Origin of the sequence: Zwartia vadi (assembly GCF_030410375.1) — a bacterium.
GTDB classification, from domain to species: domain Bacteria; phylum Pseudomonadota; class Gammaproteobacteria; order Burkholderiales; family Burkholderiaceae_B; genus Zwartia; species Zwartia vadi.
Window position 1 is genome coordinate 228,648 of sequence record NZ_JAUHHE010000001.1, and the last position, 57,671, is coordinate 286,318.

At 55.2% G+C, this 57,671-nt stretch carries 56 protein-coding genes and 1 pseudogene (2 of these 57 cut by a window edge); 22 read left to right on the forward strand and 35 right to left on the reverse strand.

Translation table 11 applies throughout. From position 1 onward, the window contains the following. Positions 1–1,096 carry the 5' portion of a metalloprotease PmbA gene (gene pmbA, locus QWY27_RS01120; protein ID WP_290193918.1) on the reverse strand. Its footprint begins 272 nt before the window's first position, so only the first 1,096 of its 1,368 coding nucleotides appear in the window; it begins with the start codon at positions 1,094–1,096; its stop codon lies beyond the left edge, outside the window. Between the two features lie 35 nt (positions 1,097–1,131). Between pmbA and yjgA the strand changes: the two genes are divergently transcribed. Genes yjgA through gltX form a run of 3 tightly spaced genes read left to right on the forward strand, consistent with a single transcriptional unit; the run spans position 1,132 to position 3,784 of the window. Beyond that, a complete protein-coding gene (yjgA, locus tag QWY27_RS01125) occupies positions 1,132–1,692 on the forward strand; it encodes a ribosome biogenesis factor YjgA (RefSeq protein ID WP_290193919.1) in 561 nt (186 codons plus the stop codon). Then, a complete protein-coding gene (locus QWY27_RS01130; protein WP_290193920.1) occupies positions 1,689–2,363 on the forward strand; it encodes an alpha/beta hydrolase in 675 nt (224 codons plus the stop codon). Before yjgA ends, QWY27_RS01130 begins: the two co-directional genes overlap by 4 nt. 17 nt (positions 2,364–2,380) lie before the next feature. Further along, the gene (gene gltX / locus QWY27_RS01135; RefSeq protein ID WP_290193921.1) at positions 2,381–3,784 is read left to right on the forward strand and encodes a glutamate--tRNA ligase; all 1,404 of its coding nucleotides are present in this window, start codon (positions 2,381–2,383) and stop codon (positions 3,782–3,784) included. A 9-nt stretch (positions 3,785–3,793) separates the two neighbouring features. On the opposite strand, the gene QWY27_RS01140 is transcribed toward gltX, so the two are convergent. Then, positions 3,794–4,297: a hypothetical protein gene (locus QWY27_RS01140; RefSeq protein WP_290193922.1), complete on the reverse strand. Its 504-nt coding sequence runs from the start codon at positions 4,295–4,297 to the stop codon at positions 3,794–3,796. A 362-nt stretch (positions 4,298–4,659) separates the two neighbouring features. Here QWY27_RS01140 and QWY27_RS01145 point away from each other — a divergent pair, with 362 nt between their 5' ends. From QWY27_RS01145 to QWY27_RS01160, 4 genes and pseudogenes are all read left to right on the forward strand, one after another. Then, a complete protein-coding gene (locus QWY27_RS01145) occupies positions 4,660–7,581 on the forward strand; it encodes a ribonucleoside-diphosphate reductase subunit alpha (RefSeq protein WP_290193923.1) in 2,922 nt (973 codons plus the stop codon). Between the two features lie 20 nt (positions 7,582–7,601). Beyond that, positions 7,602–8,807, forward strand: a complete 1,206-nt coding sequence (locus QWY27_RS01150; protein ID WP_290193924.1) for a ribonucleotide-diphosphate reductase subunit beta — start codon at positions 7,602–7,604, stop codon at positions 8,805–8,807. Between the two features lie 276 nt (positions 8,808–9,083). Then, positions 9,084–9,547, forward strand: a pseudogene (locus QWY27_RS01155) (histone H1-like repetitive region-containing protein). A 144-nt stretch (positions 9,548–9,691) separates the two neighbouring features. Beyond that, positions 9,692–10,264, forward strand: coding sequence for a YggT family protein (locus QWY27_RS01160; RefSeq protein WP_290193925.1), 573 nt, complete (start codon positions 9,692–9,694; stop codon positions 10,262–10,264). Between the two features lie 15 nt (positions 10,265–10,279). Here QWY27_RS01160 and QWY27_RS01165 read toward each other — a convergent pair whose 3' ends face one another. From QWY27_RS01165 to QWY27_RS01200, 8 genes are all read right to left on the reverse strand, one after another. Further along, on the reverse strand, positions 10,280–10,786 hold the full coding sequence (locus QWY27_RS01165) for an outer membrane lipoprotein (protein ID WP_290193926.1): 507 nt from the start codon (positions 10,784–10,786) through the stop codon (positions 10,280–10,282). Between the two features lie 23 nt (positions 10,787–10,809). Beyond that, positions 10,810–11,751 carry a carbohydrate kinase family protein gene (locus tag QWY27_RS01170; protein ID WP_290193927.1) on the reverse strand — a complete coding sequence of 314 codons (942 nt, stop codon included), beginning with the start codon at positions 11,749–11,751 and terminating at the stop codon, positions 10,810–10,812. Positions 11,752–11,761: 10 nt separating this feature from the next. Continuing rightward, positions 11,762–12,733: a zinc-ribbon and DUF3426 domain-containing protein gene (locus tag QWY27_RS01175; protein WP_290193928.1), complete on the reverse strand. Its 972-nt coding sequence runs from the start codon at positions 12,731–12,733 to the stop codon at positions 11,762–11,764. A gap of 9 nt (positions 12,734–12,742) precedes the next feature. Then, positions 12,743–13,645 carry a 50S ribosomal protein L11 methyltransferase gene (gene prmA, locus QWY27_RS01180; RefSeq protein ID WP_290193929.1) on the reverse strand — a complete coding sequence of 301 codons (903 nt, stop codon included), beginning with the start codon at positions 13,643–13,645 and terminating at the stop codon, positions 12,743–12,745. Positions 13,646–13,656: 11 nt separating this feature from the next. Then, positions 13,657–15,006 (reverse strand): acetyl-CoA carboxylase biotin carboxylase subunit, encoded by a 1,350-nt coding sequence (accC, locus tag QWY27_RS01185; RefSeq protein ID WP_290193930.1) that lies wholly within the window; start codon positions 15,004–15,006, stop codon positions 13,657–13,659. A gap of 1 nt (position 15,007) precedes the next feature. Further along, positions 15,008–15,463: an acetyl-CoA carboxylase biotin carboxyl carrier protein gene (gene accB / locus QWY27_RS01190; protein ID WP_290193931.1), complete on the reverse strand. Its 456-nt coding sequence runs from the start codon at positions 15,461–15,463 to the stop codon at positions 15,008–15,010. A gap of 17 nt (positions 15,464–15,480) precedes the next feature. Beyond that, on the reverse strand, positions 15,481–15,924 hold the full coding sequence (gene aroQ / locus QWY27_RS01195) for a type II 3-dehydroquinate dehydratase (protein ID WP_290193932.1): 444 nt from the start codon (positions 15,922–15,924) through the stop codon (positions 15,481–15,483). A 63-nt stretch (positions 15,925–15,987) separates the two neighbouring features. Then, positions 15,988–16,644, reverse strand: a complete 657-nt coding sequence (locus QWY27_RS01200) for a TlpA family protein disulfide reductase (protein ID WP_290193933.1) — start codon at positions 16,642–16,644, stop codon at positions 15,988–15,990. Between the two features lie 31 nt (positions 16,645–16,675). On the opposite strand from QWY27_RS01200, the gene mpl reads away from it, so the two are divergent. Genes mpl through QWY27_RS01230 form a run of 6 tightly spaced genes read left to right on the forward strand, consistent with a single transcriptional unit; the run spans position 16,676 to position 23,818 of the window. Then, entirely contained in the window at positions 16,676–18,046 is a 1,371-nt protein-coding gene (gene mpl, locus QWY27_RS01205; protein ID WP_290193934.1) for a UDP-N-acetylmuramate:L-alanyl-gamma-D-glutamyl-meso-diaminopimelate ligase, read from the forward strand. 34 nt (positions 18,047–18,080) lie between these two features. After that, positions 18,081–19,997 carry a ribonuclease catalytic domain-containing protein gene (locus QWY27_RS01210; RefSeq protein WP_290193935.1) on the forward strand — a complete coding sequence of 639 codons (1,917 nt, stop codon included), beginning with the start codon at positions 18,081–18,083 and terminating at the stop codon, positions 19,995–19,997. Further along, positions 19,994–20,890: a TonB family protein gene (locus QWY27_RS01215; protein ID WP_290193936.1), complete on the forward strand. Its 897-nt coding sequence runs from the start codon at positions 19,994–19,996 to the stop codon at positions 20,888–20,890. Before QWY27_RS01210 ends, QWY27_RS01215 begins: the two co-directional genes overlap by 4 nt. A gap of 1 nt (position 20,891) precedes the next feature. Further along, on the forward strand, positions 20,892–21,785 hold the full coding sequence (gene aroE, locus QWY27_RS01220) for a shikimate dehydrogenase (RefSeq protein ID WP_290193937.1): 894 nt from the start codon (positions 20,892–20,894) through the stop codon (positions 21,783–21,785). A gap of 21 nt (positions 21,786–21,806) precedes the next feature. After that, positions 21,807–22,985 (forward strand): LPS export ABC transporter permease LptG, encoded by a 1,179-nt coding sequence (gene lptG, locus QWY27_RS01225; protein ID WP_290193938.1) that lies wholly within the window; start codon positions 21,807–21,809, stop codon positions 22,983–22,985. Beyond that, positions 22,982–23,818, forward strand: coding sequence for a symmetrical bis(5'-nucleosyl)-tetraphosphatase (locus QWY27_RS01230; protein ID WP_290193939.1), 837 nt, complete (start codon positions 22,982–22,984; stop codon positions 23,816–23,818). Before lptG ends, QWY27_RS01230 begins: the two co-directional genes overlap by 4 nt. An 18-nt stretch (positions 23,819–23,836) precedes the next feature. Here the strand turns inward: QWY27_RS01230 and QWY27_RS01235 are convergent, their stop codons facing one another. Continuing rightward, positions 23,837–24,691, reverse strand: a complete 855-nt coding sequence (locus QWY27_RS01235; protein ID WP_290193940.1) for an alpha/beta fold hydrolase — start codon at positions 24,689–24,691, stop codon at positions 23,837–23,839. Between the two features lie 125 nt (positions 24,692–24,816). Here QWY27_RS01235 and QWY27_RS01240 point away from each other — a divergent pair, with 125 nt between their 5' ends. Further along, positions 24,817–25,851: an amidohydrolase family protein gene (locus QWY27_RS01240; protein WP_290193941.1), complete on the forward strand. Its 1,035-nt coding sequence runs from the start codon at positions 24,817–24,819 to the stop codon at positions 25,849–25,851. 8 nt (positions 25,852–25,859) lie between these two features. Here QWY27_RS01240 and QWY27_RS01245 read toward each other — a convergent pair whose 3' ends face one another. Genes QWY27_RS01245 through QWY27_RS01270 form a run of 6 tightly spaced genes read right to left on the reverse strand, consistent with a single transcriptional unit; the run spans position 25,860 to position 29,906 of the window. Next, positions 25,860–26,645, reverse strand: a complete 786-nt coding sequence (locus tag QWY27_RS01245) for a lysophospholipid acyltransferase family protein (RefSeq protein WP_290193942.1) — start codon at positions 26,643–26,645, stop codon at positions 25,860–25,862. Next, complete coding sequence (locus QWY27_RS01250) at positions 26,642–27,955, reverse strand: dihydroorotase (protein WP_290193943.1); 1,314 nt, start codon at positions 27,953–27,955, stop codon at positions 26,642–26,644. The genes QWY27_RS01245 and QWY27_RS01250 overlap by 4 nt, the downstream gene beginning before the upstream one ends. Continuing rightward, a complete protein-coding gene (locus QWY27_RS01255; RefSeq protein ID WP_290193944.1) occupies positions 27,952–28,695 on the reverse strand; it encodes an aspartate carbamoyltransferase in 744 nt (247 codons plus the stop codon). The genes QWY27_RS01250 and QWY27_RS01255 overlap by 4 nt, the downstream gene beginning before the upstream one ends. Positions 28,696–28,738: 43 nt before the next feature. Further along, the gene (ruvX, locus tag QWY27_RS01260) at positions 28,739–29,131 is read right to left on the reverse strand and encodes a Holliday junction resolvase RuvX (protein WP_290193945.1); all 393 of its coding nucleotides are present in this window, start codon (positions 29,129–29,131) and stop codon (positions 28,739–28,741) included. Continuing rightward, a complete protein-coding gene (locus QWY27_RS01265; RefSeq protein WP_290193946.1) occupies positions 29,124–29,732 on the reverse strand; it encodes a YqgE/AlgH family protein in 609 nt (202 codons plus the stop codon). Before QWY27_RS01265 ends, ruvX begins: the two co-directional genes overlap by 8 nt. Positions 29,733–29,741: 9 nt before the next feature. Then, on the reverse strand, positions 29,742–29,906 hold the full coding sequence (locus QWY27_RS01270) for a rubredoxin (RefSeq protein ID WP_290194096.1): 165 nt from the start codon (positions 29,904–29,906) through the stop codon (positions 29,742–29,744). A 130-nt stretch (positions 29,907–30,036) separates the two neighbouring features. Here QWY27_RS01270 and thiD point away from each other — a divergent pair, with 130 nt between their 5' ends. From thiD to hemL, 3 genes are read left to right on the forward strand one after another with little or no spacing between them, the layout of a single operon-like run. After that, positions 30,037–30,855, forward strand: a complete 819-nt coding sequence (gene thiD / locus QWY27_RS01275; RefSeq protein WP_290193947.1) for a bifunctional hydroxymethylpyrimidine kinase/phosphomethylpyrimidine kinase — start codon at positions 30,037–30,039, stop codon at positions 30,853–30,855. Positions 30,856–30,876: 21 nt separating this feature from the next. Further along, positions 30,877–31,569 carry a thiamine phosphate synthase gene (gene thiE, locus QWY27_RS01280; RefSeq protein WP_290193948.1) on the forward strand — a complete coding sequence of 231 codons (693 nt, stop codon included), beginning with the start codon at positions 30,877–30,879 and terminating at the stop codon, positions 31,567–31,569. A 14-nt stretch (positions 31,570–31,583) separates the two neighbouring features. After that, entirely contained in the window at positions 31,584–32,870 is a 1,287-nt protein-coding gene (gene hemL / locus QWY27_RS01285) for a glutamate-1-semialdehyde 2,1-aminomutase (protein ID WP_290193949.1), read from the forward strand. Here hemL and QWY27_RS01290 read toward each other — a convergent pair. The 5 genes from QWY27_RS01290 to QWY27_RS01310 are packed head-to-tail and all read right to left on the reverse strand — an operon-like array spanning position 32,867 to position 37,393. Further along, positions 32,867–33,571 (reverse strand): ABC transporter ATP-binding protein, encoded by a 705-nt coding sequence (locus QWY27_RS01290; protein WP_290193950.1) that lies wholly within the window; start codon positions 33,569–33,571, stop codon positions 32,867–32,869. The genes hemL and QWY27_RS01290 overlap by 4 nt on opposite strands. Beyond that, positions 33,571–34,338, reverse strand: coding sequence for an ABC transporter ATP-binding protein (locus QWY27_RS01295; RefSeq protein WP_290193951.1), 768 nt, complete (start codon positions 34,336–34,338; stop codon positions 33,571–33,573). The genes QWY27_RS01290 and QWY27_RS01295 overlap by 1 nt, the downstream gene beginning before the upstream one ends. Next, positions 34,335–35,276, reverse strand: coding sequence for a branched-chain amino acid ABC transporter permease (locus QWY27_RS01300; RefSeq protein WP_290193952.1), 942 nt, complete (start codon positions 35,274–35,276; stop codon positions 34,335–34,337). Before QWY27_RS01300 ends, QWY27_RS01295 begins: the two co-directional genes overlap by 4 nt. Before the next feature lie 2 nt (positions 35,277–35,278). Continuing rightward, positions 35,279–36,199, reverse strand: coding sequence for a branched-chain amino acid ABC transporter permease (locus QWY27_RS01305; RefSeq protein ID WP_290193953.1), 921 nt, complete (start codon positions 36,197–36,199; stop codon positions 35,279–35,281). Positions 36,200–36,226: 27 nt separating this feature from the next. Beyond that, positions 36,227–37,393, reverse strand: a complete 1,167-nt coding sequence (locus tag QWY27_RS01310) for an ABC transporter substrate-binding protein (protein WP_290193954.1) — start codon at positions 37,391–37,393, stop codon at positions 36,227–36,229. A gap of 188 nt (positions 37,394–37,581) precedes the next feature. Between QWY27_RS01310 and argJ the strand changes: the two genes are divergently transcribed. From argJ to QWY27_RS01325, 3 genes are read left to right on the forward strand one after another with little or no spacing between them, the layout of a single operon-like run. Further along, a complete protein-coding gene (gene argJ / locus QWY27_RS01315; protein WP_290193955.1) occupies positions 37,582–38,808 on the forward strand; it encodes a bifunctional glutamate N-acetyltransferase/amino-acid acetyltransferase ArgJ in 1,227 nt (408 codons plus the stop codon). A gap of 2 nt (positions 38,809–38,810) precedes the next feature. Continuing rightward, the gene (locus QWY27_RS01320) at positions 38,811–39,698 is read left to right on the forward strand and encodes an ATP-binding protein (RefSeq protein ID WP_290193956.1); all 888 of its coding nucleotides are present in this window, start codon (positions 38,811–38,813) and stop codon (positions 39,696–39,698) included. Further along, complete coding sequence (locus QWY27_RS01325) at positions 39,691–40,656, forward strand: Nudix family hydrolase (protein WP_290193957.1); 966 nt, start codon at positions 39,691–39,693, stop codon at positions 40,654–40,656. Before QWY27_RS01320 ends, QWY27_RS01325 begins: the two co-directional genes overlap by 8 nt. Here the strand turns inward: QWY27_RS01325 and QWY27_RS01330 are convergent. Genes QWY27_RS01330 through QWY27_RS01360 form a run of 7 tightly spaced genes read right to left on the reverse strand, consistent with a single transcriptional unit; the run spans position 40,609 to position 51,724 of the window. Next, the gene (locus tag QWY27_RS01330; protein ID WP_353958756.1) at positions 40,609–42,093 is read right to left on the reverse strand and encodes an efflux transporter outer membrane subunit; all 1,485 of its coding nucleotides are present in this window, start codon (positions 42,091–42,093) and stop codon (positions 40,609–40,611) included. The genes QWY27_RS01325 and QWY27_RS01330 overlap by 48 nt on opposite strands. Positions 42,094–42,104: 11 nt before the next feature. Then, complete coding sequence (locus QWY27_RS01335; protein ID WP_290193958.1) at positions 42,105–45,269, reverse strand: efflux RND transporter permease subunit; 3,165 nt, start codon at positions 45,267–45,269, stop codon at positions 42,105–42,107. Further along, positions 45,266–48,358: a multidrug efflux RND transporter permease subunit gene (locus tag QWY27_RS01340; RefSeq protein ID WP_290193959.1), complete on the reverse strand. Its 3,093-nt coding sequence runs from the start codon at positions 48,356–48,358 to the stop codon at positions 45,266–45,268. Before QWY27_RS01340 ends, QWY27_RS01335 begins: the two co-directional genes overlap by 4 nt. Before the next feature lie 14 nt (positions 48,359–48,372). Then, a complete protein-coding gene (locus QWY27_RS01345; protein ID WP_290193960.1) occupies positions 48,373–49,584 on the reverse strand; it encodes an MdtA/MuxA family multidrug efflux RND transporter periplasmic adaptor subunit in 1,212 nt (403 codons plus the stop codon). A 17-nt stretch (positions 49,585–49,601) separates the two neighbouring features. Continuing rightward, a complete protein-coding gene (gene zapD / locus QWY27_RS01350) occupies positions 49,602–50,354 on the reverse strand; it encodes a cell division protein ZapD (protein WP_290193961.1) in 753 nt (250 codons plus the stop codon). 58 nt (positions 50,355–50,412) lie between these two features. Further along, the gene (coaE, locus tag QWY27_RS01355; protein ID WP_290193962.1) at positions 50,413–51,015 is read right to left on the reverse strand and encodes a dephospho-CoA kinase; all 603 of its coding nucleotides are present in this window, start codon (positions 51,013–51,015) and stop codon (positions 50,413–50,415) included. Between the two features lie 10 nt (positions 51,016–51,025). Then, positions 51,026–51,724, reverse strand: coding sequence for a prepilin peptidase (locus QWY27_RS01360; RefSeq protein ID WP_290193963.1), 699 nt, complete (start codon positions 51,722–51,724; stop codon positions 51,026–51,028). 101 nt (positions 51,725–51,825) lie between these two features. Here QWY27_RS01360 and QWY27_RS01365 point away from each other — a divergent pair, with 101 nt between their 5' ends. Further along, the gene (locus QWY27_RS01365) at positions 51,826–52,602 is read left to right on the forward strand and encodes a copper resistance protein NlpE N-terminal domain-containing protein (protein ID WP_290193964.1); all 777 of its coding nucleotides are present in this window, start codon (positions 51,826–51,828) and stop codon (positions 52,600–52,602) included. Between the two features lie 19 nt (positions 52,603–52,621). Here QWY27_RS01365 and QWY27_RS01370 read toward each other — a convergent pair whose 3' ends face one another. The 4 genes from QWY27_RS01370 to QWY27_RS01385 form a co-directional block, all read right to left on the reverse strand. Next, positions 52,622–52,870 (reverse strand): response regulator transcription factor, encoded by a 249-nt coding sequence (locus QWY27_RS01370; RefSeq protein WP_290193965.1) that lies wholly within the window; start codon positions 52,868–52,870, stop codon positions 52,622–52,624. Positions 52,871–53,043: 173 nt separating this feature from the next. Next, positions 53,044–53,886 carry a pantoate--beta-alanine ligase gene (gene panC / locus QWY27_RS01375; RefSeq protein ID WP_290193966.1) on the reverse strand — a complete coding sequence of 281 codons (843 nt, stop codon included), beginning with the start codon at positions 53,884–53,886 and terminating at the stop codon, positions 53,044–53,046. Positions 53,887–53,916: 30 nt separating this feature from the next. Next, positions 53,917–54,795 (reverse strand): segregation and condensation protein A, encoded by an 879-nt coding sequence (locus tag QWY27_RS01380; RefSeq protein WP_290193967.1) that lies wholly within the window; start codon positions 54,793–54,795, stop codon positions 53,917–53,919. 6 nt (positions 54,796–54,801) lie between these two features. Continuing rightward, positions 54,802–54,990, reverse strand: coding sequence for a DUF3460 family protein (locus tag QWY27_RS01385; protein WP_290193968.1), 189 nt, complete (start codon positions 54,988–54,990; stop codon positions 54,802–54,804). Between the two features lie 51 nt (positions 54,991–55,041). Here QWY27_RS01385 and QWY27_RS01390 point away from each other — a divergent pair, with 51 nt between their 5' ends. After that, the gene (locus QWY27_RS01390) at positions 55,042–56,457 is read left to right on the forward strand and encodes a DHA2 family efflux MFS transporter permease subunit (RefSeq protein WP_290193969.1); all 1,416 of its coding nucleotides are present in this window, start codon (positions 55,042–55,044) and stop codon (positions 56,455–56,457) included. Positions 56,458–56,502: 45 nt separating this feature from the next. On the opposite strand, the gene QWY27_RS01395 is transcribed toward QWY27_RS01390, so the two are convergent. Continuing rightward, the gene (locus QWY27_RS01395) at positions 56,503–57,513 is read right to left on the reverse strand and encodes a Bug family tripartite tricarboxylate transporter substrate binding protein (protein ID WP_290193970.1); all 1,011 of its coding nucleotides are present in this window, start codon (positions 57,511–57,513) and stop codon (positions 56,503–56,505) included. Between the two features lie 11 nt (positions 57,514–57,524). Beyond that, positions 57,525–57,671 carry the end of an amino acid ABC transporter ATP-binding protein gene (locus tag QWY27_RS01400; RefSeq protein WP_290193971.1) on the reverse strand. It continues 594 nt past the right edge of the window, so 147 of the gene's 741 nt are visible here — the last part of the coding sequence; its start codon lies beyond the right edge, outside the window — the gene reads right to left on this strand; it ends in the stop codon at positions 57,525–57,527.

Below are 57,671 nucleotides of genomic sequence, written 5' to 3' on the forward strand. Positions count from 1 at the left end.
CAAAAGTATCCTTGCGCTTGGTCAGCGAAGATTTCAAGACAAGATTGTGCGAGCCGCCCGCGTTGCCTGTGGTCTGCATGCCCAGTTTGCGCGCCGTATAGGAGGACAAAAAATAACCCTGCAATACACCCGCGCTCACCACATCACGCGCCTGGGTTTTGACGCCCTCTTCGTCAAAAGGCGAACTACCCATCGCCCCTTTGATGTGAGGATTTTCATGAATGCTGACATGACCAGGGAAAATCTGGCGCCCGAGCGAGTCGAGCAAAAAGCTTGTCTGGCGATACAGGGCACCGCCACTTGTTGCATGCGTCAAAGCACCCAGAAGACCGAGGGCCAGAGGCGCTTCGAACAAGACGGGGAAATGTCCCGTTGGAATGCGACGAGCTGACAAGCGGGCGAGTGCGCGTTCGGCAGCGTAGCGCCCCACCGCCGCAGGATCGGCCAGACGATCCGCGCGACGGTCACTGGTATACCAGTAGTCGCGCTGCATGGCACGTCCGCGCCCGGCAATCGGCGAGACAGACAAGCCGTGCCTGGAATATGCGTAACCGTCTAGAAATCCTCTTGTGTTACCCAGGACAAAATGGCCTTCGTGCGTATCGACGCCCGCGCCTTCAGTATTAGTGATGCGCTTGTCTGTGGCCAGCGCGGCGCGCTCAGCCTGTACCGCAAGCTCAGTGGCTTCATCGACACTGATCGCCCACGGGTGATGCAACTGGAGATTGTTTTTCACACCAATCGCCAGCTGCTCAGCCTCAGGCAGACCGGCAGCCGGGTCCTCGGCGGTATAGCGGGCGATGTGCCAGGCGGCCTCCACCGTCTCGCGCAGTGCTTGGGTGGAAAAGTCAGAAGTCGAGGCTGAACCGCGGCGTTGACCCGCGAAAACGGTCACATCCAGTGAGCGATCCCGCGTCTGTTCAACCGTTTCCACTTTGCCCTTGCGAACCGAAACGGCCAACCCTCGGCCCTCGGAAACCTCGGCAGCCGCGTCACTCGCCCCCAAACTTTGGGCATGTTTGAGTGCCTGCGTCACTAAATCCTCGAAAATCGGGCGATTTTCAGCAACTGGAAGAAAAGAAATTGATGTAGCCATATTAGTCCGTTAGCGTGAGGCTTTATGATAGCTCTATGACACAAGAATTACCTCAAACACCCGACGGGACCGATGAGTCCCCATATGACGGCCCAAGCAAGTCGCAGTTAAAACGCGAAATGCATGCTTTGGTCGACCTTGGACGCGAGCTGGTGGACCTGTCCCCTGAGCGTCTCAAACAACTGCCGTTGGCCGAACGCCTCTATGACGCGATCCGCCTGGCGCAGCGCACGACGAGCCGGGAGGGTCTGCGCCGACAGATCCACTTTGTCGGCAAACTGATGCGCGACGCCCCCGCTGACGAGATTCGCACGATGCTTGAAACATGGAAACATGGCTCGCGCGAGCAGACACGGGCGATGCATCGGCTCGAAGCGCTGAGAGACCGGCTCCTCAAAGACGATGCGGCCTTCACGGCATTTCTGGAAAAATATCCGCATGCGGATATTCAGCATATTCGCACGCTCATTCGCGAAGGCCGCAAGGAAGCCACAGCCAACGAGTCACTCCGTCCTGGACAAGAGCCGCAACGCAAACACTACCGCGCGCTCTTCCAAGCCCTCAAAAACCTTCAAGATCCGGATACAGAAGCATGACCGCAGACGCTTTGCTTGAATGCGTAGAACACAGCACGACCCCCAACCCCACCCATAGCGTCCTGTGGCTGCACGGCTTGGGTGCGGACGGCCATGACTTCGCGCCAATCGTGCCGGAGCTTCGTCTGCCCGCTTCGTTGTCGGTACGCTTTGTTTTCCCGCATGCCACCGTTCAACCCGTCACGATCAATGGCGGCATGGCAATGCGCTCTTGGTACGACATCCTGACACCGAGCTTGGTTAAACGCGAGGACGAGCAAGGTATCCGTGCCTCAGAGCGTGCGATCCGCGCCTTGATCGCACGCGAAAATGCGCGTGGCGTCCCGACTGAACGCATCGTGCTAGCCGGTTTTTCTCAAGGCTGTGCAATGACGTTGCATACGGGTTTGCGCCTGCCTGCCAAGCTCGCTGGTCTCATGGGCTTGTCAGGCTATTTGCCTCTCATCGATTTGGCGAACGATGAACGTCACCCTGCCAATGCCGAGACACCGATCTTTTTGGCGCATGGCACCCATGATCCGGTTGTCGCGCTCGATCGTGCCGAAGCTTCACGCGCAAAACTCGTCGCACTCGGCTACCCCGTCGAGTGGCATACCTATCCCATGCCGCATTCCGTATGCGCGCAGGAAATTCACGACATTTCACGTTTTCTACAAAGCGTGCTGATTTAAAAGAAAGGTTTGTATTCATGTCCCCCGCTTCAACTACAGTTCGCACACGCTTTGCACCCTCGCCGACAGGCTTTCTTCACCTGGGTGGCGCGCGCACCGCTTTATTTTCCTGGGCCTACGCCAGACATTTTGGCGGCACCTTCATTTTGCGTGTCGAGGACACCGATCTGGAACGCTCCACACCCGAGGCCGTGCAGGCCATTCTGGACGGTATGTCCTGGCTTGGGTTGACGCCCGACGAGGGGCCTTTCTACCAAATGCAGCATATGGATCGCTATCGCGAGGTCGTAGGCAAAATGTTGGCAGAGGGCACAGCCTACCACTGCTATAGCTCACCCGCCGAGGTGGATGCCATGCGTGAACGGGCCCGCGCGCTAGGTCAAAAGCCTCGCTATGACGGCACCTGGCGTCCCGAGCCGGGCAAGACGCTGCCGGCCATTCCCGCGGATCGCAAACCTGTCGTACGCTTTAAAAGTCCTCAGGAAGGCGCGACGGGCTGGGTCGACATGGTCAAAGGACCCATCTCGTTCGACAACAGCGAGCTCGATGACTTGGTGATCGCCCGCCCCGACGGCACGCCGACCTACAATTTTTGTGTCGTGGTTGATGACTGGGACATGCGCATTACACATGTGCTGCGCGGTGACGATCATGTCAACAATACCCCTCGCCAAATCACCATTTTGCGCGCGCTCGGCGCACCCGTACCGGAATATGGTCACGTTCCCATGATTCTGGGCCCGGACGGTGAAAAACTCTCCAAACGCCACGGTGCGGTCAGCGTCATGGAATACGACCGTGACGGCTATCTGCCCGAGGCCATGATCAACTATCTGGCGCGCCTGGGCTGGAGCCATGGAGATGACGAGCTTTTTTCACGCGACCAGCTTGTCGCCTGGTTCGATCCTCAGCACCTCTCCAAATCCGCCGCCCAGTGGGATCCAAAAAAATTAAATTGGGTCAATGCTCATTACATTAAGCACAGTGATGATTCGGCACTGGCACAAGCCGTGGCACCACGCATTGCAGCGCGCGGGGGCAATCCGACAAAGGTCCCGCTGACGCAGGTCATGGCGCTTCTCAAAGATCGTGCTGAAACGCTTGAACAACTCGCCGACGCGGCGATGTTGTTTTGTGGCGCGCATACACCCGCCAGTCCCGAACTCGCGTCACAACATCTGACTGAGACAGCGCGTGTCGTGCTCAAGGACTTTGCCGAACAAGCCGCTGGACTGGAGTGGACGCGTGCAGCCCTAAGCGGACTCATCAAGTCCACCCTAGCCGCGCACGGACTCAAAATGCCTCAACTCGCCATTCCTTTGAGGGTTGCAATCGCCGGCACCACGCAAACACCGGCCATCGACGCCGTTCTGGAGATTCTCGGTAAGCAAACCGTCCTTGATCGGCTGGCCTTGATCTGACTGAGCGTGCTACATGAGCCTGAAGCTGTCTTGTACGCGCTGACCCGTGACAGGGCGGCTGTCAGGCTTATCCTCGCGGAAGACGACTCGCCTCGCATCTGCGCGCTCAATTAGGTAGGTCAAGGTGTACATCGGGTCGCGATAATCGATTTTTTCGCCATTCGAGCGACTAATGCGCAAAACCAGCTTTCCTTGTGGGGCTTCCCAGCAGCCTGTCTCACGCAGCTCAGAACGGATATTCCGGCCCTGCTTGACACGAATCTGCTGACGCATTTTGCCGTCGGCAGAGAGTGCCAACAGGGTCTGTACCTCGCCCGCGACACCCGTCTGCTTACGCACGACATACCAAACGCCTGTCAAAGTCTGACCAGCGGCGGGAGGCACGCAAACGAGCTCGGGCAGGTCCTCGGGCGCGATCACAAGCGGCGAATCAGAGGGGCGCGGGATGCCGCAACCTGTCAGGACGAAAACAAGAGCCGCGACGCACCAGCGAGAATAACCACCTTTGAACATCAAACCTCCAACCCGAAAAAAACACAAATTGAAAGTGGAATAGTGCTACATATTTGAACGTTAACGGGTACCTAATTGTTTTATTTAATAAAAACACCCCTGCCGTGACTCTATAGATTGGCTTTTACACCACACTTTCAACCCGCATAGGGTTAACGATAGTAAAAAAAGATGAAATTTATCTATTGCTTCAACCTGTCACAAACACTAGAATTAGTATCCATTCGATAATAAAACACTACATGTAGTGGTCGCTTGCCAAGATGCCTAACAGCTCCCGCGCAAGCAACCTGAAGCCTACATGCTTGGCCATGACCGAATTCGAGTGGGACGTGTGTCCCATTCACCTTGCAGGAGCCCAAATGCAAACTTCCACCAGTTCAGTGTCTCATCGCGAAGCGACACAACAGTTTTCCTACACAGACGCGCCCATTACAGAGGCCACCTGGACGCAGTACCACATCATCCGCCGAAACGGCGCAGTAGTGAGTTTCGAGCCGAGCAAGATCGGCATTGCCATGACCAAAGCTTTCTTGGCTGTGAATGGCGGTCAAGGCGCAGCCTCGGCTCGCGTACGCGAGCTGGTCGACTCCCTGACGCGTCAAGTGGTTCAAGCCTTGGTGCGCAGCCGCCCCAACGGTGGCACGTTCCATATTGAAGACGTGCAGGATGCAGTCGAACTCGCACTAATGCGCTCAGGCGAACACGATGTCGCCCGTTCCTATGTGCTGTATCGCGAGCGACGCGCCCAAGAACGCGCGAAATCCAATATTGAACAAGCCCCGGCTGAAGCCACCACGCTGCATGTCGTTGACGGAGGCGTTCGTAAGCCTCTGGATTTGGCAAAACTCCAGGCAACCATCGAATCCGCAGGCTTCGGACTGGGTGATTTCGTTGACACTGCCGCGATCCAAAGAGAAACCCTCAAGAATATCTACGACGGTGTTCCGGTCGACGAGGTCTACAAATCCGCGATCCTGGCAGCCCGTTCGATGGTCGAAAACGACCCCGCCTACAGTAAGGTCACCGCTCGCCTTCTGCTGCACACCATCCGCAAGGAAGTGCTGTCTGACGAAACTTCCCAGGAAGACATGGCCACGCGCTATGCGACCTATTTTCCGACCTTCATCAAGCGCGGCGTCGAGGCCGGCCTGCTGAATTCAGAACTCTCGCGCTACGACTTGCCACGTCTGGCCGCAGCGCTGGATGCCAGCCGGGACATGCAATTTGACTATCTGGGTTTGCAAACCCTCTATGACCGTTACTTCCTGCACATCCGCGGTCGGCGTATCGAACTTCCACAAGTGTTCTTCATGCGTGTGGCCATGGGACTGGCAATCGGTGAAGTCGACCGCGAAACACGCGCGATCGAGTTCTACCAAATCCTGTCGTCGTTTGACTTCATGAGTTCAACGCCGACACTGTTCAATGCCGGCACATTGCACTCGCAACTGTCTTCTTGCTACCTGACAACCGTCTCCGACAACCTTGATGGCATCTACGAGGCCATCAAAGAAAATGCCCTGTTGGCGAAATACGCCGGTGGTCTGGGCAACGACTGGACACCTGTTCGCGCGATGCGCAGTCATATCAAGGGTACAAACGGCGAAAGCCAGGGCGTGGTCCCCTTCCTGAAAGTCGTGAACGATACCGCCGTTGCCGTCAACCAGGGTGGCAAGCGCAAAGGCGCGGTTTGCTGCTACCTCGAATCTTGGCATCTGGACATCGAGGAGTTTCTCGAGCTGCGCAAGAACACCGGTGACGAACGTCGTCGCACACACGACATGAATACGGCCAACTGGATTCCAGACTTGTTCATGAAGCGCGTCATCGAAGGTGGCGACTGGACCCTGTTCTCACCTTCCGACTGCCCTGACTTGCACGAAAAGGTCGGCGCCGAATTCGAAAAAGCCTATATCGGCTACGAAGAAAAGGCCGCACGCGGTGACTTGACTCTCTTTAAGAAAATGCCCGCGATCAATCTGTGGCGCAAGATGTTGTCCATGCTGTTCGAAACCGGCCACCCATGGATCACGTTTAAAGATCCTTGCAACATCCGTTCGCCTCAACAGCACGTTGGCGTCGTGCACAGTTCGAACTTGTGCACTGAAATCACGCTCAACACCAACGACTCTGAGATCGCGGTCTGCAACCTCGGTTCGGTCAACTTGCCTGCGCATCTCAAACAAAACGCCGATGGCTCGATGTCACTGGACCACGACAAACTGCAGCGCACGATCAAGATCGCAATGCGCATGCTCGACAACGTGATCGACATCAACTACTACGCTGTCGCGAAAGCGCGCAACTCCAACGTGCGTCACCGTCCAGTTGGTCTGGGCATGATGGGCTTTCAGGACTGCCTGCACTTGATGCGCGTGCCATATGCTTCACAAGAAGCCATCGAATTCGCAGATCGTTCAATGGAAGCCGTTTGCTATTACGCCTACAGCGCATCAAGCGATCTCGCGGCCGAACGTGGTCGTTACGCAAGCTTCGAAGGTTCGTTGTGGTCGCGTGGCATCTTGCCGCATGACTCGATTGCACTGCTGCGCGAACATCGTGGTGGCTATGTTGAAGTTGATGAATCGATGACGATGGATTGGGATTCGTTGCGTGAACGCATCAAACGACAGGGCATGCGTAATTCAAATTGCGTTGCAATTGCCCCAACTGCAACAATTTCGAATATTATTGGCGTGTCTGCGTGCATTGAACCAACATATCAAAACTTGTACGTTAAATCGAACCTCTCCGGCGAGTTTACAGTTGTCAACGAACACCTTGTCCGTGACCTCAAGAAACTTGGCCTTTGGGATGAAGTGATGGTCGCCGATCTTAAATATTTCGATGGCAGCTTGTCCCGCATAGATCGCGTTCCGGCCGATTTGCGAACCCTATACGCTACAGCTTTTGAAGTTGAGCCTAGCTGGATCGTCGAATGCGCGGCACGTCGCCAGAAGTGGATCGATCAGGCACAGTCACTGAACATATATATGGCCGGTGCCTCCGGCAAGAAACTCGACGACACCTACAAGCTTGCATGGTTGCGTGGTCTCAAGACCACCTATTATCTGCGTACGCTTGGTGCGACGAGCGCTGAAAAATCAACTGGGCGTGGCGGTGAGCTCAACGCAGTGAATGTATCGGGTGCTGGCTCGACCAGCGGTACCTTTGCTTCTGCAGCGGCAACCTCCGCTTTACCCGAACCTGAAATTCTCGGGGCGGCCTGCACCATGAGACCTGGCGATCCAGGTTTCGAAGAGTGCGAAGCCTGCCAATAAACCGCCACCGGAAAAATATCATGCTTAGCTGGAACGACGAACCTACAACGACTACCGCCCCGCCAGTTGGCGCAGGTGGGGCACTTTCTTCAGTGCGACCCGCATCACTCGCTGCCACCATGTCTGCGCGCGCAGCAACCGGTGTATTTGGTGACACTGCTTTACCGACACCCGGGCTGACGCAGTCACCTGTGGCCCCCAACCCGGCCGCACGTGTCAATGTTGCCGACAAACGCATCATCAACGGACAGACCGACGTCAATCAACTTGTGCCCTTTAAATACAAGTGGGCCTGGGAAAAGTACATCGCGACTTGCGCCAACCACTGGATGCCGCAAGAGATCAACATGTCGCGCGACATCGCGCTTTGGAAAAATCCAAACGGATTGACCGAAGACGAGCGTCGCATCATCAAGCGCAACCTCGGTTTCTTTGTGACAGCCGACTCGTTGGCGGCCAACAACATCGTACTGGGCACCTATCGCCACATCACGGCGCCCGAGTGCCGTCAGTTCCTGTTGCGCCAGGCTTTCGAAGAAGCGATCCACACACACGCTTATCAGTACATCGTCGAGAGCCTGGATCTCGATGAATCAGAAATTTTCAACGCATACAACGAAGTTCCCTCGATTCGCGCCAAGGATCAGTTCTTGATTCCTTTCATCGATGCAATCGCGGATCCAAACTTCAAAACTGGCACACTCGAAGCGGATCAAAAGCTGTTGAAGTCCCTGATTGTGTTTGCCTGCCTGATGGAAGGCTTGTTCTTTTATGTTGGCTTTACCCAGATCCTTGCGCTGGGTCGCCAAAATAAAATGACTGGCGCTGCTGAACAGTACATGTACATCCTGCGTGATGAATCCATGCACTGCAATTTCGGTATCGATCTGATCAACACCATCAAGCTCGAAAACCCCCAACTCTGGACACCAGCCTTCCGCGAAGAAATTCGCGCGCTGTTCGCCAAAGCGGTGGATCTTGAATACGCCTACGCCGAAGACACCATGCCACGTGGCGTGCTGGGTCTGAATGCGCCGATGTTCAAGTCATACCTGCGCTTTATCGCTAATCGTCGATGCCAGCAGATCGGTATCGAACCTCTGTTTGCCCAGGAAGAAAACCCCTTCCCCTGGATGGCAGAAATGATTGACCTGAAGAAGGAACGCAATTTCTTTGAAACACGTGTGATTGAATATCAGACCGGGGGCGCGCTCAATTGGGAATAAGCCAATTGGGAATAAGTCTCTAGTCAGCGTTTCAGTCTCACTTTGTACTTGCCAGTCGGCGGCTAAACCCGCCAGCTGGTGCCATTTGAATTGGTTCGCGTCTCGAACGAGAGGCAGTTCAAATGGCTGTGCCGGATTCATCAGCACAAATCAACGTACTACCTCAGTATGGTAGTGGCTTGTGACGATGAATAACTCGGGCGACACATCCTCCCATGGTGGGCGGAGTCGAGCACGGGTTTTAATGTTTGGGACCCTGAACTAAGGAGTATTACCATGGCAACAGCCAAAAAAGCAGCAAAGAAAGCAGTAAAGAAAGCAGCCGCAAAGAAGCCCGCAGCTGCAGCAAAGAAAGTCGTTGCAAAGAAGCCAGCAGCAAAGAAAGTCGCTGCTAAGAAGCCCGCAGCAAAGAAAGCAGTCAAGAAAGTAGCGAAAAAAGCCGCGGCCAAAAAGCCAGCTGCTAAAAAAGTCGCTGCTAAAAAGCCTGCTGCTAAAAAAGTAGCAAAGAAAGCTGTCAAGAAAGTCGCAGCAAAGAAAGCGGCAGCTAAAAAGCCTGCGGCCAAAAAAGCCGTTGCTAAAAAGCCAGCAGCTACAAAAGTTGCTGCAAAAAAAAAATAGTTAAAAAACCCGCAGCTCAAAAGCCGGCAGCCGCCGCCCCCTCGACCGCCGCAGCGCCAGGTGCAAAAACTGCCCTGAACCCTGCAGCGTCGTGGCCCTTTCCAACGGGTGGCCGTCCCTGAGCGTTTAGCTAAGGTCAGTTAGTTCTAGCCGTCTGGTTCGCCAGACGGCTTTTTTTATCCTTTCCACAAAAGTCTGTCCGACACGCACACTGCAGTGCATGCGACAATATCGAATCTATTTCTCCATTCGGGACACACCTTCTTATGATTGGCGAAATCCTACGCTTTCTGCTCGATATCGGCTTTACCTTGATCGGTGCGGTGCTCCTTGCGCGCGCTTGGCTCCAAGCTGTCAAGCTCCACCCTTTCAATCCAATTTCTCAGGCCATCTATCAGGCGACCAACTGGCTGGTAGGGCCGCTGAGACGGATCGTGCCTACAGGTGGTGGTATTGACTGGGCAACCCTGCTTGGTGCAGTACTTGCCGCGATCGTTTATCTCGTTTTGTTGTGGTTTGTCTCAACCGCAAGCATGCTGCCGGTCAAACTGATCCCAGGCATCATTGGTGCAGGGTTTGCCACAGTGGGGCGCTGGGCACTCAATCTGATCATCTGGCTGACCTTGATTCAGGCTATCTTATCTTGGATCAACCCCATGGCGACTATCATGCCAGTTCTGCGTACCATGACAGAGCCATTGCTTGAGCCGATTCGGCGCATCATGCCGCGCCTGGGTGGCATTGACTTGTCACCCTTGGTGTTGTTGATTCTGGCTCAAATCGCCATCATGGTTGTTACCCGTATCATTTACCAGCTCTTTCCGCTGATCGTTCTCTAGTCCGCTTGCGACTTTTTAACTGCCACTAAGCGGGACCACACGCGTGGGTCCCGCACCACTAATCACCTGAACACGCTGGTTCATCATGATCGGTAAATCGGCCTCCTGCGCGATCACCCGGGTCTCACCGTTATCCAAACGAACGGTGATCTCCAGACCATCTTTCTTACCCATCTGATCTTCTACTGCGTTTCCAGCGAGCGCGCCCAACAGTGCGCCACCAATAATCGCCAGCGTGCGACCTGTGCCGCCACCCACTGCACTGCCCGCCACACCACCGACCGCGCCACCGGCGATCGCACCGCCACCTGAAGTCTGATCGCTCTGGATCGTGATCGGTCGTACGTTGATCACCGTACCGTTACGCACAATTTGATCACGTTGTGTCTGGTTGTAGTTATACACGTTGGCAGAAGCGGAAGGCTTGGCGCAACCGGAGACCAGCATGACAGCGGTGAGCGCAACAGCGCCTGTCGCTAAACGCATGCGAGTGGAGGTGTGCAAAAAAGACCGGCTGTTCATGACAAAACTCCTTTCAAACACACTCAAACAGGCAATTGCAAATTGAAATGGCCTTTGAGCATCGCATCGATGTCGGCTCGACTCGGCGCATGATTTTGCGGGCCGCGGGAAGCGATCTTAATCGAGCCCATCAGATTTCCAAGTTTACAGGCATCAATCCAACTCCAGCCTTGTGTCAAGCCGTACAACACGCCCGCTCGATGCGCATCGCCGCAACCGGTAGGATCGACAAGTCCCTGGGGTTTGACTGGATCGATGTGATGTTCCTGCCCCTCTGTGTAAAGTGTCGCACCATTTCCACCACGTGTCACGACAACAGCGCGCAGACTCTTGGCCAACTCTGTGATTGTTTTGCCGGTTCGTTGCTCCACAACGCTTGCCTCGTAGTCATTGACTGTCAGCGCCTGAGCCAGGTTGAGCATACTGAGGATATCTGCGCCATCGAACAGCGGCATCGCCTGACCAAGATCGAAAATAAAAGGCGTGCCTTGGGCGTGCAAACGCTTGGCGTGCGCCATCATGCCTGCCTTTGAGTCAGGAGCGACGATCGCCCAGGCAGCATGATGACCGGTCAAATCGTTTTCCGATGAACGATCCATCGCACCGGGATGGAAAGCCGTGATCTGATTATCGTCCAAATCTGTCGTGATAAAACATTGAGCGGTCAATGTCTCTGGCAGGCTGCGGATCATTTTGACCTCGATGCCGAGCTGTTTAAAACGCTGCAAATAATCCGAGGCGTCTTCGCCCACTGTGGCCACAGGAATAGGATGACCGCCCAGCAGTTTGAGGTTGTAGGCGATGTTGCCCGCACACCCTCCAAACTCACGACGCATTCTGGGCACTAAAAAAGACACACTTAGCGCATGGATACGGTCGGGCAAAATATGCTCTTTAAATTGACCTTCGAAAACCGCGATCGTATCGAATGCGACCGAACCACAAATCAAAACTGGCGATGTCATGCTGAATGCCTCAGGGGAAAAAGGGTTTAAGTGTGTAGCCGTTGATCTGCAAGCCTGTGACAGATACGGGCAAAACAAGATTGACTTCCTGTCCCTTGGCGAAAGGCTGGTCGACTAGGCTTTTGGGCAGATATTCATTTGGACTCAAGCGTTTTCTCAATACAACCGTACCAGAGGCATCCGTGAGCTCTAACGAGAGATGTGGCCAGGGTTGGGGCTGATTTAAACGATTACGCAAAGAAAACCGCAGAGTCATCTCGACGGGCCGTCCTTCTTGGTCAGCGCCTGCCTGACGTTCGAAGGCCGTGACTGAAACCGAGATTCGCTCAAGATAACGGCGCAAGCTCACATCGCACTTCAGTGTCGTGCAAAGTGACTGCAGCGCAGGACGCAAGGAAGGAAACTGCGTGGCAAGATCGTTGCGGTAAACATAGGCGAGCTGAATCAGCAGCAAGGCAAGTGCGAGCGCGCTCGCCAAACCCCACAGCAAATACATCAGTCTCGGCGTGTCCACCTCGTCTACCAGAAATTCAGGCTGGGTCCGCCCCACTGATGCGCCCTCAACACGCAACCGCGACTCTCCGAGTATCGTCACTGATGATTGCGATTCCCTGTGCGGCTCCGTTTGCGACTTCCTTTGCGGCTCCCTGAGCGGCTCCCTTGTCGACTCCGGGCGCGATCTCAGGACTGAGGGTACCTCGGGCGCAGCGCGTGCGCTCAAAACAGGTTGTTCCACCCTCTCAGTCCGCTGACGCAGAACGGCTGGTTCGGCGGGCTCTGCACGCGGCGTCAGCACTGCGGACGCATCTGTTGAAGATGCAGGCCGTTGTGTCAGAGTCGGAAGCTCGCTTTGTAACGAGGCGAAGCCATCAAAGATGTGCGCGCAGGCACCGCAACGAACCAAGCCGTCGAGGGCTTGAAGCTGCTCAAGCTTGACGACAAAGTCACTGTGGCACTTTGGGCAGCGTGTCACCAGGCTCATCGCAACACCTCAGGGCTTGCAACCCGCCAGACAGACCCAACCATCACGGGCCTGCCAGACAGACATCGGCAACCAAGGCGCATAAGCCTGCGCGACTTCCAAAGCCTGACGCTCCAGCACACCCGACAGCACAAGATGGCCGCCTGAACGCACGCGCGTAGACAGCATGGGCGCCAACACCTTGAGAGGATTGGAAAGAATATTGGCCACCACGACGTCAAACTGCCCGTCAAGCAAACCTTCGGGCATTTGAGCATTGACCACAGTCTGATTGGCCAAGGCATTTGCGACAGTTGCCTGAACGGCCTGCTCATCGATATCGACACCCGTGACGCTCGCGGCACCCAGCATTTTGGCGGCAATCGCCAAAATGCCCGAGCCACAACCATAATCAAGTACGGTTGAGCCTGTTGGCAGCTCATTGGCCAACCACTCTAGGCAAAGATGTGTCGTTGGATGACTGCCAGTACCAAAAGCCAAACCCGGATCGAGCTGAATGGCAATCCGACCTTTAACAGGCGTCTCAGGCATCTGATCAGCATGCCAGCTTGGAACAATCAGAATGTGTTCGCCAACTGAAATTGGACCAAACTGTGATTGTGTGAGGCGTACCCAATCCGCATCGGGCACTTCACGCAAATGCCACGGTAAATCAGTCTCTGTATCCAGATCCTCGCGGGCGCTGGCCAGCAACTGCTCCGGATCAGTTCCATCCGCCAACAAGACGACTAGGCGATTGCGTGTCCAGACTTGCGTGTTGGGTTCGCTTCCGGGCTCTCCGAAAAGAGGCTGCTCTTCGTCGGTGTCCAGATCCGCGTCTTCGACGGATACAGACAAGGCACCCGACTCAAGCAAGCCGTCAGAAAGTGGCTCCGCGAGAGAGCCGGGACACAGCAGAACCAGTTCACGCATCGTGATTTCCGTTACTCGGTACGAGAGGCGAGCTTGTGTTCGAGATAATGAATACTGGTGCCTCCCTCAACAAACTTGGCATCCGCCATCAGGTCACGGTGAAGAGGAATATTAGTTTTAATCCCTTCAACCACCATTTCCGACAACGCAATCGACATTTTGGCGACGGCCTGCGCACGTGTGTCACCATAGGTAATCACCTTGGCGATCATGGAATCGTAATTCGGTGGTACGAAGTAACCATTGAACACGTGGGAGTCGATCCGCACACCGGGGCCTCCGGGCGTGTGCCAATTGGTGATGCGTCCGGGGCTTGGCATAAAGGTAAAGGGATCCTCGGCATTGATCCGGCACTCGACCGCATGGCCACGGAACGTGATGTCCTTTTGGCGAAGCTGGAATTTTTCGCCCGCAGCCACACGTATCTGTTGCTGCACAAGATCAATCCCCGTGATGAGTTCTGTGACGGGATGCTCAACCTGAATACGCGTGTTCATTTCAATGAAATAAAACTCGCCATTTTCATAGAGAAACTCAAAAGTTCCTGCACCGCGATATTCGATTTTCCGGCACGCTTCGGCGCAACGTTCGCCTATTTTTTCAATCAGCTTTCGCTCAATTCCGGGCGCAGGCGCTTCCTCAATCACTTTTTGGTGACGACGCTGCATGGAGCAGTCTCGTTCACCGAGCCAAACCGCATGTTTGCCGCCATCGGCTAGCACCTGAATCTCGATGTGGCGTGGGTTTTCAAGAAACTTTTCGAGATACACCTCGGGATTGTTGAACGCCGCACCCGCTTCTGATTTGGTCATGGTGACAGCATTGAGCAAGGCCGCCTCGGTATGCACCACACGCATGCCACGACCGCCGCCGCCGCCCGCAGCTTTAATAATGACCGGATAGCCCACCTCGCGCGCAATCCGCAGCACCTCATTGGAGTCATCCGGCAAGGCGCCTGCCGAGCCTGGTACCACGGGTACCCCAGCTTCGATCATGGCCTGTTTGGCACTCACCTTATCGCCCATCAAGCGAATGGACTCTGGACGGGGGCCGATAAAAACAAAGCCGCTTTTTTCAACACGGTCGGCAAAATCAGCGTTTTCAGACAAGAAGCCATAGCCCGGATGGATTGCCTCGGCGTCCGTCACCTCTGCGGCGGCAATGATGGCCGGCATATTGAGATAGCTATCACGCGAAGCCGGTGGACCGATGCAGACGGACTCGTCAGCTAAGCGCACATACTTGGCGTCACGATCGGCTTCGGAGTGGACGACGACGGTCTTGATGCCCATTTCACGACATGCGCGCTGAATGCGCAACGCAATTTCGCCTCGATTGGCGATCAGTATCTTTTCAAACATATCAAGCGATCACAAAGAGTGGCTGGCCGTACTCGACCGGTTCACCGTTTTGAACCAGAATTTCCTTGATCACGCCAGACTTGTCCGCCTCGATCTCGTTGAGCAGCTTCATCGCTTCGATGATGCACAAGGGCTCGCCTTCTTTGACTGTTTGGCCGACTTCGACGAACGCGGGGGAGCTTGGATTCGGGGCGCGGTAGAACGTACCGACCATCGGAGCCTTGACCGTGTGCCCAGCAGCTGCTGCGGCGGGCACAGGGGCGACCGCTGCGGCGGCAGGCGCGACTTCGGCCGAAGGGGCAGGCGCATATTGTGGCGCAGGCGCATAAGCAACAGGCTGAACTGCCTGCGAAAACTTGACAATTCGGACCTTGCCTTCGCCCTCAGTAATTTCGAGCTCGGCGATGCCCGACTCGGCCACCAGGTCAATCAAGGTTTTCAGTTTTCTCAGATCCATAGTATTTCCGTAAGGTTCTAGATGGGCTCGTATTGAGCGGCAAAGCGTACTGCAGCCTCGTACCCTGAGGGGCCGAGACCCGCCACCACACCGACCGCTAAATCTGACAGGTATGAGTGATGGCGAAACTGCTCGCGTTTGTAGACGTTTGAAAGATGTACCTCTACAAAAGCGATCTTGACACCCGCCAAGGCATCGCGAATCGCAACGCTCGTGTGGGTGTAGGCACCGGCATTCACAATAATGAAATCCGTGCCGTCGGTCCGTGCCTCTTGAATGCGATCAACGAGCGCGCCTTCATGGTTACTCTGATAGGTGGATAATTTGACACCAAGCGACTGCGCAAGACGCACCAGACCCGACTCGAGCTCGGGCAAGGTCGTGTGCCCATAGAGATGCGGCTCCCTCAGCCCGAGCATATTCAGGTTGGGGCCATTCAAAACGAGTAGGTGTTGTGCCATGCCGTATCGCCAAAAGCAATGATCAGGTGCGCATTTTTACGCCAATTCACGCCATTTGTCTATCTACGTCTTTGATTTTGCAACCAAGCGTTCAATCCGAAGAAGCAGATCCTCGGGGGAGACTTGACCAAGAATTGTGTCGAAAACATGGCCTTCTGCGTCCAACAACACCGTAAAAGGCAAGCCGCCTGCTGCATTGCCCAACTCTCGAACAAGCGCAATACCGGAGTGACCCGCAACATACAAAGGATACGATACAGGTATTTTAGCAACAAATTGCTTTATATTAGAAGCAGTATCAATGCCAATACCGACAAATTGAATATTTGGCAGAGATTTTGACAAAGCCTCAAGATGCGGCATCTCTTCGACGCACGGGGCGCACCATGTTGCCCAAAAATTAGCCACCACAGGTCGGCCTTTGAGCTGGCTGAGGGCAACGGCCTTGCCCTCCAGGTCAGGAAGCGTCGCCTCGTATAGCGCACGGGGATTGGGTTCAGCTTTGCGCGCCCCGGCACCTGGCAGGCTGACCGCGCGATTCGCGGCAGGCGCACGCCGCGAAGTGGATTGAAAGGCGAACCAAGCCGTCGTGGCGATCGCCACCAGACCCGCCCCGCCAAAAATGATGGTTCTTCTCTTCATAATCCACATCATAGCGCCACCAAGACTGAATCTTGGTAGAAACCACCGCCGCTTGCCGGTCACCAAACTTGTCGACATCTGCCTCTACAATGCGGGCAGGAGATTGGTCATGCATCTGCATATATTGGGAATTTGCGGCACGTTTATGGGTGGACTGGCGCTCATCGCGCGCGCCGCCGGACATCGCGTCACAGGGTGCGATGCGGGCGTCTACCCGCCGATGAGCACGCAACTCGAAGAGCAAGGGATCGACTTGATCGAGGGATTTCAACCCGAACAGCTCTCCCTGAAGCCCGACTTATTTGTGATTGGCAACGTGGTTTCGCGCGGCAATCCATTGATGGAAGCCATTCTGGATGCCGGGCTGCCCTACACCTCAGGCCCGCAGTGGTTGGGTGAGTTTGTCTTGCAGAACCAGCATGTTCTGGCTGTCGCCGGTACGCACGGCAAAACCACTACCAGCTCCATGCTGGCCTGGATCTTGCAATGCGCGGATAAAAAGCCAAACTTCCTGATTGGCGGCGTCGCCCCCGGACTGGAAGTTTCGGCACGGCTTGATGCGGCCCAATCATTATTTGTCATTGAAGCCGATGAATATGACACGGCTTTTTTCGACAAGCGTTCGAAGTTTGTGCACTATCGACCTCGTACTGCGATCCTGAATAATCTCGAGTACGATCATGCGGATATTTTCCCTGATCTGGCGGCCATTGAGACGCAGTTTCATCATTTATTGCGCACCGTTCCACGTAGCGGGTTAGTCATCACGCCCGCGGGCGATGAAGCGCTCGCTCGAGTGATCGCACGAGGCTGCTGGGCGGAACACCAGGCAATCAATACGCCTGAAGCTTGGCACACGCGGACGCTCGATGCCGTCTCGTTCGAGGTGTTAAAGGGTCGCCACAAGATTGGGACGATCACCTGGACGCAGACGGGCCTGCATAATCAGCACAATGCGCTGGCGGCGATTGTTGCGGCCCAGCACGTGGGCGTAGCGCCCGAAACAAGTATCGCCGCACTGTGCACGTTTAGTGGCGTCAAGCGTCGTATGGAGATTCGCGGCACGGTTCGCGGGATCACGATTTACGATGATTTTGCGCACCACCCGACGGCCATCGCAACAACATTGGCCGGTTTGCGCGCGCAAGTCGGCGCAACACGCATCCTTGCAGTGCTGGAGCCACGCTCCAACACGATGAAACTTGGCACGATGGCTGCCCGCCTGCCCGCTGCGCTTTCAGACGCCGACCTGGTCTTTTGTTTTGGTCAACGCGAGGGTAAGCAAGCACTCGGCTGGGATCCGGCCGAAGTCCTCGCCTCGCTTGGTGCGCGCATGCAGGCACATCACGATATTGAGGCGCTTATCGAGGCTGTCACGCGCAGCGCACAACCCGGCGATCATATTGTCGTCATGAGCAACGGTGGTTTTGCCGGCGTGCATGGTCGACTGCTCGAGGCGCTCGCCGCCTTGCCTGTCTGAAGCCCCTTCACTGATTCACCGGAACACCTTATTCATGTACGTTTTATACGAAGAAGATGGCGCCTTTAAAACAGGCCACATCATGTCTGAAGCCGAAGCGACCCTGCAGGTCGAGTCGGAATCGGGCAAACGCAGCAAAGTGAAACGTGCAAATTGCCTCTTTACTTTCGCCAGTCCAAAACCGGACGAGCTGATGGCAGCGGCAGAGCAACTTGCCATCGACATTGATCTGCCTTTTTTGTGGGAGTGCGCCCCCACAGAAGAGTTTGATATTGACACGATGGGCGCCGAGTATTTTGGGCATGCGCCCAGTACGCTGGAGAAAACAACGCTGCTGCTCAGACTACATGGGGCTCCGATCTATTTTCACCGACGTGGGCGTGGGCGCTATCGCGCGGCCCCGCCAGAGATTTTGCAAGCCGCACTTGCCGCGCAGGAAAAGAAGCAACGCGCTGCGGCCCAAACAGACGAGTGGGCGCAAGCAATCGCTGCAGGACAACTCCCCGATGAAGTCGCACAGGCTGCGATGTCGCTGGTCACCAAACCCGACAAAAACTCTCAGGTCTGGAAGGCGCTTGAAGCGGCGTGCGCCCTTCGACAAACGTCACCCGAGCGGCTGCTGCTTGAGTCAGGTGCCTGGCCCCATGCTTTGGCACTGCACAAGGGGCGTTTTCTGACAACCCATTTCCCGCGCGGCACTGGTTTTGCTCCTTGCGAGGTACCTGATATCGGGCGCGAACTGCCGCTTGCGGAGGTCGATGCCTACTCAGTAGATGACATCAGCACCACAGAGATCGACGATGCACTGTCTGTCACCCGCTTAGCCGATGGCCTATTGCGGGTCGGTATTCATATCGCAGCGCCGGGACTGTCCGTCACGAAAGACAGCGCACTGGACAAACTTGCGCGTGCGCGAATGTCCACGGTTTACATGCCGGGGGACAAAATCCCCATGCAACCCGATGAGGTGATCGCGGCTTTTTCACTGGATGAAGGACGGCCCGTGCCGGCACTATCGCTTTATGTGATCGCCAATCCTGAGACGGGGGAAATTCTTTCGCACGAGACACGCCTCGAGCGCGTGAGCGTTCGAGCCAATCTTCGCCACAATGCGCTCGACGCATTCATCACCGAAGAATCGCTGGCGGATCCGACCCTTGAACTCCCCCATAACGACTGGATCCGTCCGCTCTGGCAACTCGCGCTCGCGCTGTGCAAGCAACGCGAAATTGTCCGGGGCAAACCTGAAAACAATAATCGCGTGGAATACAGTTTTTATGTTGACGGTGATCCCGATGATCCCGGCTCAACTGTGCGGATCGTGCCACGCTTGAGAAATGCGCCCCTGGATCGACTCGTCGCCGAATACATGATTCTGGCAAACAGCACCTGGGGAGGCTTACTCTCGACGCATGGCTTGCCGGGAATTTACCGCTCTCAACAAACAGGTCGCGTACGCATGAGCACGCATGCGCTTCCCCATGAAGCCATCGGCGTGCCGCAATATGCCTGGTGCACCTCGCCCTTGCGTCGATACGTGGATCTCGTCAATCAATGGCAATTGATTGCCGCGATTGATCATGGCGTCTCAGCACCACTGGTCGCGCCCTTCAAACCGCGGGACGCGGATTTATTCGCCATCATTGGCGGGTTTGAGTCACAATATGTCGCATGGCATGACTTTCAAAACAATATGGAACGCTATTGGTGTTTGCGTTGGCTACAACAGCAACAAATCACCAAATGTGAAGCCACCGTCCTCAAAGAGGATCTGGTCCGACTCAGCCGTGCACCCTTGGTCATTCGCCTGGCCGGCCTCCCTGCTTTGGACAGAGGGCAGCGCATCACCCTTCAAATCAATGGCTTCGATGAATTGGCGCTCGAAATGGATTGTCAGTATGTTGCCTGTATTGAAAACGAACCGCCCGAGGATCTGACACAAATAACGTGAACATCAGCAACTCCGCTCCCCTGGCAGCGACGACACCAGATCTGACGAACTGGTTAATCGCTCAACAGCGTTTCTTGCGCTGGGGTTTGTTGCTGTCTATTGCGGCGCATATGGCGCTGCTTGCCTGGCATAGGGCGACACCGCCTGCCCCGCTACCGAAACCATCCGAACTGGAAATCGTACTCGTCAATGCCGCGACGCAGAGCGAACCCACTGCGGCCCAATTGCTTGCACAAGTCAATGTCGACGGAGGGGGGACGTCTGAGCGGGGATATATGACCACGCAGGTGCCTTACTCCGGAGATATCGCCGAACCTATCATGCTGGAGGCATTGAGCAAACAAAAGCAGCAACTCGAACTTCAGCAACAGCAACTGCTCACGCAACTCACTTCTCAACAACGCACTGTTCGCAGACCGCCAAACAGCAGTTCGGCCGAGTCAAACGAAACAGCAGGAGAAGACGAAACGGATCAAGATAGTCTGGTTTTAAACGGACAAATCGCGATACTCAAACAACGTATCGAACGCGAGAATGCGCAGCCACGCAAACACTTCAACGCGGTCTCGGCCCGCCAGACGCCCTATGCAACCTATATTGACCAATGGCGCCAGCGCATTGAAAAAATCGGCACCGAGCATTACCCAAGCGGCGTAGACGGAAAGTCCTATGGCAGCGTTCAGGCCACGCTCACCATTCGATCGGATGGCACCATCGCGGATCTCACAATCAATCGACCTTCCAATCAGCCTTTACTGAATCAGGCGGTGCGTCGCATCGCCCAGCTTTCAGCCCCTTTCGCACCCTTTCCCCCGGACATGGCCAGAAAAATCGATCAACTCGTACTGACCCGAACCTGGCATTTTGTAAACGGTACTCTGGAGACCAAATAGCATGGCGCTCATCGTCAAAATCAGACCCACCTCTGGCCCAACAGACGCGAACACTGCACGCTTTGCTGTCGTCGGCCATCCAGTCAAGCACAGCCGCTCACCCTCCATTCATGCGCAATTTGCCGCGCAGACCGAGATCAAACTGATTTACGAGCGCCTGGAAGCACCGCTTGATGGTTTTAAACAGACCGTGGAACAGTTTTTCGCGTCGGGTGGGCGCGGCCTCAATGTCACCGTTCCTTTCAAGCTCGAGGCATGGGAATTGGCGCGCAGGCATCTCAGTGCACGCGCGCGCCAAGCGCAGGCTGTCAACACACTCTGGATGCGCGACGGCTCCCTGCATGGCTGCAACACGGATGGTGTGGGTTTGGTTTCCGACCTCAAACAGCTAGGCGTGCCGTGTAAAGACGCGCGCATCCTGTTAGTGGGTGCTGGCGGCGCATCGCAAGGCGTCATGGGGCCGCTACTCGATACAGGCTGCGCGAGACTACATATCGTCAATCGGACAGCCGAACGCGCGCATGCCCTCGCTGCCGAATGGCACGCCAACGAATCCATCCCCGCACAGCGCTTGACAGCGGGGAGTCTGGCTGACGCAGCCAACTCCTCCGGCTGGGATGTCGTCATCAATGCGAGTGCCAGTAGTTTGGAGGGCTTGGCACCCGCTCTGCCCTCGGGACTTTACGCCCCGAATGCATGGGCCTATGACATGATGTATGCCGCACAACCAACTGCCTTCATGCTCCAGGCAAAGGCAGATGGTGCGACCCACTTGAGCGATGGCTTGGGCATGCTGGTTGGACAGGCTGCCGAGAGTTTTTTCATCTGGCATGGAAAACGACCCGATATCCAACCCGTGCTGGCGTCTTTGCGGGCTGAAATCAGCCAATCCTGATTGGGTATTACACTTGTACCTATGAGAACCGCCCGACGCTACCTCGCCAAAGAAATCTACCGCTCCACTTCAGTGGTGCTGATCGCCTTATTGGGACTGTTCACCTTCTTTACCCTGGTGGATGAGCTCGACACGGTAGGCGACACGTTTCCTCTGACAGCATTGTTTTACCTCCAGGTACTCTCCATTCCGACGCGGCTCTACGACCTACTCCCGATCGGAGTGTTGATTGGCGCCATTTTGGCCCTCTCGAGCCTGGCTCAACGCAATGAGCTGGTGATCTTGCGGGTGTCCGGGGTCAGTGGATTCGGACTGTTAAAAATGCTGTGGACTGTCTCGTTACCCATCATTTTCGGCGCGCTGATTTTGTCCGAATTCCTGACTCCCATTGCCGAAATCAAAAGTAGTGAAACCAACCTGTTGATGCGTGGCAAAGTCGAAGGCGGCCGTTTATCCAGCGGGTACTGGTTCAAGGAACCTACACCAAACGGGGGTATGCGTATCATCAATGTCGGCAACTTGCTCTCTTCAGGTAATGTTGCCAACCTGCGCGTCTACGAGTTTCCTGATGGTCAAAAACTTTCACTCGTGGCACAGTCTGCGTCCGGTCGCTTTACCGATGGCAAGCTCGTGATGCAAAAAGTCACAGAAAATCACATCTCTCCTTCGATTGAAAAAACGCTATCCGATGCGAAGGTCTCCTCGACGCCCGCGGTGACCATCACGCAGACTGCCGAGCGTAGTTTCGATACCTCTCTGACAGCTGAACGCCTCGTCGCCAGGATTCTGACCCCCGAACGCATGTCCATGCTTGCCTTGAGTGACTACATTGACTACCTCGATCGCAACCAGTTGCAGGCAGACCGCCAGATCGTGGCAATCTGGCGCAAGCTCGCCTACCCGTTCACGCTTCTGGTGATGCTCACGATCGCCGCACCGATCAGTTTTATGCAAACACGCCGCGGTGGTGTGGGTGCAAAGGTCTTTTTGGGGATTTTGCTAGGCACCGGTTTCTTCATGATCAATCAGCTCGCGCTCAACGTCAGCCTGCTCTATAACTGGTCACCCATCGTCACCGCACTGCTGCCAAATATCGGCGCCATGATTCTTGCACTCACAGCAGTCTTTACCATGGAAAATCGTAACGCGATCGCCAATCGCAATCGCACGCGCTCTGTCTGGAAGAAGTCCCCCGTATGAGCATGTCCAGCATTTGGATGATCGGAGATATTCAAGGGTGTTGCGGCTCCCTTGAGACACTCTTATCTCAACCCGAGATTCAGGAGGATGCCGACGCGCAATTCTGGTTTGCGGGTGATCTGGTCAACCGTGGTCCTCAATCGCTCGCCACACTCAGACGCATCATGTCGCTTGGAAAGCGAGCTACCGTGGTGTTAGGCAACCACGATCTGCACTTGCTGGCGATGGCGGCCGGTGTTCGCAAAAACGGTAAAAAAGACACGCTTGATGAAGTGCTCGCAGCCGACGATGCGCAAGACATCATCGACTGGCTCCGCAAGCAACCGCTGGCGCATTACGGCTTTGGACATCTGCTCGTGCATGCTGGCGTCCTGCCACAGTGGGATACCGAGCAAACACTCGCACTCGCAGCCGAAGTACAAAGCGCGTTGCAAAGTCCGGACTGGAAAAAACATTTGCAATCCATGTACGGCAATACCCCTGATCATTGGGATGAGCGCCTCAAAGGTCCGGATCGCTTACGTGTGATCATCAATGCACTGACACGCTTGCGCTACTGCGACAAACAAGGTCGAATGAACCTGACTCTCAAGACCGAGCCGTCCAAAGACGACAAGTCACTCGTGCCTTGGTTTAGTTTGCCTAAACGTGCCACTCGCGATGTGACGGTTGTATTTGGACACTGGTCGACTCTTGGCCTCAAACTCGACAGCGATGTGATCTGCCTGGACAGCGGCTGCCTTTGGGGCGGACATTTGACGGCAGTGCGGCTGCAAGACCACGCTGTCGTGCAAGTGCCTTGTGCACAAACGCTTGATCCGTTCGAAGACTAGAGACTGAAAGTGCGATCCCTATGCGGGCGTCTGGCCCTCAAGAAACCAGTTGTTCAATAAAGCATTTACAGGTTCAGAGGCCTCGAAATTCACCCAATGTCCAACATCGGGCAAGATGACACCATGGCGCCTGGCCCGCCCCTCCACCATATTCGTCATCAAGTATTCGGGCGTGCACGTGACATCGTGCTCGCCCCAGATGAGGAAAGTCTCGCCCTTGTAGAGATCGAGCGCAGGACCTAACAGACCACGACCAGAGATTCCACGGCTGCGGAAGCGGGTGTTGATACATGAATAAGTATGGATACCCAAGGCAAAGGGATCGATCTGCTCATCGGCATAAATCATATGTGCCCAGAGGTTAAAGCGCATCGCCTCCAGAAACGCCTCCTCGGTCTCGGCGCGCTTCCAGTTGATCAGTTTGCCGCGCTCTCGACGCGGTCCGCCATGCCCGCCCGGTCCGAGCAAAGCCAAACGACGCACAGGCAAACCTTTGGCGGCGACGTTGGCGGAAACCAGGCCGCCAAAAGAAAAACCTGCCAAATCAACAGGCGTCTCAGCGCCAAAAAGTTGGGTCAGACAAGAAGCCGTCACCTCGACCATGGTCTCGAAATCGCCGAACATGGGATCGCTTGAATCACCATAACCAGCGAGATTGGGAACCCACACCGAAAAATTTTTAGACAGGGCTTCGATATTACGCGCCCAGTGCAGCCAGCTTCCGTGTCCACCATGAATCAGGACCAGGGGCGTACCCTCGCCAAACTGTCGCCAGCTCACCTGTTGTTCGCCAACCTGGACAACATGATGGACCGCGCGTTTTTCAAATTCGGCGATCCAATCAAGAGTGAGCTGATTCACGGGGCTGGACATGAAAAGGGCTTCCTGTAGGGCAAAAGGTAAAAATTGATGTGCCTGATATTATCCCAAGGGACAAGTCCGTCAAACTCATTAAAATTGTGTACAGTGCTCTTTTTCATCGTTTACAGAGCCTAAACATGATTATCGATTGCCACGGTCACTTCACCACCACCCCTCCCCAAGTCGCTAAATTTCGTGCGGATCAAATCGCAGAGTTTCAACGCACCGGCCAGGCGCCCACCACACCCCCACCCGCCGTCTCCGACGACGAAATCCGTCATGGTATCGACAACAACCAGCTGCGCATCATGAAAGAGCGCGGCATAGACATGACGATTTTCTCGCCCAAAGCGGTTGCAATGGACCATCACATGGGCAACGAGGACACTAACGTTGTCTGGGCACGTTATAACAACGAACTCATCCATCGCGTCTGCAAGCTCTACCCCGATCATTTCATTGGCGTTTGCCAGCTCCCTCAGGCCGCCGGGGTCGCACCCGGCAAGCGCGTCATCGAAGAGCTCGAACGTTGTGTCAAAGAGTTCGGCTTTATCGGCGCCAACATCAATCCCGATCCAACCGGTGGGCGCTGGAGTGATCCACCGCTCTGGGATAAAAAATGGTGGTATCCGCTTTACGAAAAAATGGTCGAACTCGACGTGCCAGCCATGATTCACGTCAGCGGATCCTGCAATCCACATTTCAATGCGGTCGCTACCCACTATATCAATGGCGACACAACTGCCTTTGTGCAGTTCATGACCTCAGATATTTTCAAAGACTTCCCGACACTGAAGTTCATCATTCCCCATGGTGGTGGCGCGGCGCCCTACCACTGGGGTCGCTATCGCGGCATGGCCCTGGACATGGGAATCTCCTCGCTGGAGGAAAAAGTACTAAACAACGTCTTTTTCGATACCTGCGTCTATCATCAGCCCGGTATCGATTTGCTGCTTCGGGTTGTACCCAACAAGAACATCCTGTTCGCTTCGGAAACAGTGGGTGCCGTTCAGGGAATCGATCCAGTGACCAATTTCTATTTCGACGATACACGCCGCTATATCGAGGCATCACCCTCGGCCGACGACTCCCAGAAAAAGAAAATCTTCGCTCACAACGCGCTCGGCGTGTATGCACGTCTGCGTGCACACCCACGTTGCCAAAGCTGCTGAGTACAGACTCAGTCCGCTTGCGTGCTTGGCTCGATCTCTCCTGAGGCGGACCGCCTCAGGACGACTTCTCTGAGCACTTGATGTGCACGGCGTCCAAGTTCCGCTCTCGTGGGCACAACCGGTTCTTCTGGCGACCAGATCGGCGGCAAAAACACGACCTCAATAGAAATACCCTGGCCCCCCAGCACTCTCCAGAGGTTCTGCATCAAATTTTCTTCGCCTACAAAGGCTGCGAAATCACTGCGTCTGCCATGATGGAAAAATAACAATGCCACGGGTTGTATGGGGACGGCCGCTCGCCTCGCCGGCTCAAAAAGATTGGCATAAAAAGGTAACAAGTCATAACCAGTGGAGGTTGTTCCCTCCGGAAACAAACCGACCACCTGGCCAGACTCAAATTTATCCTGCATGGCCCGGCCCACTTTTTGCACAGCATGTCGCGAGGCGCGCTCGATAAAGATCGTATCAGCCCCTGCGACTAACCAGCCCAACAACGGCCAGCGACGGATTTCGCTCTTTGCGATAAACACAGCGGCCCGCACTTGGTTGATCGCAAAGATGTCCAACCAGGAAACATGATTGATCACCCACAACGCAGGTCCTTGCATCAAAGGCGAACCAGAGTGTGCAACCTGAACGCCACAGAGCCGCAGCAAGATACCTGACCAGCGCCGCTTAATTTCCAGCCGCTTCAAACGACTGACAAGGGGAAAGATCAAGGCGAGGATCGACAATCCGATCAATACCCAGGACAAAGCCACAGTGGCTCTCAAGGCAAAGCGAAACACTTTCAAACAGATCGTTCCCAAACAATGTCTCCGCGCAGCACAGTCGTCTGAACGCGACCGGGCAACTCTCTGCCCAAAAATGGCGTGTGTGTACCCTGACTCAACAACGACTCGCGACACACGATCCAATAGTCCTGCGGATCGACGATACACAGATCAGCTGAGGCACCCACGCTGAGCGTACCGACTGGCGCACCCAACACAGCGCCGGGTGTGTACGTCACAAGCTTGAGGGCCTCTGTCAAGGGCACCCTTGCCTCCTGCGCCCACTTCAGAATGAGCGACAAAAGTAGCTCCACACCGATCGAGCCAGATGCCGCCCGCGCAAAGGGCCGCAGCTTCGCCTCTTCAGGCAGCGGCGTATGGTCCGAACACACCGCATCAATCGTGCCATCCAGCAGTCCCTGTCGAAGCGCATCCCGATCGCGTTGCCCCCGCACGGGAGGATCCAGTCGCAAATTGGTGTCGTAAAAACCAATGTCGATATCAGTCAGATGCACGTTGTTGGCTGCCACATCACAGGTGAGCGCCAGGCCTTCTTTTTTGGCAGCTCTGACAAGCGCGACCCCCTGTGCGCTCGACAAACGACACACATGCAAACGTACACCCGTCGCACGCTGCAATGATAGGAGTGCTTGTAGCGCAATCGTTTCTGCCTCGACCGCAATGCCTTCGAGCCCCAGACGCGTAGCATAGGCGCCACTGGCCACCACACCGGCTCGAGATAGCCAAGGGTCCTGTGGCCGCACCCACAGCGCGTAGCCAAAGCTTGCTGCGTATTGCATCGCGCGCAATAACACTGCGGTATCCTGAATAGGCGTATCTCCCTGAGACAATGCCACACAGCCTGCCTCAGTCAGTCCAACCATTTCTGTGAGGTGCTTTCCAGCCAACCGTGTTGTCATCGCACCCAAAGGATAGACCTTGAGGCCTTGCTGATCCAGGGCAACAGACTGCGCATCCATGTGTGTTCTAAAGGCTTGTACACGCTCGGGTGTATCAAGTACCGGATGAGCCTCTGGAGGGACCGCCACGCTTGTCACACCACCGGAGATTGCCGCGCGTATTTCAGGGTTGATTTGTCCAGCTACTGAATACTCGACAGATTCCCGTTCAGGCGCAGTCAACCGCACGGCAAGATCAACCAAGCCTGGTAGCACCAGTTTGTCCTTCGCATTCAATACACGCTCTGCAACAAATCCTTGTGCGGCGACACCGACTGATACGATCTTTCCATCCGCGATACAGACATCACCTACAGCATCGATTCCATTTGCTGGGTCGATGATACGTCCTTGCCGAATCAAGAGCTTCATACCGAGGCCGCCGTGATCATTTGCACAACCGCCGCCTGAACGGCCCGGGCGATCGCCTCACGAGCATCCGTCATCTCCTCTGTCATCACCAAACAATCAGATTGAGCACAGGCGAGAATTTCTTCATTCAAGCCAAAGCACTTTTTATATTCCCTAAGTGACGGAATACAAGCACTTTCAATACAGGCAGGGGATGGGTCATACGAGAGAATGACATCCGCACCCATCAAACCTTCAGCCAAACTTGTATACGCACGCACACCTAATTGAGCCAACCCTTCAGGAAGAAGCGTCAAAGGTCCCACCGCACGCACTTCGGCGACCGCAAGGGTTGTAAGAGCATGAATATTCGAACGCGCCACGCGCGAGCGCACAAGATCCCCGACCAGCACAACAGTGAGATGGGAGAAATCTTTTTTGACCTGCCGGATGATGTACATATCGACTAATGCACGCAAAGGCTCGGCATGACAACCATCTCCCGCGTTGATCAAATGCACCAACGCATCAAGCCCTTTTGCGTGCAACAGTCCGGCCTGCTGCACCTCCAAATACGGCGCGCCACTGTCTTGATAAGATCGGAGCTCGATAGCCTTCGGGAGGGCAGTCGAAAGAGGCTGAGTGGATGCGCTCAAAAGTTCAGCCGTATCAAGAATACGCGTCAACAAGGCTCGGGAGAGCCCCTCTGTCGTGATGAGATGCTTGAGTTCGCCGCGCGGATTGAGTTGAGGATGGCGCATGTAGGCATCAAACTGGTTTGAACTTAATTGAACTTAATTGAACCTAAGCCAGCGCATCAAAATAACGCTGCAAAATAATAGCCGCTGCGACCGCATCATCAGGATCATTCCCGGTAATTTTTTGGGCCTGCACACTGGAGCCCCGCTCATCGACCAACACGACTGGCAAACCAAAGCGCCCCTCGAGCTGTCTGGCAAAACGCCGACAGTGCTGGCTCGCGTATTGTTCACTCCCGTCTGTCGAGAGGGCCAAGCCTACCACCAGCCGCTGGGGTTCCCAACGCTTGAGCAAGGCCTCGATACGGGCAAACCGTCCCACGCGCGTCGCTTCCAGAATTATCTCGAGCGGGCGCGCTTGCCTGAGCAAGGTATTACCGAGCGCCACGCCAAGTTTTTTAGCGCCGTAATCAAACGCAAGGAGTGTTTCTTCAGGCATGCCCTGCCGTACCCGTCAGCATGACAGGATCGATCCCGAGCAGCTTCAAGGCGGCAGGATATCGGTCCTTGGGCGGGGTATCGAAAATAATGTTCTCCTGCGCGGGTACACTCAGCCAGGCGTTCTGAGCCAACTCGTTTTCAAGCTGACCCGCCCCCCAACCTGCGTAACCGAGTGTCACCAGCATCTGTTCAGGGCCCTGCCCTTGCGCAACGGCTTCCAAAACGTCTCGAGAGGTGGTCAGCGCCATTCGGCCCAGCTTGATGCTCGAGCTGTAATTCCCTGCAGGAGCGTGCAACACAAAACCGCGGTCAGTCTGAACCGGGCCGCCGAAAAACACCGCGGGGAGATGGGCCGGATGTTGCTCGGCCGTCTGTCCAGGGGCGATTTCGAGTTTGAGATCAATTTTTTCAAGTAAGCCAGCCAGACTCAGGTCGGTTGGCCGATTGATCACAAGACCCAAGGCTCCCTTGGGGCCATGTTCACACAAATAAATGACCGTACCAGCCAAATCTCCAGACACCAACCCGGGCATCGCCATCAAAAACTGATTGGAGAGGTCCGTCACGGTTTCAGGAGTGCGTTGCGTATCATCCATCATGTGTGTCGATCAGATCTCCATAAGCTCAAAGTCTTCTTTACGCGCACCGCACTCGGGGCAAACCCAGTTAGGGGGGACATCTTCCCAGCGAGTTCCAGCTGGAATCCCTTCTTCAGGCAAGCCAGTTTCTTCGTCATAAATCCAGCCGCAAATCAAACACATCCAAGTACGCATCATTCTCTCTTTTTAGTGGAACCCGTCTGCCCTAAAGGAAAAGGACGAGTAAAACGGGTCATCTCTTACAATGGGGTCAATCTTACCGAAACCAACCCATGCGTGCCTACACATCGCTTGTCGTTTTGACATGAATCAACCGAATTCAACACCTGTCACACTGATTTTTGGCCCGTTTGACCCGACAGGTTCAGACGGCTTGCCTGCGGACGTTATCACTTGCGCAGCACTGGGGGGTCATGCCCTTTCAACCTTAACGGCTATTACCATTCAGGACAGCGCCAAAAGTGAGTCAGTACTCCCTTGCTCGGCCGATCAAATCGATGATCAAGCCCGCTGCGTTCTGGAGGACATCCCTGTCCAGGCGATCAAGGTTGGCGCACTTTCCTCGATCGAAGCCGTGAGCGCAGTGGCGCAAATCGCCGCGGATTACAGCCAGATCCCTCTGGTTTTACACCTTGGCGCCCCGGAAATCGACACGGAAACCCCTGCCGAGGAAGAGGACGAGGTCGAAGATCTCGTCGGTGCCATCATCGAGTTACTGGTACCCCAGGCGCATGTCGTGGTGATCGAAGCGCGTCGCCTGACACAGTGGATCACAGAAGAGGTCATGGAAGCCTCCGGCCATGCCGGTGGCGCTCAAGCGCTGCAGGCAATCGGAGCGCAGTGGGTTCTGGTGACTGGCGTCAAGCAACGCCCCGGACATATGGCCAATGTGCTGACTGGACCGGAAAATGAAACCATCTCCTGGCCGTGCCCCCTTTTGCCGGAGCGCACGCGCGACTCTGGTGGTTTAGTGGCCACGGCACTCGCGAGTCTGTTGGCAAGGGGCCTGAGTGTCCCCAAGGCCGCTGAGCAGGCCTGCGCGCATGCGAGCCAGGCCCTGCTACAGTCCTTCCAGCCCGGGATGGGTCACCTGATCGCGCGTCGCATTCCGATTGCGCCCTAACTTAAAGATCCAGAGTCGCCTATGCCAAACCCACTCAAATTTCCGACCGGTCTGTACGGCGTGACGCCGGACTGGGATGATGCCAAGCGTCTGGAGCAAGCGGTGCGAGCCGCGGCGCGTGGTGGTATGAAGGCGTTGCAATTGCGTCATAAAACCGCCACACCTGACCTGCGTCGCCACCTCGCAACAGGCTTGCTAAATGTCTGCCGGGAACTCGATATTGTGTTTTTAATAAACGATGACTGGCGACTCGCGCTCGAGCTTGGCGCGCATGGTGTGCATGTCGGTCAACATGACGATGATCCGGCACTGGTGCGCCGCGAGATCGGACCAGAGATGCTGTTGGGTGTCTCGTGTTACGCAGACCCCGCGCGTGCGCAACACTTGCTTCAGCATCAAGTCGCCTACATTGCATTTGGCGCGATGTACGCCTCATCAACCAAGCCACACGCCCCGACCGCGCCACTCGAGGTGTTGCGCGCAGGACAAGCCCTTTGTCAGGCTCTACCCTCGCCCAGACCTGCAGTGGTGGCGATCGGAGGGATCGGCATTGCTCAGTCCGCCACGCTGGCTGCGGCCGGGGCTGACAGCATCGCCGTCGTTGGCAGTCTGTTTCTTGCCCCCGATATCGAAGCCGCCGCACGGGCGCTCAGTGCGCCCTTTAAGCATGGGTACCCCTCCTCCCCTCATTCCACATTCACCTCTCCCGTCTGAACGGAGTATTTTTTATGTCACGCAACGTTGAACTTTTCGAACGCGCCTGTCGCAGCATTCCTGGTGGCGTCAATTCGCCCGTTCGAGCTTTTCGCTCCGTCGGGGGCACGCCACGTTTTGTCGCGCGCGCACAAGGTCCTTACTTCTGGGATGCCGATGACAAGCGTTATATCGACTACATCGGCTCCTGGGGCCCGGCTATTCTTGGCCACGCACATCCTGAGGTTGTTCGCGCCGTTCAGGACGCGGCCGTGCATGGTTTGTCCTACGGTGCACCGACCGAAACAGAGGTGGTCATCGCTGAAATGCTGATCGAACGCATGCCCTCAATCGAACAGGTCCGTCTGGTGAGCTCAGGCACCGAAGCCACTATGACCGCCATTCGTCTGGCGCGCGGTGCAACCGGCCGAAACAAAATCATCAAGTTCGAAGGCTGCTATCACGGTCATGCGGACAGCTTGTTGGTCAAAGCAGGCTCAGGCTTGCTGACATTCGGTAACCCGACCTCGGCAGGCGTACCGCCAGAGTTTGTCGCGCATACGATCGTCCTCGACTACAACGATATCGCAGGCGTTCAAGCGGCTTTTGCGCAACATGGCAAAGAAATCGCCTGTGTCATCGTCGAGCCGATCGCTGGCAACATGAATATGGTCAAACCCGTTGCAGGGTTTCTTGAAACACTGCGCACCGAATGTACAGCGCATGGCGCCCTGTTGATTTTCGATGAAGTCATGACAGGCTTTCGCGTAGGTCCTCAAGGCGTACAAGGTCTGACAGGCATCAAGCCCGACATCACCACACTGGCAAAGGTCATCGGTGGCGGCATGCCGATTGGCGCTTTTGGCGGGAGCACCGAGGTGATGAAAAACATCGCCCCTCTGGGCGGCGTCTATCAGGCTGGCACACTGTCAGGCAATCCTGTCGCTGTCGCCGCGGGCATCACGACACTCAAACTTTTGTCCAAACCAGGTTTTTACGAAGCCTTGGACAAACAAACGCGCGCATTGACCAAAGGCCTCACCGAACGCGCCCATGCGCACGGCATCCCTTTTAGTGCGGACAGCGAAGGCGGCATGTTCGGCTTGTATTTTTCCAATAAAGTCCCGACCACACTGGCAGAAGTATCGGCCAGCAATATCGAGATGTTCAAAGTGTTTTTCCATGCCATGCTCGACGAAGGCGTGTACTTCGCACCTTCAGCTTACGAAGCGGGCTTTGTGTCGGCGACACATGATGAAAGTGTGATCAACGCCACCATCGCCGCGGCGGATAAAGTGTTCGCTCGCTTGGCAAAAGGCTAAACACCCAGAAAGCGTGTCCAGAGGGAGCGGTCCGCATCAAGCTGTGCGGAGCTCCCTTGCCAGACAACCGAGCCTCGCTCCAAAATCACATGACGATCAGCAAGTGTCAATAAACGCTCGACATACTTGTCGATCACAAGGATAGTCTGACCACTCTCGCGCAAGCGTGCGAGGCATTGCCAAATTTCTTCGCGAACGAGCGGGGCCAAGCCTTCCGTTGCCTCATCCAAGACTAGCAGCTTGGGATTCGTTACTAAAGCGCGTCCAATCGCCAGCATCTGCTGCTCGCCACCCGACAACTGATTGCCCATGTTACGTGCACGCTCGCGCAAACGCGGGAACATCTCAAAGACCCGTTCGACATCCCAGGGCTCGCGACTGTCAGGGTTACGTTGCGCGGCAAATGCGGTGAGATGCTCTCTCACAGTCAAATTTGGAAAACACTGTCGTCCTTCGGGCACAATCGCCAAGCCGAGTCGCGCAATCCGATCGGAGTCCCAGCCAGCAATATTTTGCCCCTCAAAGCTCAGCGTGCCCGCTGACAAGGGAAGCTGACCAAACAGGGTGCGTACAAGCGTGCTTTTACCCATGCCATTGCGACCGAGCAAGGCGACGACTTCGCCGCGCGCGATGTCGAGTGAAACATCGAACAACACCTTACTCAGACCATAACCACTCTGAATGCGATGAGCGTGCAACATCAGGCGTGCTCCTCACCCAGGTAGGCTTCGCGGACAGCGGCATGATTTCTGATTTCCTCTGGCGTACCCGTCGCGATCATACGACCATACACCAGCACAGAGATACGATCCGCCAGTCGGAACACAGCCTGCATATCGTGCTCAACCAGCAACATGGTTGTGCGTCCGCGCATCGACGCAATCAGCTCTGTCAATTTAAGTGTTTCATCCGGACCCATTCCTGCCATGGGCTCATCAAGCAGCAATACTGATGGTTGACAGGCCAGAGCCAACGCGAACTCGAGCTTGCGTTGCTCGCCGTGAGGCAATGTACCCGCTGTCACACCCCATATTTCTGGCGATAACGCACATTCATGCGCCAAACGCTCGGCAGTTTGATAGAGCGCTTGATCCTCGCGACGGGGCCGCCAGAAACTAAAGCTGCTCCCGGCGCTGGCTTGTACCGCCAACAACAAGTTCTCAAAGACAGTGAACTGTTTAAAAATATTGGTGATTTGATATGAACGCGACAACCCCGCCGCGACACGCTGGTGCAGACTGAGACGGGTAACGTCAAGACCCTTGAGGGCCAATCGACCACTATCGGCCGCCACAGAGCCAGAAAGCAAATGGATCAATGTCGATTTGCCTGCGCCATTTGGACCAATCAGCGCATGAATTTCACCCGGGTTCAGTGACAGTGACACCTGATCGCAGGCTACCAACGCCCCGTAGCGTTTAGTGAGTTGCTCTGCCAAAAGAATAGGTGTGTGGGTAGACTGGCTCATGCCGATCGCCCCTTTTGCACCAGACCCGCGAGGCCGCGTGGTGCAAACAACACAATCACAAGCAACAACACACCAAGAGGCAAGTGCCAATAATCGGTATAGAGGCGCAGAACCTCCTCCAGCCACAGCATCACCGCTGCGCCGACAAGCCCACCGTAACGCAAACCAATCCCTCCGACAATCACCATGATGATCAGGTTGGCCGAAGCCGTCCAATGCATCAGACTTGGCGAAACAAACTGGTTATGACTCGCGAGTAAAGCACCCGCGAGACCCGCCATCACACCCGCGATGACAAAGGCCAACAACTTGATTCGAAAAACTGGATAGCCCAAGGCCTCCATCCGCGCCTCATTCTCGCGAATGCCTTGCAAAGCCTGTCCAAAACGCGCCTGAATCAAACGATTCAACCCCCACAGGCAAATCAGCACAAGCACCAGCACCACATAATAAAACGTCCGGTCATCCGCGAGATTGAGACCGGGAAAAACTGTGGGACCACTCAAATTTATACCGTCCTCGCCGCCGTACTGACGCAAAGAGATAAAGAGATAAAACACCATCTGCGCGAAAGCGAGCGTGATCATGATGAAATACACGCCACGCGTGCGCAGCGAGATCGCACCAATCACGAAGGCCAGCACGCCCGCCACGATCATTGCAACGGGCCACGCGATCAGCGCCTGAGCGATCCCTTGCACCGAGAGCATCGCCACCACATAGGCGCCCGCACCAAAAAAAGCGGCATGCCCGAGCGCAACCATCCCGCCATAACCCAAAATAAAATTCAAACTCGTTGCCGCCAACGCAAAAATCAATACCCGGCGCACAAACGAAATATAAAAATCAAGATTGAGTGAGGGTGCGACGAGTGGAAACACCAGCAGCAGCACCAGGCCCAGGACAGACAAACTGTTCGAAGTCAAAAGCTTGCGCATGCTCAACCACGCGCAGGAAAAAGACCCGAGGGTCGAAATACCAACACAACTGCCATCAGGATATAGATGGACAGCGCCGCCAAAGTCGGTCCGACGCTGGATGCGACTGCTGGCGAAAAAAACGCTTTCAGCAAGGCAGGTAAAAAAGCGCGGCCGGCAGTATCGACAAAGCCCACCAATAAAGCACCGACAAAAGCCCCGCGCATGGATCCAATCCCGCCGATGACGATGCAGACAAGCACCAAAATCAAGATCTGCTCGCCCATCCCGGTTTGAATGGCCGTCACCGGGCCCAGCAAAGCACCGGCAAGTGCCGCCAACATGGCTCCAAGCACAAAGACACCCAGAAACAAAAGCGGAACGCGCACGCCCATCAAGGTTGCCATCTGACGGTTGGATGCTCCGGCTCGCACCAATACGCCTGCTCTCGTGCGCGTGACAAAGAGGTACAGCCCGAGGGCGGCGGCCAGCCCCACCGCGATGATCAGCAGCCGGTACGCCGGATACAACAAGTCCGGTAACAACTGAACAGGCCCGGACAAGGACTGGGGCATACTCATCATCATGGGTGCGGGTCCCCAGATCATTTTGATCACATCATTGGCAATCAAAATGACCGCGAAGGTCCCAAGAACCTGGGCCAGATGATCACGTATCACCAGTTTACGAATGAGGACCAGTTCAAGCACCAGCCCCACCAAACCGGTCACGACTGCGGCAACCACGACAGCCGCCACAAAAGATTGTGTGACCTGCATGGTCTGGGCCGCGACATAAGCGCCCGCCATATAAAGCGAGCCATGCGCGACATTCAGGATATCGAGAATCCCAAACACCAGCGTCAGGCCCGCCGCGATCAAAAACAACATCAAGCCGAATTGCAGTCCATTAAGCAGCTGCTCGGCGATCAGTGTTGAACTCATTCGATCCAGTCGTCTATGAGGAGGTGCTTATTTCTTGCATTGACCGACATAAACGTCCTGATAGGAGTCAAAGACTTTGCCCACCAGCTTATTGGTGATTTGACCATCGGGAGCTTTTTCAATCACGCGCACGTAGTAAGGCTGAATGGGGAAATTATTCACGCCATACGTAAAAGGCCCACGCACGGATGAGAAGTCTGCTTTCTTGAGAGCCGCCAAGACCGCAGCGCGATCAGCCACATTTCCGTTTGTCGCTTTAACCGCGGCATCGATGGCCATGATCACATCGTAAGCCTGCGCGGCATACACAGAGGGCATGCGATTTTTATACTCTTTGCGGAAGGCCTCAACAAATTTTTTGTTCTGTGGATTGTCCAGATCATGTGCCCACTGCGCGGTATTGAACATGCCAAGCATTGGATCGCCGACCGCGCGGATCACATCCTCGTCCGCTGAAAAACCAGGCCCCACCAGCTTGACCGTCTTATTCAACCCTGCAGAGACAAACTGCTTGATGAAGTTGATCCCCATGCCGCCTGGCAAAAAGATGTAGACAGCATCGGGCTTGGCATCACGCAACTGGGCCAGTTCAGCGGCATAGTCAATCTGACCAAGCTTTGTGTACACCTCTTGGCCCACTGCGGCTTTATAGCCCCGCTTGAAACCATTGAGTGCGTCCTTGCCGGCTGGATAATCGGGCGCAATGATGACCATGTTTTTAAAACCACGGTCCGCGGCAACCTTGCCAGCTGCCTCATGGAACGCATCATTCTGATAGGACACGCCAAACCAGTAGTCATTACACTGGGCGCCTGCAAATTGACTGGGGCCTGGGTTATTCGAAAGATAGGGAATCTTGGCAGCGAATAGCGCAGGGCCCACTGCCAAGGCGACGTTTGAGCCAATCGGACCGGTAAAAAAGTCGATTTTGTCACGCTGAATATAGCGATTGACTAATTGGCGCGCCTGATCTGGATTTCCGCCCATATCAGTCTGTAAAAATTCGGCAGGTTTGCCGCCAAGCTTGCCTCCCAACTGTTTGATCGCCAGATTGAATCCATCACGCGCTTCTGCGCCCAAGGCGGCAAAAGGACCGGATAAATCATTGGCAATACCGACCTTGATTGGTGCCTGGGCAAATGCCAATCCAGGCACAAGTGCGGCCAGAGCAAGAAGTTGCTTTACTAAACGCATAAAAAGTCTCCTGAACGATCAATCGCCCGAATCAGGGCAAAAGGGGGCAGCTACTACAGCGCAAATAGTAGCAGGTGAACAGGCGTGGGAAAGCATTCAAGCTACGCCCAGAACCACTCAAGGCAAGCTCATGGGGGGTCAAAACAGGTAATAATGGCATCTTGCTCAACCTTTTTAGCAGAACAGACATGGCCGTTAATTTGCACATCCCCTCCGATGACTTGGTCTATCCCGTTGCAGGCGTTGAAATCGGCGTCACAGAAGCCGGTATCCGCAAGGCAAACCGCCGCGACTTGACGGTTTTCCGTCTTAGCCCCGGCGCCACCGTAGCAGGTGTGTTTACCCGCAACAGATTTTGCGCGGCACCTGTGCTGGTTTGCCAACAACATCTGGCCAGCGCAAGCGAGATCCGCGCGCTTGTCATCAACACGGGAAACGCCAATGCCGGGACCGGCGAACCCGGCATGCAAGCCGCCTACGAGACTTGCCAGGCACTTGCCGCCCTGATGCGAATCGATAGCAAGCAAATTCTGCCGTTTTCCACAGGCGTGATTCTCGAGCCCCTGCCAGTCGACCGCATCAAAGCCGGTTTGCCTGGCGCGCTCGGCAATCTCAGTGAGAACAACTGGGTTTCGGCCGCGCATGGCATCATGACGACCGACACCCTACCCAAGATTCACTCTCAACGTCTCAAGCTTGGTGGTCAAACCATCACGATTACCGGTATCAGCAAAGGCGCTGGCATGATTCGCCCAAATATGGCGACCATGCTGAGTTATCTGGCGACCGACGCCGGGATTGCCCAGCCGCTACTCAACCAACTCGCCAGAGAACTCGCCGATGTATCCTTCAATCGCATCACGATCGACGGCGACACGTCAACAAACGATTCTTTCATTGTGATTGCGACGGGCAAAAGCGGTCTGACGATTGACAGCACCTCGCATCCGCAATACGCAGCGCTCAAATCCGCGCTTGCCGCAGCCGCAACGGATCTCGCACAGAAAATCGTGCGCGATGGCGAAGGCGCCACCAAATTCATGACCATCCAGGTTCAGGAAGCCAAGACCACCGAAGAAGCACTGCAAGTTGCTTACGCAGTCGCGCACTCGCCACTGGTCAAGACGGCTTTTTTTGCCAGCGATCCAAACCTCGGACGGATTCTGGCGGCCATTGGCTACGCCGGCATCACGGACCTCGATGTCAGTGGCGTCAAACTCTGGCTGGGCGATGTGTTGGTCGCTACCAAGGGTGGACGCAACCCTGACTACCAAGAAGCAGATGGTCAGCGCATCATGAAAGAGCCGGAAATCCTTGTGCGCATCGCGCTTGGACGCGGCAATGTCTCAGACACCGTTTACACCTGCGACTTTTCGCACGAGTACGTCAGCATCAACGCAGATTACAGATCCTAATCATGACAGCCTCTACACCGACTACCGGCCAAGATATGGCCGACCTGCTTGCGCGTGCCACACGCGTGCTCACGCAACTCGAAGCCTGGCTGCCGCCGGCTCCGCCCGCGACCAACTGGGACGCGCGCGCCTTTCGGTGGCGCAAGCGTGGCACGTCACACGGCTGGCTCGATGCGATCGCCAATGTCTCATTGATCCACACCGAAGACCTCCAGCACATTGAACGTCAAAAAGACATTATCGATCGTAATACGCGCCATTTCATCGAAGGCAAGCCAGCCAATAATGTGCTCATGACAGGCGCGCGCGGCACTGGTAAGAGCTCACTCGTCAAAGCCATGCTCGCCGCATACGGTGATCGCGGCCTGCGATTGATAGAGGTGGATAAATCCGACCTCGGCGATTTAGCCGACATCGTCGATCTGGTTGCCAAGCGTCCAGAAAAATTCATTGTTTTTTGCGACGACCTGTCTTTCGAGGAAGGTGAGTCCGGCTATAAAGCACTCAAATCGGTCCTCGATGGCTCAGCCGCCTCGACGGGTAACAACGTCTTGATTTATGCCACTTCAAACCGCCGCCATCTCATGCCCGAGTACATGAGCGAAAATCTTCAGGCCAAACACGGTGCAGACGGAGAGTTGCATCCAGGTGAAACAGTCGAAGAAAAAATCTCGCTGTCAGAGCGATTCGGCTTGTGGTTATCCTTCTACCCCTTCCGCCAAGACGACTATCTGGATATTGTTTATCACTGGTTGCGCACGCTGGGTTGCTCGGAAACAAGCGTGCTAGCCTCCCGCACCGAGGCGTTGCAATGGGCACTCGAACGCGGTTCGCGCTCGGGGCGAGTCGCTTGGCACTTTGCGCGCGACTGGGCTGCTCGCAATGCCTGACAAAATCATTGACGTCGCAGTGGGCGTTTTACTGCGACCCGATGACACCGTGCTATTGGGCAATCGGCCAGCTGATAAGCCCTGGCCGGGTTGGTGGGAGCTTCCCGGCGGCAAGCTTGAACCCGGCGAAACCGTCCTACAGGCCCTGACCCGTGAACTACGCGAGGAACTTGGCATCACCGTGACCCAGGCAACGCCCTGGGTCACCTATGTACATACTTATCCCACCACGACCGTTCGCCTCGCCTTTTGCCGCGTCACCGGTTGGACTGGGGAGCCACAGGGTCTCGAAGGGCAGTCACTGCGCTGGGTACCGATCGACTCTGCGCAGGACGTTCCCCAACTCCTGCCTGCGACCTATCCACCTCTGCGCTGGCTGCAATTGCCAACCATCTATGCCATCTCCTCAGCGGGTTCGCCTCAACTGTTGCCTCAGTTTTTAACGAAGCTCGATCAAGGCTTGAAGGCAGGCATTCGATTATTTCAATGGCGTGAACCGGGGTGGCCGGGTGGACCCGACAGCGAGGACCTGCATCAGGCCCTCAGGCTTGTCATGGCGCGTTGCCATGCTGCCGGCGCACGCGTTCTAGTCAACAGTATTCATCCCGAGGCCTGGTGGCACGAGGCCGATGGCGTGCATTTGCGCACGCAAGATGCCGCGCGCCTGTCTGCCAGACCCACACTACAAGAGGGTCAACGCGTCGGTGTGTCTACCCACACGCTTGCCGAACTTGAGCATGCCCGTGCACTGGACGCAGATTTTGCAGTACTCGGTCCTGTCTTGCCCACTGCATCTCATCCCGGACACCCAGGCATCGGCTGGGAAGCCTTTGCTCAACTCAACTCGCAGGCCGGCCTACCTGTTTTTGCACTAGGTGGTCAATCTGCCGCCACGCTTGCCAAGGCACAATCAGTTGGTGGGCACGGATTTGCTGGGATTCGTGGTTGGATTGCCTGAGTCGTCGAGACTCTTGAGGTCTTCTGCGGACCATCCACCACCCAGCGCCGCAACCAGGCGCACACTGGCGGCAAAACGATTGCCCACCAAAGTAATATAGGTACGCTCGTTATTTAGTGCCGTAGTTTCAAGCACCGCCACGCTTAAATAATCGATCAGTCCCTGATCGTACTGGTTGCGTGCGAGACGTAAAGATTGCTGCGCAGACTGAACCGCCAGTTTTTGCACAATCTCTTCTTGCTCAAAGACCCGCATCTGCACCATCGCATTTTCAACCTCCTGCAATGCAGTCAATACCGTTTGTCTGTAGATGGCCGCCTGCGCATCGAACTGCGCGCGAGCCTGGCTGATTTGAGCTTGTCGGGCGCCCCCATCAAAAATCAAAGCGGCCAATTGAGGTCCAAGCGCCCAGATTTGAGCGGGGGCGCTGAACCATTGCGTGAAATCATTGCTGCGAAATCCTCCGCTGGCGTTCAGCGTCAAACTGGGAAACCAGGCCGCGGTTGCCACACCAATTTGCGCATTCGCCGCTGCCGTCCGGCGCTCGGCTGCAGCAATGTCCGGACGACGCTCCAACAGCTCCGAAGGGAGGCCGACAGGGACGGCGGGCGGTATCAACGGCACCTTGGCCGGCGCAATCGCAAACGTGGAAGGCGGACGTCCCAGCAAGACAGCCACCGCATTTTCAAATACCGCGCGTTGCTGTTCTAAATCGATCAGCTGCGCACGCGCGCTGTTCAACTGCGTACTCGCCACCGCGACATCGCCTTGACCCGAGATACCGGCGTTATAGCGATTCTGCGTCAGCTTCAGCGCACGCTCATAGGCTTCTACTGTGGCAGACAACAGCCGACGCTGCTCATCAAGGACACGCACTTGCAAATACGCAAGCGTCATCGCGGTCTGGGCAGTCAGCCTGGCGCCCGAGACATCTGCCGCCAGGGCGAGCTCGGTGGCATCAGTCGACTCGATATTGCGACGAATACTTCCCCAAATGTCCAGCTGCCAGTTGGCTTGAGCATTCAAGCCGTAACCGGTCACGGCACCGCTCGTGACCCCTGACACTCCGCCCCCGCTTCGCGTGGTGTTGGCTGTCGCAGAAAGAGAGGGCAGCAAAGGCGCACGCGCACCCTGTGTCACCGCCACAGCCTGTCTGAATCGCGCCTCGGCCAGCGCGATATTCTGGTTTGTAGCGTTAAGCTCCGTGATCAGCTCGCTCAACACCGGATCTCGATACATGGACCACCAGGGGCCCCGCGGCACATCCGCAGCAGGACGCGCAACCTTCCACCCGGGCGTTTCCTTGAATTGTGTGCCGACATCGATGGTGGGACGAACATAATCCGGCCCCACCATACAGCCAGCCATCATCCAGACCATGCCCCCCGCGCTCGCAACACGACAGATCCGCTTCAAGATATTGACTCGCTTGCTCAACAGATCAGACCTCATCGTGGCGTTGAAGGTGGATGGGAGGAAGAAATATCTAAACGGGCGTCATTTGCAGCGGATCGGGAGGCTTCACGGGCGAGTGACCTCGCACTCAGCCACAAGCGCAAACGATCCAGATACAAATACACGACAGGTGTAGTGTAGAGGGTTAAGAGCTGACTCACCAATAATCCACCAAGAATCGTAATGCCAAGCGGTTGGCGCAACTCCACCCCCGCACCCGTTGCGAACACCAACGGCATCGCACCAAAAATAGCTGCGCAGGTTGTCATCAGAATCGGCCTAAACCTTGTTAAACAAGCCTGGTGGATGGCTTCGCGCGAGGTCATTCCCAGTCGCCGCTGGGCATCCAGCGCAAAATCGACCATCATGATGGCATTTTTCTTGACAATACCGATCAGTAAAAATACGCCAATCAGCGCAATCAAACTGAATTCGGTTTTGAGCATCAACAATGCAAGCAGCGCGCCCACACCCGCGGAAGGTAAAGTCGATAAGATTGTGAGCGGATGAATCGTACTTTCATACAGCATGCCCAGCACGAGATACATCGTGATGATTGCCGCCAAAATCAGCCATGGCTGATTGGATAAAGCACTTTGCAGCGCAGCCGCTGTGCCTTGGAACCCGGCTTGAATTCTGTCGCTGGGTAAATTGATTGCCGCAACTGCCTGATCAATCGCCGCATTCGCCTGGCCCAGCGAAACGCCCGGCGCCAAATCAAAAGAAATCGTGTCTGCGGCAAGCAGACCTTGATGACGCACACTCAACGGTGCGTTGGTCGTTTCGAATTTGGCGAACGCGGAAAGCGGCACACGCTGGCCGGCCTTGCTTAAAACATACACATCACTCAATGACTCCATGCCTTGTGCATGACGAGGTGCAACACCCATCACGACACGATACTGATTCCGGGCGCCATACATCACGGAGATTTGCCGTTGACTAAAGGAATTGTTCAACACGGCGGCAACGCTTTCCATCGGAACGCCCAGGCGTTGCGCAGCATCCCGATCCACGACAATCGAGACCTGCCTGCCACGGTCCTCCACATCCGTATCGACATCGACAAGCTCCGGAAGCCTGGCAATCGCTTGCTGGACTTTCGGCAACCATTCCTTGAGATCGGATAACTCGCTCGCCATCAATGTGTATTGATATTGAGAACTTGTTTGTCGTCCGCCCACTCGGATATCTTGCTGTGGAACTAAAAACAATCGCGCGCCGGGTATGCTTGCGAGCTGCGGTCGCAAACGATTGATGACTTGACGCACGGGTACTTTGCGCTCACTGACAGGTTTGAGCTGCACAGCCAGAAAGCTCGAATTACTCCCACCCCGTCCACTCGCATAAGCCGTCACAGTATTGATGGCCGGATCCTTCATCAAGACCTGTCGGAACTGATCAAGCTTGGGTTTCATCGCTTCGAAGGATGTGCCGTCATCAGTTGAAAAGAAACCGAGCATCATGCCGGTGTCCTGTTGCGGAAAAAATCCTTTTGGCACCACCCCATACAAATAAAAATTCAACCCAACTGTCGCGGCGAGCAGCAGCATCATGAAACGGCTGTGGGCCAAGGCCCAATTCAGCGAGCGCGAGTAAGCATTGATCGTGGCATTCATACCACGCACGAGGAGGCGCTCAAACCAACCTGCCGACTTGGCCCGGTGGTTCTCGGGGGGAGTACGTTTCAGAAGTCGCGCCGCCATCATCGGTGTCAACGTGAGCGACACAAACATTGAAATCAGAATGGCCACTGACAACGTGACGGCAAACTCACGGAACAACCGGCCCGGCAACCCGCCCATCAACAAAATCGGAATGAACACAGCGATCAAAGAAATACTCATCGACAGAACGGTAAACCCCACCTCTCGCGTTCCGCGCAAAGTGGCGCGCTTGACGGGCTCGCCGCGTTCAAGATGACGCATGATGTTTTCCATCACCACAATCGCGTCATCCACCACAAAGCCCGTCGCCACAATCAAGGCCATTAAAGACATCGTATTGAGCGAATACTCGAGCAGATACATCGCACCAAAGGTGCCGATCAGGGAAACGGGGACTGCGACCGTCGGGATCAGAGCCGCCCGCCAATTCCGCAAAAAGACCAATACGACCAGCATCACCAGAGCAATCGCAATAATGAGCGTATGCTCGGCCTCTTTAACCGAGGCACGGATACTGGGCGTGCGATCCTGTGCCACGCTCAAGGTCACATCCGCCGGTAGCATCGCGCGCAATATCGGCAGATCCGCGCGTATTTCATCGACTGTCCGAATGATATTGGCCTTGGCCTCACTACGCACCAGCACCAGGATTGCTTGCTGATTATTAAAGTAACCAATGTTGTTCGTATCCTCGACCGAGTCCTCGACCTTGGCAATGTCAGAAAGACGAACTGGCGCATCATTTCGCCAGGCCACAATCAAGGGTCGATATTCAGCAGCTTTCCAGAGCTGATCATTGGCGGTGATGAGCCAACGATTCACATCGTTTTCCAGCAAGCCTTTCGGTTTGGTTGAGTTCGCAGCGGCAATCGCAGCCCGCACCGCGTCAAGGGACACACCATATTGCGCCAGCGCATCAGGGTTTAACTCAATGCGCACCGCGGGCAAAGAGCTCCCGCCGATCTGCACCTCGCCCACACCTTGCACTTGAGACAACTTTTGCTGGACGGTCGTCGACGCAATATCGTAGAGTTGGCCCTGCGAGAGAGTAGCGGACGTCAAGGCCAGCGTCATGATTGGCGCGGCTGAAGGATTGGCCTTCCGATATGAAGGGTTGCCTTGCAAGCCACTGGGCATCATCGCGCGCGCGGCATTAATCGCGCCTTGCACGTCTGTTGCCGCACTATCAATATCGCGACTGAGATCGAATTGTAGTGTGATGCGCGTCTGACCGGTTGTGCTGCGAGAAGTCATCTCGGTCACACCAGCAATCGTTCCGAGTGAACGCTCAAGCGGCGTCGCGACCGTTGCAGCCATGACTTCCGGACTCGCACCAGGCATACTGGCACGCACAGAAATCACAGGCAATTCAATTTGGGGCAAAGGTGCGATCGGCAATAAACCATGCGCCAACCAGCCAGCCAAGACAACGCCCAGCCAGATCAACGTCGTCGCGACCGGACGTACGATGAAAGGACCGGAAATATTCATGGCGTCACGTGATCGGTATGCGTACGCTTGGAGGGCCCACGCAATCGATCGAAAAACAAATAAATGACCGGTGTTGTAAACAAGGTCAACACCTGGCTCACCAGCAAGCCCCCCACCATCACCAAACCGAGAGGCTGGCGCAACTCCGCACCCGTACCCGTGGACAGCATAAGAGGAATCGCTCCGAACAACGCAGCAAGCGTCGTCATCAAAATCGGACGAAAACGTAACAAGGCAGCCTGCTCGATCGCCTCTCTTGGCGACAAACCAGACTTGCGCTCTGCATCGAGCGCAAAATCAATCATCATGATCGCGTTTTTCTTGACGATACCAATCAACAAAATGATGCCGATAATGCCAATCATGTCCAGATCCCTGCCAGTCAACAGGAGTGCGAGCAAGGCACCGATCGCAGCCGAAGGCAGCGTGGACAGAATCGTGACTGGGTGGATGAAGCTTTCATACAATACGCCCAAGACGATATACATCGTGATCACGGCGGCAAGAATCAAGAGCAAAGTACTCGATAGCGATGCCTCGAACGCGCGCGCGGCACCCTGGAAACGTGTTTGAATACTCGCTGGCAAGCCGATTTCCTGCGTTGCGCGAGAGACCGCCTCAACCGCGCTTGAAAGTGAAGTTCGCGGAGTCAAATTAAAGGAAATCGTGACGGAGGGAAACTGATCCAGACGATTGATCACCAAAGGAGTGCGCCCTTCCGTTATTTTGACAATCGCACTCAGAGGGATCGGTTTACCCATGTTGTTTTTGACATAGACAGATCCAAGCGAAGAAGGATCGCGCCTGAATTGCGCAGGCACTTCAATGACGACACGATACTGGTTGGATTGCGTAAAAATAGTCGATATCTGTCTCTGACCAAACGCATCATAGAGCGCATCATCGATGGCGGCCGACGTGACACCCAGGCGCGCTGCCGCGTCCCGATCGATATTGACAAAGGTATTCAGGCCTTCCTCTTGCAAGTCATCCACCACGCCAGTCAGCTCGGGCTGCAGCTTTAACTGATCGACCAGTTTGGGAACCCACTGCGCCAACAAGTCTGCATTCGCGCTTTCCAGAGTCAATTGGTATTGTGTTCGACTCACGCGGTCTTCTACTGTCAAGTCCTGAACAGGCTGAAAATAAAAATCCAGCCCCGCCACTTCACTGAGCTCGCCCTGCAAGCGTTTCATCACTTGCGTCACGCCTTCATCACGTTCGTTTTGAGAACGCAAGGAGATTTGAATCCGACCCGTGTTGACGGTTTCATTGACACCATCAATGCCTATGAATGAGGCGACGCTTGCCACGCTTGGATCCCGCAGAATCACGCCAACTGCATCCTGCTGACGCTGAGACATCGCGTTGAAAGAAAGATTTTGAGGGGCCTGCGTCACAACTTGTATCAGACCGGTATCCTGCGCGGGAAAAAAACCTTTTGGAATCGTGAGATACAAAAGCGCTGTGAGAACAAATGTTCCCAAGGCAACGAACAAGGTCAAGGGCTGGTGTCTCAGGACAACTTTTAATCCACGACTATAACTAGCGATTAAAGCCTCGATCCAGGCGTGCGTTTTACGAGCCACCCAGCCGTACTGTTCCTCATTTCCTGCCCGCAACAACCGCGCGCACATCATCGGCGTGAGTGTGAGCGAAATAATCAAAGACAGAAAAATGGCAACGGCCAGTGTGACGGCAAACTCCCTGAACAAACGGCCAACCACTTCGGTCATGAAGAGCAAAGGAATCAATACCGCAATCAGAGACAAGGTCAGTGACACCAGTGTGAAACCGATTTGCGATGCGCCCTTTAGTGCGGCCTGCATGGGTTTTTCGCCGCGCTCAAGATAGCGTGCGATATTTTCAATCATAACGATCGCATCGTCCACGACAAAACCTGTCGCAATCGTCAGCGCCATCAAGGTCAGGTTATTAATGCTGAAACCCACCAGATACATGATGCCAAACGTGCCGATCAAAGACAGCGGAACAACGATGCTGGGGATCAGGGTAGCTGTCAGCGTGCGCAAGAAGACAAACGTCACCAAGACAACGAGACCAATCGCAATCAACATTTCGATCTGAACATCCTTGACCGATGCGCGAATCGTTTGCGTCCGATCCGACATCACAATCACATCGAGATTACCAGGTAAAGCCGCCCTCAATTGAGGAAGCAATTTCTGGATACGATCCACCACTTCGATGACGTTCGCGCCTGGCTGACGCTGCACGTTCAATAAAATCGCTGGTTGCTGGTTTGCCCAGGCCGCCAGACGTGAGTCTTCGGCATCCATCACAACCTCGGCCACATCTCCGAGACGCAAAGGCGCCTCGTTACGATAGGCCACAATTAGATCGCGATAGTCAGTAGGATTTCTCAGCTGGTCGTTCGCATCGATCGTGGTCGAACGAACAGGACCATCAAGCGTCCCTTTAGGTTGATTCACATTGGCCGAGACAACTGCCGCGCGGATATCCGCAAGCGCCAAACCATGAGCGGCTAGCGCCTGTGGATTAGCCTGTATGCGCATAGCAGGTTTTTGTCCCCCGGCGATCGTGACAAGCCCAACGCCGGTGACTTGCGAGATCTTTTGTGCCATCCGTGTATCCACCAGATCTCTGACTTGGGGGAGAGGAACCGTCGGTGATGTGATCGCGAGGGTGATGACAGCCGCATCGGCGGGATTGACTTTGTTATAGATGGGCGGCGCAGGCAAATCCCTGGGAAGCAGATTGGACGCAGCATTGATCGCAGCCTGGACTTGCTGCTCGGCCACATCAAGCGGCAGCGACAATGCAAACTGCAACGTAATGGATGAGGCGCCTGTTGTACTGTTTGAGGTCATCTGCCTCAAGCCCGGCATTTGACCAAACTGCCGCTCTAAAGGTGATGTCACCAACGCCGCCATGACTTCTGGACTTGCACCAGGATAAAAAGTTGTCGTCTGTATGGTCGGGTAATCGACCTCTGGCAAAGAAGAGACTGGCAACCACTTATACGCAATCAGCCCGCACAGGAACATGGCGATCATCGCGAGCGTTGTCGCAACCGGTCGCAAGATAAAAGGGCGGGAGATGTTCATCGATGAGATGTCCGCTACGGTCTCGTCGAGCCTGTCGCACCACTTCGCGGCGCGGCGCCAGCAGGTGTTGCCGCGGCATCGATCACACGCACCTTGGCGCCCTCGCGCAGCCGATCCGTTCCCTCGAGCACGACACGTTCCCCCGCTTTGATACCGTCAAGAATCACCAGGGCCTCCGCGGTGCGATCACCGACTTTCACCACACGTACCGAGGCCGTTCCGTCAGGTTCGACCACATAGACAAATGCACCACGATTGCCCTGCTGAATCGCACCCGCAGGAATCGTGAGCGCATCCTTCACCGTGCGAACCTTCATCCTGACGTTGACGAATTGATTAGGAAACAAAGCATCGTCTTCATTCTTAAACTCCGCTTTTAACTTGACTGTGCCAGTGGAGATATCGATCTGATTATCGATCGACATCAATGTGCCGCGAGCCAGTTGCTTGGTATCAGAGCGATCATAGGCATTGACTTCTAATTTCTCACCGGCGAGCATCGGCTGACGCACGGCAGGCAGATCATTTTCAGGCAAGGTAAAGACGACTGATATGGGCTGCGTTTCAGTGATCACAACCAGACCAAGCGGATCATTCGCATTCACCAGATTGCCCGCATCGACGCGCCGTAAACCCAGTTTGCCGGAGATCGGAGCCGTGATCCGGGTGTAACTTAATTGCAATTTTGCGTTGTCGACCGCGGCTTGATCACTTTTGATTTGTCCTTCAAATTTTCTGACAAGTGCCGCTTGCGTATCAAGCAATTGCGGAGCAATCGAATCCTGCTTGCGAAGCGTTTGATAGCGCTGTAAATCACGCTTTGCATTCTCATATTGCGATTCATTTTGTTGTTGCGTCCCAATGGCCTGATTGAGCGCAACCTCATACGGACGCGGATCAATCAGCGCAAGAAGCGTCCCGGCCTTGACCTGTTGACCTTCTTTGAACAGCACCTCGAGCAACTCTCCCTGAACGCGGCTTCTAACCGTCACAGTATTGAGCGCCGTGACCGTACCCAACCCCCGCAAATAAATATCGAGATCCTGTACGCGGGCGGCGACAACTCTGACAGGCGTACCAGCGCTCATTCCGGCAGGAGGGCCTTTAGGTGCGGGCTTTTGTGTCGTACCAAACCACCACCAACTCGCACCCGCCAGCGCCAAGGCAATAACCAGCCACATCAAGGGCGAGCGAAAAGCCGACCTTGCCACATTGCTTTCAGACATATGAGTTCCAGCAGGCCCTACAGGGCACAAAGGGTCATTTTGAAGGGCACGTCATAAGTGACGGCCTGCGGCCGTTGTTCGCCATCCTGTGAGGAATAGCGGATCCAGACCATATATTTATTGGCGCTGATTTCAGGGAATACGCCGGCTTTCCCGTCCACCCACACGCGTAACAACTGATAGGTTTTACCCGCAAGCATTTGCTGATAGGCGCCTTGCGGTGCAATCGCATCCGTTGGTTGACCGGTCTCGCGCAACAAACGCATCACCATGCTGATCCCTTCTTGCAAAGGCATGAGCGATGACATCCAGCGCTTCAAATCCGCACAACGCTGCGCTTCGGTTCTGTATTGCCACGCGTGGAAAGAAGGCATGTCAACCTGCGTGCCGCCACCCGGCACCGCCAAGCGGCCTCGTAAACTGCTTAGCCACTCATTGGCGCGCAATTCCTGTCCTGTTTTACCCGCAGCGTTCAAATTGCTAATCACACGCTCGATTTCAATGAGCATGGCTGTCAAGTTTTTAGGGTCGACACTCGGGTGGTCCTTGAGGGACTGCAAGACACCGCGCTGACGATCAAGATCCTGCAACACAGTGCCCTTCATATCCGTTCGCTCAGTTGCATCGAGCAAATCAAATAATGCCGCCAGCGCAACCTGATGATGTCTTGCATCACCAGGCTGGGCGAAGAACATCATTCGATCGAGCAGAGACTCCAGGCGCATCAGCGCACGGACTCGCTCATTAAACGGGTATTCAAAAAGAATCACTGGTTTTCGTCATCCAAGCCAACTCTCGGCATCAGCGTTTGATTTAACGCTTTTAGCCTCACTTCGCTAGGTTACACCACGCTTTATGCAAGACCAATACTTGTTTTTCAAGTTCAATCAGTGTTGTCGTTGCCATATTGGAAATTATATCGTCTGCGGCCGCGAGGCGCTCGGCTCGGGTGACCTGTGCAGCCATAATCCTTCGTATGGTCTCGACAGGAATGGCGCTTCTGGCATGCACGCGCGCGATCTGCGTCTCCTCTTCACAGTCCACCACGCAGAGGCGGTCGATGCGGTCCCGCCAGCGTCCAGACTCTATCAACAGAGGCACGACAAACACAGCATAAATTCCCGTTGCTTCCCGGGCTTGTTTCAGCACCTCATCAGCGATCCGGGGATGCAAAATGCCTTCGAGCTCTTTGCGCCGGGCGACATCTGCAAAAACGAGCTCTCTCATCCGGCCACGGTCGAGGGCGCCAGACGCATCAATCAGCTCAGATCCAAAGCGCTCGCGAATCGCCTCGATCGCTCCGCCCGCCGGTGCGGTCAGCTGATGAGCAATCAAGTCCGTATCGATCACTGTTGCCCCCCAGCTGGCCAAAAGGTTGGCAACGTGGGTTTTGCCTGAGCCAATTCCGCCGGTCAGACCTAACTTGAACATCCCGCTTCTCCTAGAAACTAGACCATAGCCAATCAAAAAACAGCATCAGGATACCGCCAAGTGCAAGACTTGGTCCAAAAGCCATCGGTTCCCGCAGGCGTCTGCCCGCTAAAAATTTAGCCAATACGGCGACCAGCAAGCTGGTGCACGAAGCGATCAGCCACACAAAAGGCATGGACAGGCACCCCAGCCAAGCGCCAATTGCAGCGGAAAACTTGAAATCTCCGTGTCCCATCAGGTCTCTGCCCCGCCATTTACCCATGACCATGCAGGGAAACCATAAAACAATATAGCCCGCCGCTGCACCCCAGACCGATTGCTCAAGCGACTGTTCGCCCATGTCTGCCGCATGCCAAAGTAACCCGATCCACAGTAAGGGCAATGTCAACATATCGGGCAGCAACCGCGTGCGGGCATCGATTCGGGCAAGCAACAGCGAAACCGAACAATATAAAAATGCCGCCACTGCCCCAAGCTCCCAGCCCTTGTGGGTCGAGATGACAGCCCCGCAGAGACAAAGGAACAAGACCAGTAGGGCATCCTGCCACTGCAGCGCCCTGATCGCCGGCTCGTCATGCAACTGGCCACTATACACAAGCGTACCTGCCAAGATTTGCTGAGGGATTTGCCAGGATAGCCAGATGAGCGGCAACGATACGAGTAATCCCGCGAGTATCCCCAGGAAAGGTGCCAATCCGTCATCAGTCACTTTAATATTTCCTTTGCCAGTGACGTGCAGCGACGATGCCAAGTGCGTAAAATGCGTTCATTCTATGTAAGCTCCATTAGTCTTAAATTGGGAAGACCAACATGTCAGGACAAACCGCAGGGCACTCCATACTCCCCGCCACGATTTACCGTTTTATCGCGATCGGTCTTCCCGTTTTGCTTGCTGGTTGCGCTCAAATGCAACAACAGATGCAGCAGCCAGGCTATTACAACCCTCCTGCTGCCAGCTCCACGACGGACGCCATTGAGCAGGCCGAATCGCCTTATGGCTCGCAAACTTTGCGTGCGCCAAGTCAGATCCAGATCGGCTTGAAAGGTCGAGGTAGCGATGCAGCGCCCGTACAGGGCACCAGTGCTTCAGCCAATCAAATGAGCCAATCAGGCCAGGTCGCTCAGTCAGGGCAAGGGCAGCAGCCTGTCACAACTGGTGCGACAGCAGCGCCTGCCGCTGCGGCAGATACACTCCAAGCAACGCTTTTCCCGGAGCCTTTGACTTTTGCCGGGACACTGCCTTGTTTTCATCCTGAAATGAAATGCTCCGCCCAGCGCATTACGATCACGCTCGCGCCTAATGGCCGGTGGCGTGCTCGGGCAACCTACCTTGAGCAAGCCGCCCAAAGCGGCGCAGCCCTCACAGATCAGGGTTGCTGGCGCGCAATCCCGCAAGCTGTGCCGCGTATCGTCTTGCTCAATCCCTCAGGCAACGTGCGCGCCGAGCTCGCACAAACCTCTTCGAATGTCCTGCGCCTGATCTCGATCAATGGCGACTCTCCAAACTTGACATATACGCTCACGCGCCAGCCCGATCTGGATCCAATCGACGAGCTCAACAAAACAAAAGCGCCAACTTGTCCATGACACGCCGCACCCAACGTTCTCACTCGGACTCTGGATTGGTACATAACTCTGGATTGGTACACACTTCTCGCGCGAGCTGAACTGCGTTGCGCACGCCCATTTTGTGAAAAATGCGTGCGCGATGCGCCTCTACCGTACGCATTGAAATACCCAATTCGATTGCAATGTATTTATTTGACCGCCCCTCAGCCACAGGGTGGATCACGTCACGCTCGCGTGCGGTCAACGCTCGCCAACCCGCCCCGCGGGTGTCATCTTGATGCTTCATCTTCCCTCCGTATCAACACGCTACGAAGTCTGGCAGAACAAAACCTCAAGGGTAAGCTGTCAAATCTGACAGGCGGATTTACCCTAGGTACCTCTTGACACTTTCAACAAGAGCATGATCAGAGTTAATTGCTCTGGCATGAAGCGAACGACGCGACACGCAAGAGATGCGCGCTAAAGTTCGAGATTATCGATTAAGCGTGTTGCGCCAAGTTTGGCCGCGGCCAACACCACAAGAGGCTCGCCCGCAGCCACCTGCTCGAAGCTGGGCTTGTGCAGATCACGGCGACGTCGAACAGCAATGTAATCAACCTGCCAGCCGCGCGTGGTCAAAGCCTCGACAGCCTCTCGTTCGAGCTGATCGACATGATGCTGACCAGCATGGAGTTTGCTTTGCATGGACTGCAACAAAGCAAAAAGCTGTGGCGCTTCTTGACGCTCGCTTGCTTGCAGGTAAACGTTGCGCGAGGAAAGTGCCAACCCATCGTCGGCACGCACCGTTTCATGCGCAAGAATCTCAACAGGGAGTTGAAACTGTCGACACATGTTTCGGATGACCATTAACTGCTGATAGTCTTTTTTGCCAAAGACCGCCACACGAGGCTGTACGCACGAAAAAAGTTTGAGAACAACTGTGCTGACGCCGCCAAAAAATCCTGGGCGATGCTCACCCTCAAGAATATCGCCCAGCTCTTGTGGAGGCTGCACGCGGTAGCTTTGGGGCTCCGGATACAGTTCGCGTTCATCTGGCGCAAATAAAACATAAACATTGCGATCGCGTTCAAGCTTGGCGATGTCATCCTTCAAGGTACGTGGATAGCGATCAAAATCCTCATTGGGTCCAAACTGCAACCGATTGACAAAAATACTCGCGACAACTGGGTCTCCGTGTTGCCTGGCAAGTTTCATCAGGGCCAAATGGCCTTCATGCAAGTTGCCCATCGTGGGCACAAAAGATACGCGCAGCTGGCCTCGCAACTGGTCACGCAACTCTTCAATAGTGTGTACAACCTTCAAAACATTCTCCGAATGCGGCGTGTCGAGCGATCAAACCGCCGCGCTGGTGTAAGCCAGGCGCACATAAATAGGTGCGTAGGGTTCAGCCTGTGTGATTTCAAGCAATGATTCTCGGGAGAGTTCGAGTAGCGCAAGAAAGTGAACCACCACCACCGCAACCGCGGCGCCCTCTGAGATGCGCTCCATGAACAGCTCGCCGAACTCGATGAACCGCACATCCGACAGCCTGCGCAAAATGTGTGTCATATGATCACGCACCGATAACTGCTCGCGCGTGATGTGATGATGGGCGTTCAGTTTGGCGCGTTTAAGAATATCGATCCAGGCTTGTCGCAAATCCTCGACACTGACTTCTGGCAAGGCGCGCTCAACCCGTAAGTCTGCAAACGCCTGCGCACGTTGAAAATCTCGGCCAAGCTGAGGAAGCGCATCGAGCCGCTGCGCGGCAAGCTTCATCTGCTCATATTCAAGCAAGCGTCGCACCAACTCAGCGCGGGGGTCTTCTGGTTCTTCGCCGGAATCTGTTTTCTTGACGGGCAACAACATGCGCGCTTTGATCTCGATCAGCATTGCGGCCATCAGGAGATACTCGGCGGCAAGCTCGAGGTTGTGCATCCGGATCTGATCGACATACGACAAATACTGCCGTGTCACTTCAGCCATGGGAATATCCAGAACGTTGAAGTTCTGTTTACGAATCAGATAAAGCAATAAATCAAGAGGTCCCTGGAACGTTTCCAGAAAGACCTCGAGCGCGTCAGGCGGAATGTACAGATCATTCGGGAGCGCAAATAATGGCTCGCCATACAGCCGAGCAAGAGCAACCGCATCAATCACATCCGGCGTGGTGTCGATTGACGGATCAACGAGCGCGCTCAGTCGCTCGCCCGAAACTGGATTCGAGGCCATCCGCGTTTAGTCGTTCTGATAGACGTAAGGATTTTGCCGCACACGCGCTTGCTTGAAGCCTTCGATCAACTCCGGATCCTGTGGTCGATCCCACAAGCGTGCGCGTCCATCACGCTGACGTTGCTCGATATCGGGGTGTTCCGTCTTGAGTTTTTGAAGGAACTGTGTGATTTCGGAGGTGTATTGGTCTGCCATAACTCGTCAACAAAAGGTTAGACTGCCTGCTAGTGTACTGTAGAGCCACCCATGTCTAGCGACCCCCTCGAGCCACCCACCCCCGCTGAGCGTATCTTGCCGTTTATTGTCGGCTGCGCGCTCCTCATGCAGATGCTGGATTCAACAATCGTCATGACCGCCCTGCCGGCCATGGCACGCGATTTGAACTCTGATCCGATCAGCATGAACATCACGATTACGTCTTATCTAATCGCTGTCGCGATGTTCGTGCCGGTAAGCGGTTGGGCGGCTGACCGCTACGGCGCGCGCAGGGTATTTATCGCGGCCATTGCGCTCTTTTCCCTCAGCTCACTGACCTGCGCCCTGTCGAGTTCGCTTACTCAACTGGTGATATCCCGGGTCGTGCAGGGCCTGGGGGGGGCCATGATGGTTCCCGTAGGGAGGATCATTCTTCTCAGAACCATCCCTAAGCATAATTTATTAAAGGCGATGGCGTTCCTGTCGATGCCCGCCTTGATAGGCCCTATGGCCGGTCCCCCGCTGGGCGGCCTGTTGGTGACCTACGCCTCCTGGCACTGTATCTTTCTCATCAACATTCCCATCGGCATCCTGGGCATTTGGCTGATCATGCGTTTCGTCAAAAAACTGCCTTCCGATGCACAGTCTCCCCGGCTCGATGTCGTGGGCTTTTTACTCAGCGCAATCAGCATGGCCGCCCTGGTAAGTGGTTTTGAATCTCTTGGACAGGGTGGGACCTCAGCCCTGATTTCCCTGGTCATCATCGGAACGGGTCTACTCACAGGCTATCTGTACGTGCTGCATGCACGCCGGCACCCCAATCCTATTCTGGATTTGAACCTGCTGCGGATTCCGACTTTTCGCACAGCGGTTCTCGCAGGAAACCTCTGCCGTTTTGGTGTCGGTGCTACACCCTATCTGCTCGCGCTCCTGCTGCAGATAGGATTTGGCATGAGCGCGCTTTCAGCAGGCCTCATCACCTTTGTCGGGGCTGTCGGCTCATTGATGATGAAAATGGCTGCGCCGCGCATTCTCAACCGCTGGGGCTACCGACATGTATTAACAGTCAATGCCATCCTGACAGGAGCCAGTCTAGCTGCCTGTGCAAGCTTCACAGCCGATATGCCTGCAATCATCATGTTGGGCATACTGTTGATCGGAGGGTTTTTCCGCTCCCTGCAGTTCACAGCAGTCAACACGCTTGCCTATGCAGACATCGCGCATGCTGGCATGAGCCGTGCGAGTAGTTTCGCCGCCATGGCACAGCAGCTGGGCATCAGCCTCGGCGTGGGTATCGCAGCCGAAGCGCTCAGTCTAAGTATGGCCTGGCGGGGCAGCGACACACTCATCGCTGCCGATGTGATGGTCGGTTTTATTGTCATTGGAACGTTATGCGCGCTTGCCAGCCTGTCTTTCTGGAGACTCTCCCCTGCTGCAGGAGAGTCTCTCAGACAATCACGCGAGTAAGACTGCTCATCCATCAGCAGTCTCGCCCAAGAGTCGACTTTCTTATCAGTCGACTTTCGCACCAGATAGTTTGACGAGCTCTTGATACTTTTGACGCTCTTGAGCCACCATCTCGGCAAACTGAGCGGGCGTTAAAGTCGTTGCGTTCGATCCCATCTGCTTGAGTCGGGTCTGCACAGCGGGATCCGCAAGCGCCTTGGTATAGGCTTGATACAGCTTGTCGACCACTGCGGGCGGCGTACCACCTGTCGTAAACACGCCAAACCAGGTGCCAATATCAAAAGGCTTGATACCGGTTTCCTGAACAGTGGGCACCTCGGGCAACACATCCGAGCGCTTGTCGGTTGTAACAGCCAACGCAACAACCTTGCCCTCTTTAATCAGGCTGGCGGCCGAAGCCAGATTATCAAACATAAACTCGGACTGTCCGGACAACAAAGCCAGCTTAGCTGGTGCAGCGCCCTGATACGGGATATGCACTGCCTTCATCTGAGTGCGCGCGGCCAACAACTCGCCAGCCAGATGCCCGGCACTACCTGAACCACCCGATCCATAATTCAACTTGCCTGGATGCGCCAGCGCGTATCGGACAAGATCCTGCATCGTGCGGATACCTTGCTTGTCAGCGAACTCTTTGTTGACGATCAGGACATTCGGTACAGAAGCCACCAATGCAACCGGTGCAAAATCACGTACAGCATCGTAGGGAATTTTGCTGTAGAGCGAAGGATTGATTGCATGTGTGGCCACAGCGCCCATTACCAATGAATATCCATCAGGCTGAGCCTTGGCGATCAGATCGGCCCCGATGTTGCCACCCGCACCGGGTCTATTTTCAACGATAACGGGCTGGCCAAGCGTTGGTTTAACCTGTTCGGCCAATACGCGCGCGATCGTATCGAGCGGCCCGCCGGGTGGGTAAGGCACGACAAAACGCAAGGGTTTGGTCGGCCATTCGCTGGAAACTTGAGCGTGCGTCGCCCAGCCAAATGAAATGGCGCCGAAACCGAGAGTCAACAATAAAAGTCTGCGAAATTTGCTGGGTGCAGCCGTCATGATCGTTCCAATTAGTGGAGGATTTGACTCAAAAAGAGTTTGGTACGCTCGTTCTGAGGGTTGTCAAAGAAAGCATCGGGCGTATTCTGCTCAATGATCTCACCCTGATCCATGAAAATCACACGGTCTGCGACTTTGCGTGCAAACCCCATCTCATG

Coding starts and splice junctions, on each gene's coding strand:
- accB (WP_290193931.1), bottom strand. CDS start 15,463: ATGGATCTGAGAAAACTGAAAACCTTGATTGACCTGGTGGCCGAGTCG.
- QWY27_RS01240 (WP_290193941.1), top strand. CDS start 24,817: ATGATTATCGATTGCCACGGTCACTTCACCACCACCCCTCCCCAAGTC.
- QWY27_RS01200 (WP_290193933.1), bottom strand. CDS start 16,644: ATGTCGACAAGTTTGGTGACCGGCAAGCGGCGGTGGTTTCTACCAAGA.
- QWY27_RS01235 (WP_290193940.1), bottom strand. CDS start 24,691: ATGTCCAGCCCCGTGAATCAGCTCACTCTTGATTGGATCGCCGAATTT.
- QWY27_RS01130 (WP_290193920.1), top strand. CDS start 1,689: ATGACCGCAGACGCTTTGCTTGAATGCGTAGAACACAGCACGACCCCC.
- QWY27_RS01160 (WP_290193925.1), top strand. CDS start 9,692: ATGATTGGCGAAATCCTACGCTTTCTGCTCGATATCGGCTTTACCTTG.
- mpl (WP_290193934.1), top strand. CDS start 16,676: ATGCATCTGCATATATTGGGAATTTGCGGCACGTTTATGGGTGGACTG.
- QWY27_RS01305 (WP_290193953.1), bottom strand. CDS start 36,199: ATGAGTTCAACACTGATCGCCGAGCAGCTGCTTAATGGACTGCAATTC.
- QWY27_RS01165 (WP_290193926.1), bottom strand. CDS start 10,786: ATGAACAGCCGGTCTTTTTTGCACACCTCCACTCGCATGCGTTTAGCG.
- QWY27_RS01175 (WP_290193928.1), bottom strand. CDS start 12,733: ATGAGCCTGGTGACACGCTGCCCAAAGTGCCACAGTGACTTTGTCGTC.
- QWY27_RS01380 (WP_290193967.1), bottom strand. CDS start 54,795: ATGGCCTCGAATCCAGTTTCGGGCGAGCGACTGAGCGCGCTCGTTGAT.
- thiE (WP_290193948.1), top strand. CDS start 30,877: ATGCCAAACCCACTCAAATTTCCGACCGGTCTGTACGGCGTGACGCCG.
- QWY27_RS01310 (WP_290193954.1), bottom strand. CDS start 37,393: ATGCGTTTAGTAAAGCAACTTCTTGCTCTGGCCGCACTTGTGCCTGGA.
- aroE (WP_290193937.1), top strand. CDS start 20,892: ATGGCGCTCATCGTCAAAATCAGACCCACCTCTGGCCCAACAGACGCG.
- QWY27_RS01290 (WP_290193950.1), bottom strand. CDS start 33,571: ATGTTGCACGCTCATCGCATTCAGAGTGGTTATGGTCTGAGTAAGGTG.
- QWY27_RS01150 (WP_290193924.1), top strand. CDS start 7,602: ATGCTTAGCTGGAACGACGAACCTACAACGACTACCGCCCCGCCAGTT.
- QWY27_RS01210 (WP_290193935.1), top strand. CDS start 18,081: ATGTACGTTTTATACGAAGAAGATGGCGCCTTTAAAACAGGCCACATC.
- QWY27_RS01385 (WP_290193968.1), bottom strand. CDS start 54,990: ATGGCAGACCAATACACCTCCGAAATCACACAGTTCCTTCAAAAACTC.
- QWY27_RS01265 (WP_290193946.1), bottom strand. CDS start 29,732: ATGATGGATGATACGCAACGCACTCCTGAAACCGTGACGGACCTCTCC.
- QWY27_RS01230 (WP_290193939.1), top strand. CDS start 22,982: ATGAGCATGTCCAGCATTTGGATGATCGGAGATATTCAAGGGTGTTGC.
- QWY27_RS01170 (WP_290193927.1), bottom strand. CDS start 11,751: ATGACATCGCCAGTTTTGATTTGTGGTTCGGTCGCATTCGATACGATC.
- QWY27_RS01270 (WP_290194096.1), bottom strand. CDS start 29,906: ATGCGTACTTGGATGTGTTTGATTTGCGGCTGGATTTATGACGAAGAA.
- QWY27_RS01295 (WP_290193951.1), bottom strand. CDS start 34,338: ATGAGCCAGTCTACCCACACACCTATTCTTTTGGCAGAGCAACTCACT.
- gltX (WP_290193921.1), top strand. CDS start 2,381: ATGTCCCCCGCTTCAACTACAGTTCGCACACGCTTTGCACCCTCGCCG.
- QWY27_RS01320 (WP_290193956.1), top strand. CDS start 38,811: ATGACAGCCTCTACACCGACTACCGGCCAAGATATGGCCGACCTGCTT.
- coaE (WP_290193962.1), bottom strand. CDS start 51,015: ATGTTCAAGTTAGGTCTGACCGGCGGAATTGGCTCAGGCAAAACCCAC.
- QWY27_RS01390 (WP_290193969.1), top strand. CDS start 55,042: ATGTCTAGCGACCCCCTCGAGCCACCCACCCCCGCTGAGCGTATCTTG.
- QWY27_RS01250 (WP_290193943.1), bottom strand. CDS start 27,955: ATGAAGCTCTTGATTCGGCAAGGACGTATCATCGACCCAGCAAATGGA.
- QWY27_RS01325 (WP_290193957.1), top strand. CDS start 39,691: ATGCCTGACAAAATCATTGACGTCGCAGTGGGCGTTTTACTGCGACCC.
- prmA (WP_290193929.1), bottom strand. CDS start 13,645: ATGCGTGAACTGGTTCTGCTGTGTCCCGGCTCTCTCGCGGAGCCACTT.
- yjgA (WP_290193919.1), top strand. CDS start 1,132: ATGACACAAGAATTACCTCAAACACCCGACGGGACCGATGAGTCCCCA.
- QWY27_RS01365 (WP_290193964.1), top strand. CDS start 51,826: ATGTCAGGACAAACCGCAGGGCACTCCATACTCCCCGCCACGATTTAC.
- QWY27_RS01335 (WP_290193958.1), bottom strand. CDS start 45,269: ATGAATATTTCCGGTCCTTTCATCGTACGTCCGGTCGCGACGACGTTG.
- ruvX (WP_290193945.1), bottom strand. CDS start 29,131: ATGCCTGAAGAAACACTCCTTGCGTTTGATTACGGCGCTAAAAAACTT.
- lptG (WP_290193938.1), top strand. CDS start 21,807: ATGAGAACCGCCCGACGCTACCTCGCCAAAGAAATCTACCGCTCCACT.
- aroQ (WP_290193932.1), bottom strand. CDS start 15,924: ATGGCACAACACCTACTCGTTTTGAATGGCCCCAACCTGAATATGCTC.
- thiD (WP_290193947.1), top strand. CDS start 30,037: ATGAATCAACCGAATTCAACACCTGTCACACTGATTTTTGGCCCGTTT.
- QWY27_RS01395 (WP_290193970.1), bottom strand. CDS start 57,513: ATGACGGCTGCACCCAGCAAATTTCGCAGACTTTTATTGTTGACTCTC.
- QWY27_RS01370 (WP_290193965.1), bottom strand. CDS start 52,870: ATGAAGCATCAAGATGACACCCGCGGGGCGGGTTGGCGAGCGTTGACC.
- QWY27_RS01140 (WP_290193922.1), bottom strand. CDS start 4,297: ATGTTCAAAGGTGGTTATTCTCGCTGGTGCGTCGCGGCTCTTGTTTTC.
- QWY27_RS01345 (WP_290193960.1), bottom strand. CDS start 49,584: ATGTCTGAAAGCAATGTGGCAAGGTCGGCTTTTCGCTCGCCCTTGATG.
- QWY27_RS01145 (WP_290193923.1), top strand. CDS start 4,660: ATGCAAACTTCCACCAGTTCAGTGTCTCATCGCGAAGCGACACAACAG.
- QWY27_RS01255 (WP_290193944.1), bottom strand. CDS start 28,695: ATGCGCCATCCTCAACTCAATCCGCGCGGCGAACTCAAGCATCTCATC.
- QWY27_RS01340 (WP_290193959.1), bottom strand. CDS start 48,358: ATGAACATCTCCCGCCCTTTTATCTTGCGACCGGTTGCGACAACGCTC.
- QWY27_RS01300 (WP_290193952.1), bottom strand. CDS start 35,276: ATGCGCAAGCTTTTGACTTCGAACAGTTTGTCTGTCCTGGGCCTGGTG.
- hemL (WP_290193949.1), top strand. CDS start 31,584: ATGTCACGCAACGTTGAACTTTTCGAACGCGCCTGTCGCAGCATTCCT.
- accC (WP_290193930.1), bottom strand. CDS start 15,006: ATGTTTGAAAAGATACTGATCGCCAATCGAGGCGAAATTGCGTTGCGC.
- argJ (WP_290193955.1), top strand. CDS start 37,582: ATGGCCGTTAATTTGCACATCCCCTCCGATGACTTGGTCTATCCCGTT.